Raw genomic sequence first — 57,671 nt, 5'->3', positions numbered from 1 at the left:
CCCCGAGACGAGGATGGTATGGGTGGAAACGCCCACCAACCCCATGCTGAAACTGGCCGACCTGCGGGCGATTGCCGACATCTGCCGCGCACGGGGCATCATCGCCGTGGCCGACAATACATTTGCCAGCCCGCTGGTGCAGCGCCCGCTGGAACATGGCTTCGACATCGTCGTGCATTCGACCACCAAGTACTTGAACGGCCACTCGGACATCATCGGCGGCATCGCCATTGTCGGCGCGGAAGCGCGCCAGGCCGAATGGCGCGAGCAGCTGGGCTTCCTGCAAAACTCGGTGGGCGCGATTGCCGGGCCATTCGACAGTTTTCTGGCCTTGCGCGGCGTGAAGACCCTGGCCATTCGCATGCAGCGCCATTGCGAAAGCGCCCTGGCGCTGGCGCAGTGGCTGGAGCAGCAGAAGGAAGTGAAAAAGGTGTTTTATCCGGGCCTGGCATCGCACCCGCAGCACGCGCTGGCGCAGCGCCAGATGGATGGTTTTGGCGGCATCATCTCCATCGACCTCGATACCGACCTGGCCGGCGCGCGCCGCTTCCTCGAGCGCTGCGAGGTGTTTGCCCTGGCCGAAAGCCTGGGCGGTGTGGAAAGCCTGATCGAGCATCCGGCCCTGATGACGCATGCCAGCATCCCGGCCGAGCAGCGGGCAACGCTGGGCATAGGCGATGGCTTGATCCGGCTGTCGGTGGGGATCGAAGACATCGAAGACCTGCGGCATGACTTGCGCACGGCGCTGGGCGCGATTTGATCGGCCCAGCTTTTATTGTCCAGGGTGGTAGCGGCGCTCTAGATGCTGCTCTACCTGCTCCGGATAAAACAGCACGTCCTTGAACGCGCCGCTTGCATACATGGCTGCCTGGTCCTTGAAGTGCGGCGAGCGCGGGTCGCCACTCTGGCCGCCCGCCAGGATGCTTTTCGCCTTGATGCGGGGGCCGAATTCCACGGCCGCCACAAAGCTGTTGCCGCGCTCGCCGTAAATTCTGCGCGTGGTGCTCTTGCTGCTCTGGCCATACGCGGCCAGCGCGCCCCAGTTGCCCGACGCGTAAGGCACGGGCAAGCTGGCTTGCGCATCGTCAAACGGCTGCGCCACGTCGCCCGTCAGGCGCTGGTAGCGGTTGATCTCGCCCCACGGCGTTTGCCAATTCCCGAAATCGCGCTGCAGCTTGGTCGCAGCGCTGGCCAATGCCGCCAGCCGTTGTACCGCCGTGACCTTGTCTGTCACCATGAAGTCGACCACGGGCACGCCCTGCTCGCGCGCCTGTTTGCCAGCCAGTTCCGCCAGTTCCTGGCCCCAGAACACGGCCAGCGAGGTGGCCGTCGACGTCAGCGAATAGCGCCAGTCCCAGGACCGCAGCAAGGCCACCTTGTCGGCCAGCGCCAGCTGTTGCGCATCGCCCGCCGGCAGCGCATCCCAAGCCGCGAACAGTGGCGGCAGCAGCGCTTCGAACGCCGTCAACTCACTGTCGTAGGAAGCGGCGATCAGGCTGTCCAGGGTAAAACCCGTTTTATTCTGGAAGACTTTGACGGCATGCAGGCCGCGCGCGTTTTCGCCATACACGGACATGTAGGCGGGATAATCGTGCTGGCGCGGGCTGTTGGCGCCGGCCGCCGAGTACGGCCAATTATTCGTATTCTGGATCCAGCCATTTTTCGGATTGAACAGGGTGATGGTTTGCGCCACCGTGTGCAGCCCTTTCCATTCCGTGGCCGGGTCGCTGCCGTCGACGGGCTGCTTCCAGTTGAAGCGCGGGTCGCGCACGGGGATGAAATTGCCGTGAAAATAGGCGATATTGCCGTCCGCATCCGCATACACGGTGTTGTTCGACGAATTCGTGCGCAGTTCCATGGTCTTGTAGAAAGCCGCGTAATCGCGCGCCTTGGTGCGCGTGTACGATTGCATGAGCGCCTTCAAGGGCGAGTGCATCAGGCGCACGGCCACCCATTTACCATCCTGCGCGCGCACGATGGGGCCGTGGTGGCTATAGTAGACCGTGATGGTTTTCGATGCCATGCCGCCGCCGGCCAGCTTGTACGGCAAGGTGATGGGCACGGCTTTCAAGGGGCGCAGGCTGCCGTCATAGCGGTAGAACCAGGCGCCATCCCGGTCGACGATGCTTTCCAGGTATTCGTCGATGACATCGCCGCCGCCCGAGGTATGCATCCAGCCGAGACGCTCGTTGAAGCCCTGGTAGACAAAGAACTGGCCCCAGGTGACGGCGCCATACGCGTTCAAGCCTTCGCCGCTGGTCATCTGCACTTCGGGACGGAAGTAAAAGGACGTGTGCGGGTTGATCATCAACAGTGCATGGCCATTTTTCGTGATGGCGGGCGCGATGGCAAAGCCGTTCGAACCGCCCGGTTCGGGGTCCAAGCCCGTCGCCAGGCTGGCCAGCGCCACAGCAACCGGCCTGGCTTGCTGGCCGTAAAACGCTTCGAGCTGCGCCAGGTTGACGGACTCGATATCGCCGCCAATGCTGCCCTCGCTGAAGCTGAGGGCCATCCACGGCTCGAAATGCGTGATCAGCCTTGGTTTGACCTGCGGGTGCGTGGCCAGGTAAAAATTCAGGCCATCGGCAAACGCATCCATCAATTTGCGCAGCCATGGCGGGCTGGCACGGTACTGGACCTGCAACTCCTGCGGATCGATGAAGAGCTTCATGCGCAGGTCGCGGTACAGTTCCCCTTCGCCCTCCACTTCCGCCAGCCGCCCCATGGCATTGATGTAGTTCAATTCCACGCGGGGGAAATCATCCTCGGCCTGCGCATACATCAGGCCAAAGACGGTATCCGCATCGCTCTTGCCTGCCACGTGGGGAATGCCCCAGTTGTCGCGCGCGATGCTGACATGGGCGGCCTGCGCCTGCCAGCGGGCCATGTCCGTGACAGAAACAGCGGGCGCGGCCAGCACCGGGGGAACGGCGACGGCGCCGCAGGCGATGACGGTGAACAAGGCACTGCGACGTAGCATGGTCAACTCCAAATCAGGACGCGTCGATCAGGGCGGCAATCCGCTGGTTCAATTCGATATTTTCCGCCTGCAGCTGCGCATTGCGCTGTTTCAAACTGGCGATCTCGCCGCGCAGGCGCTCCGTTTCGGTCGGCGCCTGGGCCGCGTTGTCCGCCCACGGCTCATTGCCCGTCTCCGGCGTGTCCTGAGATACATGCACCTTCGGCTCGCGCGGCGTGCGCGTGGCGGCGCGCTGTTCGCGGATTTCCTTGGCCGCCTGGCGCAACAGTTTTTTACCACCGGCGACGGCCGCCACCTGCTCTTCCGGCGGCAGGGAGGCCACGGTGGCCGCCGCATTGATGGAAATCGTGCCCGAGCGGACCGCTTCCACCAGTTCCGGCGAGGCCGCCTTCTGGATCTTCTCGATCTGGCTGATCTGGTTGCTGCTCAAGCGCGCCGCCTTGGCCACCTCTTCGCGCGTGCTCATGGGCGGTTTTGGCGCGTTTTCGCCGTCCGGGGCATCCTGGGCACTGACCGGGGCCGGGCTGCGCGCGGCGACGATTTCCTTCTTGCGCAAGGCCAGCACGCCGCGCTGGAAGTCCGATACGCTGCGGCGCGCCAGGTGATTGTCGATCATCCACAGCATGACATCGTCGAGCGAAGTAAAGCTGGTGTTCTGGATGGTCTTGAATTCGATGCCGTGCTGGCGGCAGATGGCGTAGCGGTTATGCCCGTCGATCAGCACGTCGTTCCACAGCACCAGCGCGTCGCGGCAGCCTTCGGCCAGCAGGCTGCGCTCGAGCGCCGCGTATTCGCTGGCGGTGAGCGGGTCGATATACGACTGCAGCACCTGATTGATAGTGATATTCATGGTTGTCCTCAATATTGCGGCGCGATGGTCCGCGCCGGCACGAATGCTACACCATCTGCCCGCCATGGCCGGGTAAAATCACGGCGGCACCGATCATCCCAATAGATCACCACACTACCGAGACCATGAAAAGAAAGTACGCCACCGCGATCGTTTTTAGCGTCGCCGCCATCGGCTTCACCTGGGTCAGCCCCTACATCGCCATGTACCGCATCAGCATTGCGGCGAAATCCGTGCGCCTGGAAACCCTGGCGCAGCAGGCCGACCTGCCCGCCGTGCGCGCCAGCGTGGCGCACCAGTTGCGGGCGGCCGGCGAAACGGCCAATGAAGAGGACTTCAAGGAAATGCTCGACACCATCGTCTCGCCGCCCGGCATCACGGTGCTGATCCTGCACGGCAAGCAGGGAGCCGATGGCAAGCGCCACGACTTCGGCATGGCTTACCGCTCGTGGAACGAAGTGGTGCTGCAGCGCAGCGGCGCCGGCCCCGCCGCCAGCCAATTTTTGCTGCGCCGGCATGGCATCTGGGACTGGAAATTGACGAATATTACCTTGCCGTCAGAATTACTCTGACGAAACTTGATCCAAAACAACACTTACTTAAACCGTCATATTGATTCTGGGAAATATTATGTAGAATGCCAACACTTCAGGCGCACCGGGTCGCCAGGCATCCGAGAGATTGCACAATGAAAAGAATGATGCTTCTCGCTGTAGTGGTACTGGTCGCGCTGGCCGGCACCTTCTATGGCAGCCCGTATTTCACCATGAACAAGATCCGCACGGCAACCATGGATGAGGATAGCCAGGCCTTGGCTGCGCAGATCGACCTGGAGCAGCTGCGCGGCAGCCTGGGGCAGCAACTGCATGCCCTGTTCTCGGCGCCGGAAGTGGCCGACGACATCAGCCCTGACGTCATCGCCCCCTTGCTCGATACCATGCTGATGCCCGAAGGCATCGTCGCCTTGATGAAGCTCAATGACCGCTACGAAAAGCCGATCGCCAAGGTCAGCGACATCAGCGGCCGCAAGCGCAACGCCAAACCCGACTACAAGCTGCGCTACACTTCCTGGGACAGCGTCGTCGTGCAGCGCGCCCACAGCAAAAGCCACATCGGCGAGCTGACCCTGACGCGCGACGGCCTGTGGCGCTGGAAGCTGGTGTCGGTGGCGCTGCCAAAGAACTTGCTGGCCGACGCGTGAAAGCGTCAGTGCCTCGTATCGGCAAACCAGCGGCTGTGCGGCACTGCTATCATCAGGTTTTGATTTCCATCGGAGGCAGCATGTCAGACCTGGTACAACACGCACTGGCCCACGCGGGCAAGCCGGCCACCACACCCTGGGTGGTGACCTTGATCAGCGGTGAAAAACTCACCGGACCCATTTTCCCGCTCAGCGACGGCTGCTATGCCATCGGCCTGGGGCAAATCAAGTATTTTGCCAGCGACAAGGTCGCCTGCCTGAATGTGTCGGGCGCGGGCGCGTTTCCCATCTGATCACGGCCCGTAAGGCCCACTATTTTCAAGGCCCTTTGCCGGCTGACCGTCTCGCAGTCCTGGCCCGCCGCCCACTGCGGCAGGGCAGTGCCCCTCGAACTGGCCGTCCGTGCTAAAAAGTTGTTTTTGGGCACGAAAATCTCATTGATTTACGAAAATTTTTGTGCAACAATTATTTTAAAGAATAATACATATACCGAATTTTATTATTAAAATTGGTTTTTACATAGCACAATCCTCACACCACGAATCCGTGTTCTGGATAGAAAAGCACTGCGTAGGGCACGACACGTTGCCACTTGTCAAGCGCAAGCACACTTTCTAATCATCATCGCGTATTTTGGGAGAGGCATCATGCATAAATTAACTGTTCGCGCCCAACTGACCCTGGCATTCGGCCTGCTGGTCTTCTTCCTCATCGGCATCTCTACCCTGTCCGTGCGGAGTTTTTCCAACTTCAACGCAGGCTTTGAGCAGTATGTCGACGGCATCATGGCGCGTGCCAATACGGCGCACCGCGTGCGTGACGCGATCGACATGCGTGCCGTGGCGGCCAGGAACCTGGTGCTGGTCTCCAAGCCGGAAGACATGGAAATCGAACGCAAACAGGTCTTGCAGGCGCAGGCCGATGTCGTCAAGAACATGCAGCGCCTGCTAGAGCTGTCGCAGGAGCCCGGGGTATCGGACGAGGTGCGCGTCATCATCAACAAGATCGACAGCATCGAAAAACGCTATGCTCCCGTGGCGCTGGCCATCGTGGACCTGGCGCTGCAAAAGAAAAACGAGCAAGCCATCGTCAAGATGAACGAGGAATGCCGTCCGCTGCTGGCCGCCCTCGTCGCTGCCAGCGATGAATATTTCGCGCTGACGGAGCAGCGCTCCGCCATCATCCTGCAGGAATATAAAGAACGCTATATTAGCAACCGGAATATCCTCATCGGCGCCAGCTTACTATCCATCGTACTGGCGGCCCTGGCGGGCTGGCTCATCACGCGTCACTTGCTCAAGGCGCTGGGCGCCGAACCGCGCCAGCTGTGCGACACCGTCAGCCTGCTTGCCGGCGGCGACCTGACAGGCAAACTCAGCGTCGCGCTGAACGATACCACCAGCGTGCTGTCGGCGCTGCAACGCATGCAGGTATCGCTGACTTCGGTAGTCTCATCCGTCCGCCAGGATTCCGACACCGTGTCTCTGGCCGCCGCAGAGATTTCCACAGGCAATAACGATCTTTCCATGCGCACGGAACAACAAGCCAGTTCACTGGAAGAAACCGCTTCCTCAATGGAAGAGCTCACCAGCACCGTGCGCAAGAATGCGGACAATGCCCGCGAAGCCAATGTGCTGGCCAGCACGGCAGCGGACGTCGCCAGCAAGGGCGGCGCCGTGGTAGGACAAGTGATGGGCACCATGGACCTGATCAGCGAATCGTCGCGCAAGATTGTCGACATCATCAGCGTCATTGACGGCATCGCCTTTCAGACCAATATACTGGCCCTGAATGCCGCCGTGGAAGCGGCGCGGGCCGGCGAACAGGGCCGCGGTTTCGCCGTCGTGGCGACCGAGGTGCGCGGCCTGGCCCAGCGCAGCGCCAGCGCGGCCAAGGAAATCAAGACGCTGATCGACGACTCCGTGAGCCGCGTCGATGCGGGCGCCAGGCTGGCGGCGCAGGCGGGCGCGACGATGTCCGAGGTAGTCGCCAGTGTCGCCCGCGTCAGCAATATCATCGCTGAAATCACGATGGCCAGCCAGGAACAGTCCGCCGGTATCGAGCAAATCAATCAGGCGGTGGCGCAGATGGATAGCGTCACGCAACAAAACGCGTCGCTGGTGGAAGAAGCGGCGGCGGCGGCCGAATCGCTGCGCGACCAGGCCAGCCACCTGGTGCAAACCGTGAGCATCTTCAAGACGCACGACGGCCAGGTGGCGGCACCCGCGCGCGCGCCTGCACCAGCACGCGCCAGCGCCAAGCCGCTGCGCCTGGTGCCGGCCAGCGGCACCGTCAAGCGCCAGGCCGCGCCTGCAAAGCATCGTCCGATGCCAACGGCAGCGGCGACGGCAGGCGATTGGGAAGAGTTTTAAGCAGGTACGGGCATGCGTCCACGCATGCCTTGCGTCACACGCGCAGGGGAAAACCGCAAGCGGTACGCCCCTGTCGCGTTGCAACAACAAGCCCCTCACGAAAAAAATCCACGGCAACTGTTGTATTTCCTGCGCCCTGATCCCGGCACTACGACAAAATGCACCCGCCTTTTTTGCGCTACCGCAGGAAACACCATCGCCATGCCCGGCCTCTTTTGCGTTCGCACAGGCCTGCCGGCACCCCACTATGCACCCGCCCGATATTGACGACAAATACGATTTTATTCACGTATTCAGTCGAAACAGATATGAATAGCCTCGCCTGGAAAATGGCATGAATACCAAAACTTTCCGTGCTAGCATGATTTTTCGTCTAGCGGACTAGCGCCAGCCTGGACCTTACGAACAACCTTGACCGACAGGAGCCGTTTCATGATGACACCGCATGCCAGCACAATACGCCACACCCTGATTGCCCTGGCAATCACTGCCGCCTTTCCCCTGCAAGCGATGGCGCAAGACAGCATCCAGGCCCCTGCCGCCGACGCGCCTGCCGCTCCGGCAGCACAGGCCGGCCCTGGCCAGCTGGAAACGGTGATCGTGACGGCACAGCGGCGCGCGGAAAACATCAAGGACGTGCCCATGTCCATCGCCACCCTGAAAGGCGACAAGCTCGACACCCTGACAGCCGGCGGCGCCGACATCCGCTTCCTCAACAGCCGCTCGCCCAGTGTCTCCGTCGAATCGGATTATGGCCGCACCTTCCCTCGCTTCTACATTCGAGGCCTGGGCAATACCGACTTCGACCTGAACGCCTCGCAGCCCGTGGGCCTGGTGATGGATGACGTGGTGCAGGAAAACGCCATGCTCAAGGGTTTTCCCGTGTTTGACGTGGACCAGGTCGAGGTGCTGCGCGGCCCGCAAGGCACCCTGTTCGGCCGCAACTCGCCGGCCGGCGTGATCAAGTTCGATTCCGCCAAGCCCGTCTTCAAGACGGAAGGCTACCTGAGCGGCGGCTTCGGCAAGGATGGCATGAAGAACCTGGAAGGCGCCTTCAACGTGCCCGTCAGCGACACCGTGGCCCTGCGCTTTTCCGGCCAGACGCAGCGCCGCGACGACCGCGTACACAACCCGCGCCCCACCGGCACGCGCGACTTCGAAGGCTATGAAGACAGCGCCGCCCGCCTGCAAGTGCTGGTCAAGCCCACGCGCGACTTCAGCGCCCTGTTCAACGTGCATGCGCGCAACCTCGATGGCACGGCCACGCTGTTCCGCGCCAACATCCTGAAACAGGGCACGAATGACCTGGTCGACAATTTCGATTATGGCTCCTACCCTACCGATGGCATCAACCGCCAGCACCTGAAAACCAAGGGTGGCAGCATGCGCCTGAAATGGGACTTGCCCGGTGTCACCCTGCATTCCATCACCGGCTACGAAAAGCTCGATTTCTTCAGCCGCGCCGACGTCGACGGCGGCTATGGCGCCGTGTACGCGCCGCCGATGGGCCCCGGCTTCATTCCTTTCGTCGTGGAAACGGCCGACGTGATCCCCAACCACAAGCAGATTTCGCAGGAATTCCGCGCCGAATCGAGCGCCAAGGGCCCGCTGCAATGGATAGGCGGCCTGTTCTACTTCAAGGAAGATATCCAGATCGACAGCATCAGCTTTGACAGCCTGGCGCCCGGCAATCCGCAAAACAGCGCGTACGCCACGCAAAACCAGAGCTCGAAGTCGTACGCGGCCTTCGGCTCGCTGAACTACACGGTCTCGGACGCCCTGAAACTGCGCGCCGGGCTGCGCTACACGAGCGACAAGAAAGATTTCTCGGCCAAGCGCGTGGAAGCGACCACCGCCGGCCCGTTCAAGCTGCACGACACCTCGCACAACGTCAGCTGGGACCTGAGCGGCACATACGTGCTGACGCCGGAAACCAATGCTTACGCGCGCATCGCCACCGGCTACCGCGCGCCATCGATGCAGGGACGCCTGAACGGCCTGTCCGACCGCCCTTCGTTTGCGGGCGCCGAAAAGGCGCTGTCCGTCGAAGCCGGCATCAAGCAAGACCTGTTCGACAAGCGCGCGCGCCTCAGCCTGGCCGTGTTCCAGTACCGTGTCAAAGACAAGCAACTGACGGCCGGTAGCGGCGCCGTCAACATGAACCAGCTGATTAACGCAGACAAGGCCACGGGCCGGGGCGTGGAACTCGATTTCCAGGCGAACCTCAGCGATTCGCTCAGCATGACCCTCGGTGGCAGCTACAACCATACGGAGATCCAGGACAAGAAGCTGTTCGTGCAAAGCTGCGGCAACGCGCAAAACAACCCGGCCAGCGGCTGCACCGTCACCGACCCGCTGGGCCCGTTCAAGGGCACGGCCTACATCGACGGCAACCCGCTGCCGCGCGCGCCGGAATGGCAAACCAATTTCACCCTGAAATACAGCATTCCCGTCGCCAATGGCGAGTTCTACGCCTACACGGACTGGTCCTACCGCACCAGCTACAACTTCTTCCTGTATGAAGCGAAGGAATACAAGGCCAAGGAACTGCTCGAAGGCGGCTTGCGCGTCGGCTACAAATGGGACCGCTATGAACTTTCCGCGTACGGCCGCAACATCACCAACCAGATCCAGTCGCTGGGCGCCATCGATTTCGACAACCTGACGGGCATCATCAACGAACCACGCACGTATGGGGTGCAGTTCAAGGCGACGTTTTGATGGCGGGTAGATAAAACCAGGCTGTTCGGCGCAAACCGGACAGCATTTTTCTCCCACCACGGCTGATACCGGGCGGTGGATGCGAGAGCATCGCTCAGGCACAAGATGGCATTACGGGCATCACCTGTGCTAGAATCTCGCCGCGCTGCCCGGATGGTGAAACTGGTAGACACTGGAGACTTAAAATCTCCCGCCTGTAAGGGCGTGCCGGTTCGATTCCGGCTCCGGGCACCAGCGCACAGAATTTGGAAACATCAAAAAAGCCATTAAACCCAATACAATCAACGGGTTAGTGGCTCTTTCTATTAATCCATATTAAACCCGACAAAAACCTGTAGCGATTACGCCAAATTTACGCCTCAACGAGAGGGAAGCATGGCGTCATTCAGGAAACGGGTTGGCGGTTGGCGGGCAGAGATCGGCATCCTCGGCACACGGGAATCTGAATCATTCAGCACCTAGACCTAGGCTGCAGCTTGGGCGTCGGAACGCGAGACCGAAATCCGGCACGGCTCCGACAGTGGCATCGCCATCGGAAAAAGCTGCGGCGACGCATTCAACAGGTACCTGGAAGAAGTCTCCATCCACAAGCGCGGCAAGCGCTGGGAAAGGCTGTGCCTCTACGCCAACGGCGAAGTGGTCATTGACGGCCAGAAAATTAAAGATATTAAACTCGCCAACGTGACACCTGAACTGCTCGGCGCCTGGCGCGATCAGCGCATGACCGGGGAACGCAAAGTCACTGCCGACAGAGCCCGCCATCCTTCACTGAGCGCAGCGCCAAGTTCGGCCATATTGTTGATCTGAGTGGACATGTCAATCCCGGTAAGCCGATGCAGCACGTTGGCGAAGAACAGCACAGTGAGCGTGATGGCCGCATGCCAGCTGTCGTGGAAGGTCAGTCCCCGCCCGCCGCCAACCCGTTTCCTGAATGACGCCATGCATCTCCCTTGCTGAGGCGTAATCATGGCGTCAATCTGGCGTAATCGCCACTGGTTTTCGTCGGGTTTAATATGGATTAATAAAAATATCAAGGCGTAAAAGAGCCACTAACCCGTTGATTGTATTGGGTTTAATGGCTTTTTTGATGTTTCCAAATTCTGTGCGCTGGTGCCCGGAGCCGGAATCGAACCGGCACGCCCTTACAGGCGGGAGATTTTAAGTCTCCAGTGTCTACCAGTTTCACCATCCGGGCAGCGCGAGCAGTCATGCAGGGCTGCGTGCGCGGGCCAGAAAAGATCGCGTCACCGGGGTCCGCCTTTTCACCGGTGGCTGGCTCCACCAGCATGGCGTCTCCCACGATCATCCATGTAATGGCGCACAACGGGGTCGCTGGAAAACGATTAAGACGCTGCGCTGGCGGCAACGGTGCAGAGTGGATGGTGCTTGCGTACCAACCAGGCTCGCACACAAAAGGCTAGCGGCACGCGCAGGCAACGAGGCGGGCGACAGTCGGAGGGCAGATGACATCAGATAGCGTCATGAAAATCTTGTAGCGTGTCGCAAACGTTCAAGACCTACTTAACTGACCAGACGATACTACCTCCATCACATGCCAAGCGAGGGAGTCTCATGAATACCGCTGCCATGCCCGTCTTGCGCGAGATTGCCGATTTATTAGTAAATGAAAATTTTCGGTGCAGGATCTGTAGCCCTCGATGAGGTAGGGAGCGCCAGCGCAACACAGGGAAATCAAACGCACTCCCGGACTCATATGTCAATTCGTAAATTTCACCGCCTGTCGGCATGTGTCCTGGCAGCCTATATATTGCTGCATCTTGTTAATCACCTGCTGGCCATTGCCGGCGCCAATGTGCACATCACTTTCATGGAGGCGACACGGCCACTGTATCGAAATGCCGTTGTCGAGCCGGTGCTGTTGGCGTGCGTGCTATTTCAATGTGGCAGCGGAATATGGATGGTGCTGCGCAGATGGAAAGTACGGTCCGGGTTCGTAGCGTGGCTGCAGGCCGGCTCAGGGATCTACCTGGCCCTGTTCCTGCTTTTTCATGTCGGTGCGATCCTGTTTGGCCGCGTCGCGCTCAAGCTCGACACCAATTTTTACTATGCCGCAGCCGGTTTTGTGCTGATGCCATATGAATTGTTCTTTGCGCCGTATTATTTCTTCGCCGTGTTTGCCCTATTCACGCACCTGGGCTGTGCCGCATATTGGCAAGTCGAAACGCACTCGCCAATGGTGCGCAGGCTCGCCATTGGCGTTCCGGCGGGAGTCGGCCTGGTGGTCGCCCTACTGATTAACCTGGCTCTAGCGGGCATGCTCCACCCGCTCGACATTCCCGCGAAATACCTGACTATTTACCAGTAAGCAGGGCGCGACCACACCGAGCCAGAGCACGCATGAAGGAAGGAATCCGAACCAAAGCATCTCCAGCCGCTATCTTTCAGGTTTCACAAGTTACCCCGTGATGGCGTACATAGTGCGCCGTCACGCTCGTTATCGAATTTTTCGGTTACGCCAGTGCCGCATCCACTCATCGCTCCCCCCTCAGTGCCCGGCACCGCCGACATTTTTGCAACAACACCCATCGTTTTGCTCCCTCCCCCGCGCCTCCCTCTACTGATATAATACTTACAATCAAGTAATACTTCGAAATGTGTGCCTCAAGGCTCCCGCAACCGTCTGTGTACCGCTAGCCCAGCCCATGAGCTCTCTTTTCGACCACGAGATCATCAAACAGCTGCACAACGGTGGCCGCTCGCGGGTATATCGCGCCAGGGCTGCCGATGGCACCGCACTGATCGTCAAGAAGCCCAATCAGCAGTTCCCTTCCTTTCAGCAACTGGCACAATTCAAGCGCGAGTATGCGATCGCGCGCCGCTGCCGCCATCCTGGCGTGGTGCATCCGCTGGCACTGCAGCTGCACGGCGGGTGCTGGACGATGATTCAGGAAGATAGCGGCGGCCAGGCGCTCGACCAGTTCTTGCGCGCGCAGGTAGCGGCGCGCAGGACGCCGGCGCAACCTGCGTTGGCGCTGGACGATTTTTTCGACATCGCGCTGCAACTGTGCGCGGCGCTGGAAGAGGTCCATCGTCATGGCGTGATCCACAAGGACATCAATCCCTCCAATCTGGTGTGGAATGCCGATCGGCGTCTGCTGCAGCTGACCGATTTCGGCATTGCTTGTGAACTGCCATACGAAAGCCATGGCATCGTCAATCTCCAGACATTGGAAGGTACGCTGCGCTACATGGCGCCGGAACAGACCGGGCGCATGAATCGGCGGGTCGACTGGCGCGCCGATTTCTATGCGCTCGGTGCCACCCTGTACGAACTGCTGACCGGCCAGGCGCCATTCGAGGCGGGCGACGAGATGGAACTCGTGCATTGCCACATTGCCCGCAGTCCCGACTGGTCGCATCCGGCGCTCGCAGGCTTGCCTGGCCAGCTGCTGGCTATCATCCAGCGCCTGCTGGAAAAAAATGCCGATCAGCGTTACCAGAGCTTACAAGGCTTGCGCAGCGACCTCGAAGCATGCCGCGCAGACAGGCCGGCGCAGGCGCTCAAGCTGTCCGACCATAACGGCCGCTTCCTTGTGCCACAAACGCTGCACGGACGCGAGGATGCCATCGCCATGCTGCTGGCGGCCTTTGAACGCAGTGCGGCCGGCACCTGCGAAATGCTGCTGGTGGCCGGCCACTCGGGCATCGGCAAGTCGGCGGTCGTCAACGAAGTACAGAAGCCCATCATCGCCCGGCGCGGCTGTTTCCTGTCTGGCAAGTTTGACCAGCTCCAGCGCGACCTGCCCTATGCCTCGCTGATCCAGGCCTTCCAGGGACTGGTGCGCCAGTTGCTGGGCCAGCCCGAAGAAACGCTGCGGCAGTGGTCCGGAAAACTGCGCGCCGCCCTGGGCAGTGGCATCGGCGTGCTGGTCGAACTGATTCCCCAGCTGGCGTTGGTCGTCGGCCCCACCGACGCGGTGCCAACATCGGCGCCGGTACAGGCCCAGCTCCGCCTGGACCGGCTTTTCCCCCGCTTCGTCGAAGTCTTCGCCTGCGCCGGGCATCCGCTGGTGCTGTTCCTGGACGACCTGCAATGGGCCGATGCGGGTACGCTGCGGATGATCGAACTGCTCATGCTCTCCTGCGACAAGTGCTGCCTGCTGTTCATCGGCGCGTACCGCGACAACGAAGTGGGCGCCACGCATCCACTCGTCGCGCTGCGCGACAAGCTGCGCGCGCGCGAGGTGCGCCTGTCCACGCTGTTACTGAGCCCCCTGAGCGAGCCGCAGGTTGCGCAAATGGTGTCGGCCACCGTGCGCGTGGCGGCACCTGACTGCGCGCCCCTGACCCGCGTTTGCTACCGCAAGACGGCCGGCAATCCATTTTTCCTCAGCCAGTTCCTGGCCTCGCTCAATGAGACGGGCCATTTGCGCTACCGGGCCGTCGACGATTGCTGGGACTGGGACCTGCCCGCGATACAACAGGCCAGGTACACGGACAACGTGGTCGAGGTGCTGCTGGAGAAAATCCGCCGCCTGCCCACGGCAACGCAGCACCTGCTGCAACTGGCCGCCTCCAGCGGCAACCGCTTCACGCTCGACACGCTCGCGCTGGCAGTGGACCGCGCGCCCCGGCACACGCAGCAAGCCTTGTGGCCGGCGCTCCATGCAGGACTGATCCAGCCGCTCGACGAACGCTATAAATACGTCAACGGCGACACCCGCGCCGGCCAAAGCGGCGTCAATTACCGATTCCTGCACGACCGCGTGCAGCAGGCAGCCTACCTGGTCGCCGATGCCGGTACCCGCGCGGCCAACCATCTTCGCATCGGCCGCCTGCTCCTGCGGCATGCGACGCCGGAGCATCAGGACGGGACACTGTTTGAAATCGTCGAACAGCTCAACGCCGGCCGTACGCTACTCGACGATGCGGGCGAGCGCGTGCAGTTGGCGGCGCTCAATCTCCAGGCCGGCGTCAAGGCACGACGCTCTGCCGCGTTCCAGGCCACGCTGGAGCACATGCGAATTGGTCTCGACCTGCTGCCGGCAGAGGCGTGGAACATCCACGCCGACCTCTGGCTCGACCTGCAGCTCGGCGCGGCCGAAGCTGCCTACCTGTGCGGCCAGTTCGATGCCGCCGAAGCGATCTATCCACTGGTGCGCACCCGCACCTTGAGCCCCTTGCTACAGGTACGCTGCATTGCCATCCAGGCGCACCAGTATCAATTGCAGGGCCGCCTGCTCGACGCCATCGCCGTGCAGCGCGACGGTCTGGCGCAGTTGAACATCGACATCCCGCACGATGTCGCGCACATGAAAGCGCGCTTCGACGAGATCCTCGCCGACATCGGGCGGCAGCCTGGCGCGCAGGCGCCCGAGACCTTGCTGACGGCCGGCGACATGTGCCAGCCGGACGCGGTGGCCGCGATGCAGATGATGCAGGGCCTGTGGATGGCCAGCTATTACGCCGGCCAGCAGGATCTCAGCGCGCTGATGGTGGTATCGATGACGCGGCTGTCCATGCAACGGGGGAACAGCGATTTCAGCGCCGTCGCCTATGTCGGCTACGCGATGATGCTTGCGCTGTACGGCGGCGACGTCGCGCGCGGCTACGACTTCGGCGCGATGGCGATGGCGCTGGCCAGGCGGCGTGCCAATCTGCAGACGCGCACACTCACGGGCCTGATGTTCGGTGCGCTCATCAGCCACTGGACGCAGCCCCTGCGCAGCTCCGATGCCCTGTACGAAGAAGCCTTTGGCTGGGCACTGGAAATCGCCGATTTCGTGCAGGTTGGCGTGGTGGTAGCCGTGCGCGCCACCGAGCGGATGATCCTCGGCGACTACCTGCCGCACCTGATGCACGACATCGAGCACGACCTGGCGCTGATGCGCGCCAACGGCCAGCAGGCGATGGCCGACTGCTGCATCGCCGCCGCGATCCAGCCAATCAAATGCCTGATGGGCCTCCTGCCCCGTCACGACAGCTACGATGATGCGACGTTCAGCGAGGCGCGTTTCCTCGCACAGTATGGCGACTCGCAGCTGTACCGCGCCTACTATTTGCAAGGAAAAATCCGCAACGCCTACCTGTTCGACGGCGCCGACGCCGAGCAGCTGGCCGGCCAGCTCGGCATCGTCACCCAGATCATGCGCGGCCAGGCCAAGGTTGCGGAGTCGAGCTTCTACGCTGCGCTGATATGGATCCGCGCCTTGCGGCGCGCCCCGGCGCGCCCCGACGCGGGCGATGTGCTGACCGTGATCGACGCACTGCAGGCGAGCCTTGACGGCTGGGCCAGTGAGGGCTCGGACAATAGCGGCGCCAAACATCTGCTGGTGATGGCCGAAATGGCACGCTACCGGGATGATCTGCAGCTGGCCACGCGCCATTACCGGCAGGCGATCGACGCCGCCGGCCTGGCAGGCTACGTCAACGTGCAAGCGCTGGGCAATGAGCTGTGCGGCGAATGCTGGTCCGAACAGGGCCACGCGCGTGTGGCCACCGTCTTCATCCAGGACGCCATCGCGCACTACGGCCAGTGGGGCGCAGAGGGCAAGGTGGCGCAACTGCGGGCGCGCCACGCCGCGCTGCTGTCACGGATGGATGGCCGCACCACGCTATCGCATGTGGGGCCACACACGCATGGCAGTTCCGCGCTCGACCTGGTGTCGCTGCTGAAAGCGGCACAGATCCTGTCGAACGAAGTCGGCTTGCGCAATGTCCTGACGCGCCTGATTTCCATCGTGTGCGAAAACGCTGGCGGGCAGGTAGCGCGTCTGCTGCTGCTGTCCGAAGGCAGCTACCAGCTGGAGGCCAATATCGATGGCGATGGCATCACTGTCCTGCAAGCGCGCCGGCTCGACCTGAACGCCGCCAGCGACCCGCAATTCCCGCTATCGCTGCTGCGCTACGTGATCCGCACTGGCGCGGAGGTGATCGAAGACAGTATCACGGGCGTCTCGCGCTTTGCCGCCGACCCGTACGTGCAGCTGCAGCGGCCGCGTGCCGTCATGTGCCTGCCGATCCGGCACGGCGGCCAGATCGACGGTATCCTGTACTTCGAGAACCGGCTTGCAGAAGCCTCGTTCACGCAGGAGCGCGTCGCGTTCCTGCGCATGCTCGGTGTACAGGCGATGATCTCGATCTCCAGCGCCAGGCTGCATGACAGCCTGGAACGGCGCGTTGCCGAACGCACGGAACAGCTGGAAGACGCCAATCGCAAACTGGCAACCTTGTCCATCACCGACGGCCTGACCGGCCTTTCGAACCGGCGCCATTTCGACGACGTGCTGCGCACCGAATGTGCGCGTGCCACGCGCGTCGGCCAGCCGCTGGCCGTCATCATGCTCGATGTCGACTACTTCAAGCTATTTAACGACCGGCATGGCCACCTTGCCGGCGACGCATGCCTGATCCGTGTCGCGCATGCGCTGGCGGCCGGCATGCGGCGCGCGGGCGACCTGACGGCGCGCTACGGCGGCGAAGAGTTTTCGATCGTGCTGCCGAACACGGGCGCAGACGAGGCGCGCCAGATCGGCGAAGCGTTGCGGCGCGCCATCGAAGATCTGGGCATCGTCCACGCGAGCACGCAGGCGCAGCAGGTGACGATCAGCGTCGGCATCGCGGTCCAGTCGGCGCCGGGCGCCGCCGATCCGGACGCCCTGTTGCGCCTGGCCGATGCCGCGCTGTACCAGGCCAAGGATGCGGGGCGCAATGGCGTGGTGCTGAGGATTCTACCGCCTGGCTGATCCGCATACGCCGCGCGCAGCGTTCAAGGCGATGGGCGGCGCCTCAGTCGCCGCCATGACTGTTATCGCGCGCCTGCTCCTGAGCCTTTTCCTGCGACGCCAAGCCGTTGAAGAAGAGGTTGAGCAGCACGGCAACGATAGCGGCCAGCAGGATGCCGCTGTGCAGCAGGGGCGACAGAGCTTTCGGCATGTGCTGCGCGTACTGCTCTGCCACCAGCGGCAGCATGCCGAAGCCGATCGACAGGGCCACGATGAACAGGTTGTTGCGGTTGCTCTTGTAGTCGACGCCGGCGAGAATGCGGATGCCGGTGGCGGCGACCATGACGAACATCACCAGCCCTGCCCCGCCCAGCACGAACGCCGGCACGGACTCGGCCGTTTGCGCGATCTTCGGGATCACCCCCATGACCAGCAGGATGAGGCCGGCCGCTACGCAGACCCAGCGGCTGCGCACGCCCGTCACGCCCACCAGGCCCACGTTTTGCGAGAACGAGGTGTACGGGAAGGTATTGAAGATGCCGCCGATCAGGGTGCCCAGGCCATCGACGCGCAAGCCGCGGCTGATATCGGCCTGCGTGATGCGCTTGTCTGTCATCTCTGCCAGCGCCAGAAACATGCCCAGCGATTCGATCATGACGACAATCATCACCAGGCTCATGGTGACGATGGCGACCACGTCGAAGGTCGGCATGCCGAACTGGAATGGCGTGACGATGGCAAAAGCCTTGGCGCTGGCCACTTTGGCAAAATCGGCCTTGCCCAGCGCAAACGACAGGGCCGTGCCGGCGATGATGCCGATCAGCACGGCGATATTCGACAGGAAACCGCGGCCATACTTGGCCACCAGCAAGATGACGGCCAGCACGAAGAAGGCGATGCCCATGTTATCCAACGCGCCGTAGCCGGGGTTGGCAATCAGGGGCACGGGACCGGCTAGTGCGGGCAAGCCGGCCGCCGTGGCGGCAGCGGCCATCTTCAGGAAGGCGGGATCGGCAATTTGCGCCATGGTGGGAGGTCCGCCCATGGCCCAGTTCACGCCCACGCGCATCAACGACACGCCGATCACGGCGATGATGCTGCCGGTAACCACGGGCGGAAACAGGGCCAGCAGGCGGCTGATGAAAGGCGCGATCAGCATGGAGACGACGCCGGCGCCGATCACGGCGCCAAAGATGCCGGTGATCCCCAGGGCCGGGTTATTCGCCATGGCCAGCATGGGACTGACTGCGGCAAAGGTCACGCCCATCATCACGGGCAGGCGAATGCCGAAGTACTTGCCTATTCCCAAGGACTGGATCAAGGTCACCAGGCCGCAACAGAACAGGTCGGCACTGATCAACGCCGCCACCTGTTCGGGCGGCAGCTTGAGGGCACGGCCGACGATCAGCGGCACGGCGATGGCGCCCGCATACATGACGAGCACGTGCTGCAAGCCCAGGGTGAACAGTTTTCCGGCTGGCAGGATTTCATCGACGGGCGATGGCGCGGCAGACGTGGTGCCGGGCACGCTGCGGTGGATGGATTTCAAACGGGGAGTGGCCATTTACGCTCCATTTCCTGGGTTACCGCGGCACGGATGGGCGCAGGTGAAAGGGAAAAGCAAGAGAAAAACGGGACGACAGGAACACGACGGTGGCCGATGATGCATGCGAAGCTCCTTGGATGGGACGACTCCAGCAAGCCATGCACGCTTCGTGCCAGGTGGAATTGTATACAGTTTGTGGCGACAAACCGGCATGACTGTGCATGATGCCTCCCTTCGCACCGATTTCGGGCGCGCCGCTTTGACCATGCACTAAAAGAGGACGCCAGCGCCGTCAACGTCGCGTCCGCACCTCCTTGACGACTGCGGCCGCATCCGCCGCCAGTTCACCGATATCCTTGTCGCGGCGCCGGTCGAACCAGCGCACGCTGGCACTCACCAGCCACCACGCAGGCAAACCGACGAGCGCCATCAGCGGTGCGGCAATGAACAGGAAGCCCGTGGCCGGATCACAGCCATACAGCGCCGCCACCGTTTGCGCGCTGTCAAACAAGCCGGGCCACCACGCCAGCACCGCCGACACCAGGACGGGACCGGCAAACGTGGCAATGATGATGCTGGAGCAAATACGGATGAGCGCCTCCTTGCAGCTGCGTGGCCACATGACCATGAAGCTGAGCAAGGTGGCAAAGAAGGCTGCCAGCAAGGGGACGCCCAGCAGCTTGACCCAGGCAGCCCCTGCGGCGGTGATATCGATATGCATGATGTGCTTTCAGTTGCGGCAAAAAAGAGCTGCGCTTGGCAGCTTGCTTGCTGTCATTCATTTGAGAAGGCGGCTTGCTGCCCTATCCTTGTGCCGGACCAAACAACGCCGCCACCAGCGGATCGCGGCGCGCCGCACCGCGTGGCCAGCTGGCCGTGCGGCGCACCTGCGGCGGCAGTTCGGCCCAGCCGTCGACCTCGTCGTCCTGTTCTCCGAACGCGTACAGGGCGGGCCGCTGGCGTCCCGGTTCCGTGCAATGGCGCTGCGCCAGGTGAATCTGTCCCATGCCGCACATGTGCCGCAAATAGCGGCTCATGGTGCCCGCATCGAGTCCCAGCAAGGCAGACAATTGTGCCGCGCTGGCCTGGCCCTGCTCGCGAATGTACTGCGCGATGCGGGCGATATGCAGCTGCGACTTCTTGCTGCGTCCCTGTAACTGGCGCCCCTGCCGTGACACCGCCCTGCTTTCCACCAACTGACTGCTGTTCAACATCTGCCTGATCTCCCATGGTGTCGCCAAGCGGCAAACGCTGTAGTGCGTTTGCGACAGGCAACGAATGGACTTTATCAATCGCTAATGTTAAAATCAAGCATTTGGTAATTTATCAAACGGTAAATTTCAGGTTTAATGTGGAGATGAATATGTATCAATACAGACGCGACCGCCTGCTGGCCCTGATCCGCGAGCATTACGACAACACGCGCAAGAAAATTTCCGACGTCAGCGGCTGGAGCGAGGCGCGCATCTCGCAAATCCTCTCGCCCACCTACCGCGAGGGGCGCGCCTTCAGCGAAAAGATCGCGCGCAAGCTGGAAGCGGACCTGCAGCTGGACAGCATGTACTTCGACCAGGGCGCCGCGCCAGACCAGGCGGCGCTGGCGGCACGCGCGCTGGCCGGCGCGCAGCCGGTGGTGGTGGTCGATGGAGAAGATGAGCGCTTCTACCCGATCCGCAAGGTGAAACTGCGCCTGTCGGCCGGCATCACGGGCTTTGCGATCGAACCGGAAACGCACGATGGCAGCACCATCAGCGTGCCGCGCAGCTGGGTCGAGCGCCATGGCTACCACCCTGAAAAACTGGTGGCGATCAAGGTCAAGGGCGAGAGCATGGAGCCGGCCCTGTACGAGGACGACGTGGTGATCATCAATACGGCCGACAACCGGCCGGCCGATGGCATTGTGTTTGCCATCAATTACGAAGGCGAACCGGTGGTCAAGCGCATGGCGCGCGACATCGGCGAATGGTGGCTGACCTCGGACAACCCGGACCAGCGCAAATACCACCGCAAGCTGTGCCGCGGCAATGAATGTCTGATCGTGGGCAGGGTCGTGCGCAAGGAAAGCGACCGCATTTGAGAACGAAGTTTATCGAATGATAAACTTCGCTTGTATCATGGCGCTTAAGCCAGCGCCGCCTGGATCTGCTGCAGCGATGCCGGATCGTCCATCGACGTCAGGTCGCCCGGGCTGCGGCCTTCGCAGATGGCCTGGATCGAGCGGCGCAGCAGCTTGCCTGAACGCGTCTTCGGCAACTGTGGCACGAACAGCACGCGCGCGGGCCGCGCCACGGCGCCCAGCTGGCGGTCAACCACGGCCATCACTTCACGCTCCAGCACCGCTTTCGCTTCGGCACTGTCGAAGCCCTGCGGGTTTTTCAGGATCACGAAGGCCATCGCCACCTGGCCTTTGAGCTTGTCTTCCACGCCCACCACCGCCACTTCCGACACGTTCGGATGGCTGGAAATGCTTTCCTCGATTTCGCGCGTGCCCAGGCGGTGGCCGGCCACGTTGATCACGTCATCGGTGCGGCCCAGGATGAAGTAATAGCCGTCCGCATCGCGCACGCCCCAGTCGAAGGTGGAATACACTTGCCGGCCGCTGAAAGTGGACCAGTAGGTGTCGACGAAACGCTCGTCATCGCCGTACACCGTCTGCATGCAGCCCGGCGGCAGCGGGCCTTCCAGCACCAGCACGCCCTTCTGGTTGGCGCCGCACTCCTCGCCCGTCGCTTCGTTGAGCAGTTTGACCTGGTAGCCGTACATGGCCAGGCCCGGGCTGCCCAGGCGCGTCGGCATATCGGCCACGCCTTTCGCCACCGACAAGATCGGCCAGCCCGTCTCCGTCTGCCAGTAGTTGTCGATGATGTCCACTTTGAGTTCATCGGCGATCCATTGCGAAGTGGTTTCATCGAGCGGCTCGCCCGCCAGATACAGCGCCTTCAATGACGACAGGTCGTGCTTGCGCATCAGTTCCACCGGGTGCTTGCGTAGCACGCGGATGGCCGTTGGCGCCGAAAACATGCGCGTGACCTTGTATTTTTCGACGATGCTCCACCAGATGCCCGCATCGGGACAGATCGGCAAACCCTCGTACAGGATGGTGGCCATGCCGGCGATCAGCGGGCCATACACGATGTAGGAATGGCCTACCACCCAGCCGATATCCGAGGTGGCAAAGAAAGTTTCACCGGCCTTGCCACAGAAGTTGTACTGCATCGACGACGCCAGCGCCACCGCATAGCCGCCTACGTCGCGCTGCACGCCCTTGGGTTTACCCGTCGTGCCCGAGGTGTACAGTACATACGACGGCTCGTTCGATTCGAGCCAGGTGACGGGCACCTGCGCGTCCAGGTGCTGCTCGCGCAGGGTCGCGTAATCGACGTCGCGGCCCGGCGTCAGTTCCATCGGCACCAGATGGCGGTCGACCAGCAGCACCTGCTGCGGCTTGTGCGCGGCGATGCGGATAGCTTCGTCGAGCAGCGGCTTGTAGGCGATCGCCTTGCCATTGCGCGAACCGGCATCGGCGGAGAACACCAGTTTGGGCTGCGCATCGTCGATGCGGCTGGCCAGGCTGTTGGCGGCAAAACCGCCGAACACCACGGAATGCACGGCGCCGATGCGGGCGCAAGCGAGCATGGCAAAGGCCGCCTCGGCGATCATCGGCATGTAAATCAAGACGCGGTCGCCCTTGACCACGCCCAGCGACTGCAACATGGCGGCGCAGCGCTCCACTTCGCGCTGCAGCTCGCGAAAACTGTAAGTGCGCTCGGTATTGGTTTCGGTGGAAATGGCGATCAGCGCGGCCGCATCGCCCTGGCTGTCTACCCAACGGTCAACGGCGTTGTGGCACAAATTGGTGGTGCCGCCGACGAACCATTTGGCGAACGGCGGACGGGAATAATCAAGCACTTGCGAAAACGGGGTATGCCAATCGATCTTTTCCGCTTCCTCGCGCCAAAAAGCGTCTGGCGTGTCGATCGAGCGTTGATAAAATGCTGCGAAATTCATGTCTCCTCCGGTATGCGTACAATCTGTATCGGGCCTGGGCGAACTGGCCTGGGCGCCGCCTTTTATGTATTCCTTGTGTACCATCTGCCTGCGTAGTTCTTCCTTTATCTGCGTACTGGTGCATCCTCCAATGATTTTTCAAACAGTTTTCTCGAGAACTCGAACATCTCCGGCTGCGCCGCCATGCAGGCGCTGCGCTCGGCGGTAATCCTGTCGCGATTCGCGGCCAGCGTGGCGCTGGTCAGCGGCATGCCGAACTGGCCGTCGTCCGGCGCGCTGTCCTCTTGCGTCATCACCCGCTGCATCACAATGTCGCCCAGTGCCTTCTTGAAGTGCCCTGCTTCCCAGTACCAGCGCGTGCTGGCGTGGCGCTGTTGTTGCGTGGGAATCGGCTCGCAGTTGTAAGGGCCAAAGCCACTGAAATCGGTCACGCTGATGCTGGCCGATGGATTTTGTTTTTTGACGGCGTCGACTTCCAGCACGACTTGCTGTTTCCACGCCTCGAACAGGGGCCACAGGCCAGCCGATTCAAACATGGCGAGAATCTGCGCGTGATAGGGATAGACCACCAGCTTGATATCGGCCTGCGTGGCCGCCATCGCCAGCAGGAAGGTACGCAAGGCTAGCAAGTCTTCAGTGGCGAGGCCACTCTTCGATTTCCTCTTGAAACTGGCGGCACTTTCCTGCGCCCGCTGGCGAAACAGCTTGTGGTAGCCATCGCGGCGCACATACGCGCCATACTCCAGCAAGGGATTGAAACCATCAGGCGACAGCGTCGCCGCCTCGCCGTCGTGCTGGATGCGCAAGGTATGCGCAGCATCGCGGACGGACGCCAGCGAAAAAAGCGTATCGAAGCGCCAGAATGGGCGCCCTTGTGCAGGCGCTGCCGCAGTCGCCGCAGGTGCAGGCAATGCCGCAACCGGATTGAGAAAATCGATGAACTCCATGCCCACGATGACGGTGCGCGGCTTGACGCCAGCCTGCAGCAATTGCGCGAACTGGCTGGCGGACGTGGCCAGGCCCGTGCCGGGAATCGCCAGGTTATAACCGGCGTCGCCCAGCGGGGCAAAAGCGCCGGCGCGCGGATCGAAGCCGATCTCGGCGCGCGAGTTCCCCAGGATGATGAATTGCGGCCGCAGGCGCAGCGCATGTTCCTGCTTGATCTGGCTTTGGTAGCGGGTCAGTCCCGGCTTGACGGCATTGAAATGGTCGCGGCGCACGATCCCGTACACACCATAAGGATCGACAATGAGCACAAAGGCACAGACGATGATGGCGCCCGACACCAGCAAGAGCAGCAGCGTAAGCAGATAAAACCTGAACGGGGAACGTGTCATGCTCACCCCTTAAAACTGAAAGTACAGGAATTCGGCGGGCCGGTTCAAGGCCAGCATGCTCGCCAGCGCCAGCGCGGCAATGGCGGCGGCCCACGCGGGCGACGCGCGCCAGGTCAGCCGGCGCAAGACGCCCTGCCCTGCCGCGGCCTGGCTTTCCTGGAAATCCAGCGCCGGCCCGAAGCGCCGCATGATTTGCTGCGTGTTGGGCATGGTGAAAACCAGCACGGCCGCCATCGCGATCCACGTCCAGCTTTCCATAAAAGCCGTGCCGCCTCCCAGATAAAAGGATACGCCCATCGAAGCCAGCATGGGCTGCACTGGCAGCAGATAGGGAGCCAGTGCATCGGGCAAGGCCAAGCCGAAGCCGCCGGCCATGCCTTTCAATATTGTCAGGGCACTGGCCATATCGGGCGCGCGGAAGAAAACCCAGGCAATGCAAACGACTGTAAAAGTAAGCAAAGTCGCCACGACATTCCCGGCACGTGTACCGGACGGCAGGCGAAGCTTGCGCGCCACCGTGCTCCAGCCCTTGTGGATGGCCAGGAAAGCGCCGTGCAACGCCCCCCAAACGAGAAAATTCCACCCGGCGCCATGCCACAAGCCGCCCAGCACCATGGTGATCATCAGGTTCAGGTAGCGCCGCACGGGGCCGCAGCGGTTGCCGCCGAGCGGAATGTACAGGTAGTCGCGCAGGAAGCGCGACAGGGTCATGTGCCAGCGGCGCCAGAATTGCGCGATATTGCGCGATTTATACGGCGAATCGAAGTTCAAAGGCAGGCGCACGCCGAACAGGCGCGACAAGCCGATGGCCATGTCGGAATAGCCGGAGAAGTCGAAATACAGCTGGAAGGTGTATGCCAACACCCCGCCCCAGGCGAGCAGCAGCGAGGGTGTGGCAGGGTCGTTGAACAGCGGCGCCGCATACGGGCCGATATTGTCGGCAATCAACACTTTTTTTGCCAGGCCGATGAAAAAGATGCTGCTGCCGATGGCGATATTCCTGGCCGAGAGGCGAAAGATGAGCCGGTCCGCGAACTGCGGCATCATTTCCTTGTGGTGCAGTACGGGGCCGGCAATCAGATGGGGGAAGTACGTGACAAACAGCAGATAGTGGACAAAACGGCTTTCCTGCACCTTGCCCTGGTAGGTATCGACCAGAAAAGCGATCTGGGTAAACGTAAAAAACGAGATCCCGATGGGCAGCACCACGTGCAGGGCGGGCAGCGGCTGCGCCATCAGCTCCGCCAGGCTGGCAACAAAGAACCCCGCATATTTGTAATAGGCGAGCAGGCCCAGGTTGGCGGCAATGGCCGCCATCAACAGACCCTTGCGATGGATGCGGCGTCCTGGCCCAAGCAGGGCTGCGCAGCCGTAATTGAAGATGACAGAGCCGAGCAGCAGCGGCAGATAGCGGTAATCCCACCAGCCATAGAAAAAAAGCGATGCCACCGCCAGCCAGGCGGCCGCCCCTAGCGGGCTACGCCGTCCCAGGATGAAAAATCCGGCCACCGTGATGGGCAAATAGGCAAACAGGAAGACGTAGGAGTTGAATAGCATCAGTTCACCAGTCAGAAGGATGGGAGGCCGCCAACGCACGCTGCACGCTGACGCGCATCGCGGCTGGCGCCTCGCCATTTTCCTTGTCGCTCAATTTCATTGCTAGCAGAAATATCAACTTATCTGCAATGCCTCTGCCCATTTGGCCCGACAGCGTCGTGTTCAGGCTAAAACGCGTCGCCGGGAACGCGTACCAACCCTTCCATCAGTACGCGCGCGCTGCGGCTCATGATGGCCTTGGTGACGCTCCATTGGCCATCGAGCAGCGCCGCTTCCGCACCCACCATCAAGGTGCCGGAAGGATGGCCGAAGCGCACGCTGTTGCGTGGCCCGCCGCCCGCCGCCAGGTTCACCAGGGTGCCGGGAATGGCTGCCGCCGTGCCGATGGCAACAGCCGCCGTGCCCATCATGGCATGGTGCAGCTTGCCCATGGACATGGCGCGCACCAGCAAGTCGATCTCGCCCGCTTCCACCCGCTTGCCGCTGGACGAGACATAGCTGGCCGGCTTGGCGACGAAGGCTACTTTCGGCGTGTGCTGGCGTTTCGCCGCTTCATCCAGGTGGGAAATCAAACCCATGCGCAGCGCGCCATGCGCGCGGATGGTCTCGAAACGGGCCAGCGCGACAGGATCACCATTGATGGCATCCTGCAGTTCCGTGCCCGTGTAGCCGATGGCATGCGCGTCGACAAAGATCGTCGGGATGCCGGCGTTGATCATCGTGACTTTCAAGGCGCCGATGCCGGGCACGTCGAGGTCATCGACCAAATTACCGGTAGGGAACATCGCCCCGCCGCCACCCTCTTCCTCGGCGGCCGGGTCGAGGAATTCCAGTTTCACTTCGGCGGCCGGGAAGGTCACGCCATCGAGCTCGAAGTCGCCCGTTTCCTGCACTTCGCCATTCGTCACGGGGACGTGGGCGATGATGGTCTTGCCGATATTGGCTTGCCAGATGCGCACCGTGGCCACGCCGTCGCGCGGCACGCGCGCAGCGTCCACCAGGCCGCTGGCAATGGCGAACGAGCCGACGGCAGCCGACAGGTTACCGCAGTTGCCGCTCCAGTCGACAAACGGCTTGTCGATGGAAACCTGGCCGAACAGATAGTCGACGTCATGCTCGGGCTTGGCGCTTTTTGCCAGGATCACCGTCTTGCTGGTGCTGGAGGTGGCGCCGCCCATGCCGTCAATCTGCTTGCCGTACGCGTCGGGGCTGCCGATCACGCGCAGCAGCAAGGCATCGCGCGCCGCGCCCGGCACTTGCGCGCTGAGCGGCAAATCCTGCAGGCGGAAGAACACGCCCTTGCTGGTGCCGCCGCGCATGTAGGTGGCGGGGATTTTGATTTGGGGTACGTGGGTCATGAGATTTCCTGAAAAGCCGGGCAGCGCGCACCTGCGCGCCACCCGGTGAGTGACGAACTGCTTACGCTGCCTTGGACGACTCGAGGAAATCTTGCGCGAAGCGTTGAAGAACGCCGCCGGCCTCATAGATCGACACCTCTTCCGCCGTATCGAGGCGGCAGGTGACGGGCACTTCGAGCGTTTCGCCGTTCTTGCGGTGGATGAGCAAAGTCAGGGTGGAGCGCGGCGTGCGCTCGCCGACGACATCGTAGGTTTCGCTACCATCGAGGCCCAGGGTCTTGCGGTTCACGCCTGGCAAAAATTCCAGCGGCAAGACGCCCATGCCCACCAAGTTGGTGCGGTGGATACGCTCGAAGCCTTCGGCCACGATGGCTTCCACGCCGGCCAGGCGCACGCCCTTGGCGGCCCAGTCGCGCGAGGATCCCTGGCCATAGTCGGCGCCGGCGATGATGATCAATGGCTGCTTGCGCTCCATGTACACCTCGATGGCTTCCCACATGCGCGAAATGGTGCCTTCCGGCTCGATGCGCGTAAGCGAACCGGCTTTCACCTTGCCATCTTCGATCACCATCTCGTTTTTCAGGGTCGGGTTGGCAAACGTGGCGCGCTGCGCCGTCAAATGGTCGCCCCGGTGCGTGGCATAGGAATTGAAGTCTTCCTCGGGCAAACCCATCTTGGCCAGGTATTCGCCGGCCGCGCTATCGAGCATGATGGCGTTCGATGGCGACAAATGGTCGGTGGTGATGTTGTCTCCCAGGACGGCCAGCGGACGCATGCCTTTCAAGGGGCGTGCGCCAGCCAGCGCGCCTTCCCAGTATGGCGGACGGCGGATGTACGTCGTCTGCGGACGCCAGTCGTACAGGGGGCTGACCTTGATACCATCGTCCACCTGCGCGGCGAACATGGGGATATACACCTTGCGGAACTGCTCCGGCTTGACGCTGGAAGCGACGATGGCGTCGATTTCCTCGTCCGACGGCCAGATATCCTTGAGCAGGACAGGCTTGCCATCCGGGGCGATGCCCAGCACGTCCTTTTCAATGTCGAAGCGGATGGTGCCGGCAATCGCGTAGGCCACCACCAGCGGCGGCGAGGCGAGGAAAGCCTGTTTCGCGTACGGGTGGATGCGGCCGTCGAAGTTGCGGTTGCCCGACAAGACAGCCGTGGCGTACAGGTCGCGCGACACCACTTCATCCTGGATGACAGGGTCGAGCGCGCCCGACATGCCGTTGCACGAGGTGCAGGCAAACGCCACCACGCCAAAGCCCAATGTTTCCAGCTCCGGCAGCAAGCCCGCTTCCTGCAGATACAGTTCCACGGTTTTCGAGCCGGGCGCCAGCGACGATTTGACCCATGGCTTGCGCGTCAGGCCCAGGCGGTTCGCATTGCGCGCGATCAGGCCGGCAGCAATCATGTTGCGCGGGTTGTTCGTGTTGGTGCAGCTGGTGATGGCCGCGATGATGACGGCGCCGTCCGGCATCTTGCCCGGTTCGTTTTCCACCACGCCGGAAATCCCCCGCGCGGCCAGTTCCGACGTCGGCACGCGGTTGTGCGGATTCGACGGCCCGGCGATATTGCGCACGACAGATGACAGGTCGAAGCTCAAGACGCGCTCGTACTGCGCGTCGACCAGGCTGTCGGCCCACAGGCCCGTTTCCTTCGCATACAGCTCCACCAGCTTCACCAGCTCGTCGTCGCGGCCCGTCAGCTTCAGATACTTGATGGTTTGCGCGTCGATGTAGAACATGGCGGCCGTGGCGCCAAATTCCGGCGCCATGTTGGAAATCGTGGCGCGGTCGCCCAGGGTCAGGTGCGAAGCGCCCTCGCCAAAGAACTCCAGGTAGGACGAGACGACCTTCTGCTTGCGCAAAAATTCCGTCAGCGCCAGCACCGTGTCCGTGGCCGTGATGCCCGGCTGCGGCTTGCCCGTCAGCTTGACGCCGATGATGTCGGGCAAACGCATCCACGAAGCGCGGCCCAGCATCACGCTTTCCGCTTCCAGTCCACCCACGCCGATGGCGATCACGCCCAGCGCATCGACCATCGGCGTATGCGAATCCGTGCCCACCAGGGTGTCGGGATAGGCTACGCCATCCTGCACCTGGATCACGGGCGACATGCGCTCCAGATTGATCTGGTGCAAGATGCCGTTGCCTGGCGGAATCACGTCAACGTTCTTGAACGCTTTCTTGGTCCAGTCGATGAAGTCGAAACGGTCTTCGTTGCGGCGGTCTTCGATGGCGCGGTTCTTGGCAAAGGCATCAGGATCGAAGCCGCCGCATTCGACGGCCAGCGAATGGTCGACCACCAGCTGCGTCGGCACGACGGGATTGACCAGGGCCGGGTCGCCGCCCTGGGCCGCGATGGCGTCGCGCAGGCCTGCCAGGTCGACCAGGGCCGTCTGGCCCAGGATGTCATGGCAGACGACGCGGGCGGGGAACCATGGAAAGTCCAGGTCGCGGCGACGTTCGATGAACTGGCTCAGGGAAGCATTCAAGGTGGCCGGGTCGCAGCGGCGCACCAGGTTTTCGGCCAGCACGCGCGAGGTGTAGGGCAAGGTGGCGTAGGCGCCTGGCTGGATCGCATCGACGGCGGCACGCGTGTCGAAATAGTCTAGCTGGGTGCCCGGCAAGGGTTTGCGGTGCAGCGTATTCATATTAATACTCATGTTGGCACTCATTATTTGCGGTCCTTGATCGGCACAAATTCCAGATCTTCCGGGCCGACATAGTTGGCGCTCGGACGGATGATCTTATTGTCGATGCGCTGCTCGATGATGTGGGCGGCCCAGCCCGAGGTGCGCGAGATGACGAACAGCGGCGTAAACATCGCCGTCGGCACGCCCATCATGTGGTAGGACACGGCCGAGAACCAGTCCAGGTTAGGGAACATATTCTTGATTTCCCACATGACCGATTCCAGGCGCTCGGCGATGTCGAACATTTTCGTGGAACCCGCCTCCTGCGACAGCGAACGGGCCACTTCCTTGATGACCTTGTTGCGCGGATCGGAAATCGTATAGACGGGGTGGCCGAAGCCGATCACCACTTCCTTGTTGGACACGCGCTCGCGGATGTCCGCTTCCGCTTCATCGGCATTGTCGTAGCGCTTCTGGATGTCCAGCGCCACTTCGTTCGCGCCGCCGTGTTTCGGGCCGCGCAGCGCGCCGATGGCGCCCGTGATGGCCGAATGGATGTCCGAACCCGTGCCGGCGATGACGCGGCTGGTGAAGGTCGAGGCGTTGAATTCGTGTTCCGCGTACAGAATCAGCGAGGTGTGCATGGCTTTTTCCCACGACGCCGACGGCTTTTCGCCGTGCAGCAGGTGCAGGAAGTGGCCGCCGATCGAGTCGTCGTCCGTTTCCACTTCGATGCGCTTGCCATTATGGCTGTAGTGGTACCAATACAGCAGCATGGAGCCGAACGACGCCATCAGGCGGTCGGCGATGTCGCGCGCGCCAGGCGCATTATGGTCGTCTTTTTCAGGCAAGGTACAGCCCAGCACCGACACGCCCGTGCGCATCACGTCCATCGGGTGGGCGGCGGCCGGCAGCGCTTCCAGGGCCGACTTGACAGCCGACGGCAGGCCGCGCAGGGATTTCAGCTTGGCCTTGTAGCCTTTCAGTTCGGCCGCCGTGGGCAGCTTGCCGTGCACCAGCAGGTAGGCGATTTCCTCGAATTCGCAGCTGTCGGCCACGTCCAGGATGTCATAGCCGCGGTAGTGCAAATCGTTGCCGGTCTTGCCGACCGAGCACAGCGCCGTGTTGCCGGCGGTAACGCCGGACAGGGCGACGGATTTTTTAGGCTTGAAAGTAGCGACTTGCGGTGCGGTCATTGTGTTCTCCAGATTGAATAGTCTCGGGTGCGTCACTGCGGGACCGGCATGCGGTCCCTGCTTCTTTACTTATTTCTTTTGCGCGGCGAACAGGGCATCGAGCTTTTGCTCGAAGTCGTGGTAATTGATCGATTCATACAGCTCCATGCGCGTCTGCATGGTGTCGACGACATTCTTTTGCGTGCCGTCGCGGCGCAGGGCACGGTAGACGTTGTCGGCAGCCTTGTTCATGGCGCGGAAGGCCGACAGCGGATACAGGGCCAGGCCCACGTGGGCGCTGCGCAGCTCGTCCAGCGTGAACAGCGGCGTGTCGCCAAATTCCGTGATATTGGCCAGGATAGGCACATTGACGGCCTTGGCGAACGTGGCGTACATCTCCAGGTCCGTGATGGCTTCAGGGAAGATCATGTCGGCGCCCGCCTCGACGCAGGCGACGGCGCGTTCCAGTGCCGCTTCCAGGCCATCGACGGCCAGCGCATCGGTGCGCGCCATGATGACGAAGTTGGGGTCCGTGCGCGCATCGACGGCTGCCTTGATGCGGTCGACCATTTCTTCCTTGCTCACGATTTCCTTGCCCGGACGGTGGCCGCAGCGCTTGGCGCCCACCTGATCTTCGATGTGCAGGCCGGCGGCGCCGAACTTGATCATCGATTTCACCGTGCGCGCCACATTGAAGGCGGACGAACCGAAGCCCGTGTCGGCATCGACCAGCAGCGGCAGGTCGCACACGTCGGTGATGCGACGGATATCGGTCAGCACGTCGTCCAGACTGGAAATACCCAGATCGGGCAAGCCCAGCGAGCCGGCCGCGACACCGCCGCCGGACAGATAAATGGCTTTATAGCCGGCGCGCTTGGCCAGCAAGGCGTGGTTGGCATTGATGGCGCCGACGACTTGCAACGGGGATTCTTCCTGGACGGCCTTGCGGAATGCAGCACCTGCGGAGTATTGAGTCATGTGTTCACCTTATGGGATTCGGGTCGTCCCGAATGTTTCATGGACTTGCTATGAGTATCAGTATTGCAAATGCCGTGCCAGGGCCATGCGCTCGCCCAAAAAGTGCGCTACAACACAGTGCAATACGAGGGAAACGGCCAGGCAGCAGCGTGGCGCGCGCTGTCACGCAAGGGAACAGGATGTGATGCCCGATAGTCGCGATGTTTCAATTACGTTTCAACTATTTCATATGAAACATCATATTGAAACATGCAACAGGCCGTGGATTTAGCTGGATGGGCGCAGACCTTGCAGCGCGCCAAACGCAACACAGCCGGCGGGCGCCGGCTGCAGGAACACAATGAAACTGAAAAAACAAAAAAACTAGGCCAGCCGCACCAGCGGGTTGGCGATGATGTTGTCGATCTGGCGCACGGCTTCCTCGCAGGCGGCGGCAATGGCGCCATCCTCGTCGTCGCGCACGAACTGCATGGTCGAGCCTTCGAACACTTCCAGGCCTTCCGCGGTGGCGCGTTCGATGTCGCAACTTGCCGACCATTTGCCATCGGTGGTGGGCACGACCAGGGGAACGATTTCCCAGCCTTTATAGTGAATTTTAGAACTGCTTTCCATGGGGTGCCTCCTTGTGACTGACTCAATAGTGGAAATCGTAGCATGAAGCGCGACTGGCAGCGATGTGTTTCAGGCACCAACACGTAGTCAGGCTCACTTTTCGGGCTAAACGATTTACGCTGACTCAAGGACGCAGCAGATTATCCACTTCCGTCCTGGCCACTTCCAGGCCGGCCGTGCAAGCCGTCTCGGGCGCCGCATAGCCGCCCAGGGTGCGGCTGCGCGTGATCGCTTGCGCCGCGCTCTCGCCTTCGCGCTGCAGGCGGTAGGTAAAATCCCATAAATCGTCGTTGTCCTTTTGCGGGGTCACCGAAATCGTAAAACCGCGGTACTCTTCGCTGCGTGCAGTGATATCGTTCATGAATTCCTCCTTGTCAGAATGAGGTTACCACGCAGCAAGCGCCAGGGCGTGCACGACTGCGACGGGCGCATGCATGCCCGCTTATCTGTTTTTCGCATGTTTAATCTCAATTTCCAACATTTTTTAGCGCACCCTGGCGATATAATGCCCTTCCCTGTCCGTACTTTGCCGCCGCGATGACCCCACAAATCCAAGCTTTCTTCGACCCCGCCACCGCCACCGTCACCTATGTCGTCTACGCAGCGGATGGCCAGGACTGCGCCATCATCGATTCCGTGCTCGACTACGACCCCAAGGCGGGCCGTACCTCGACTACGTCGGCCGACAAGGTGATCGCCTTCGTGCGTGAACATGGCTTGCAATGCCGCTGGTTGCTGGAAACCCATGCGCATGCCGACCACCTGTCCGCCGCGCCCTACCTGCAGCAGCAGGTGGGCGGCGACGTGGCCATCGGCGCCGCCATCCAGACGGTGCAGCAAGCCTTCGCTGCCGTCTACCACCAGGATGACGCCAAGGCCGACGGCTCGCAGTTCGACCAACTGTTCGCGCCCGACCAGGTGTTTCATATTGGCAAGCTGGAAGTGCGCGCCCTGCACGTGCCCGGCCATACGCCGGCCGACCTGGCCTACCAGATCGGCGACGCCGTCTTCGTGGGCGACACCCTGTTCATGCCGGACGTGGGTTCGGCCCGCTGCGACTTTCCAGGCGGCTCCGCGTCCCTGCTGTACCGCTCCGTGCAGCGCCTGCTGTCGCTGCCGCCGCAAACCAGGCTGTTCATGTGCCACGACTACCCGCCCAACGGCCGCGCGCCGCGCTGGGAAGTGACGGTGGCCGAACAGCGCGCCAGCAACATCCACTTGCGCGACGGCATCACGGAAGAACAATTCGTGGCCATGCGCACGGGCCGCGACGCCACCCTCGACATGCCGACCCTGATCCTGCCCGCCATCCAGGTCAACATCAACGCGGGCAAGCTGCCCGAGCCGGAAGACAACGGCGTGCGCTACCTGAAGATACCGCTGAACGCGATCTGATTCCCTCGGCACTCCCCGCCCGCCGCGCCTCCTTTCTTGACACCACGCAAGTCCCGCCCCAGGCAATCCGCATACAGTGCAGATTGCCTGAGCTTGCTTGGGCGCAGCTGTTTCTGCTTTCCCATCCTGGATGGAGCGCCCGCCTGTCGCCCGACCCTACGCTCGATACCAATTGCATCCTGCTCGCCGAAGCCGAAGGCACGACGCTGTTCAGCCACGCGCTGTTCAAGGCCGTCACGCGCTTGCCGCGCCCCGGCATCGTCATCTTCGTGCATGGCGTCAATTCCGACGGCGAATGGTATGAGCAGGCCGAACAAGGCCTGTGCGCCGGCCTGAATGCGCGCCTGAAGCGCCGCGATGAGTATCTGGTCATCCCTGGCCCGGCCGCCGGGCAGATGAAGGCCGCCACTTACACCCGCGAATTGACAGATGACATTTTCCTCAACCCCAAGCGCAATGCCACCACCTTCCTGCAGGCGGGCGACGCCAATTCGCCCGTGATCCGCTTTCGCTAGGGCTACAAAGCCAACGGCGAGGAATTGCAGGCATTTGGCGACGGCATCTATCTCAACGAAAGAAATTATTGGGGCGGCGGGCCGTTCGCCAACGGCTGCAGCGCCCTGCCGGATCTGTGGAGCCAGGGCTTGTCCGAGGAACTGTTCCTGTGGATGCATATCCAGCACATGAACCCGACGAATGACCGGCAAGTGTATGCCTGTCCGCCGCGCCCGTATTTTGTGTTCGCCGCCTGGCGTCTGGCGCGTCTCGTGCAATCGATCAGGGCGTACCAGCACGACGCACCCGTCACCATCGTCTGCCATAGCCAGGGCAATATGGCGGCCATGGCGGCCGCCTTTCTCGGTGAAACGCTGGGCGCTTCCGCCGTGGCCGACAGTTATGTGCTGTGCAACCCGCCCTACAGCTTGCTCGACAGCAATTTTACGGAAAACTGGGTCAGCGGCCATTTGAAGGATGAGCATGGCAACACGGGCCGGCAAAAAGTACGCAGCGCGCACGCAAACCCTGCAGGCGTTTTTCAACATCCTGCGCACCCGTTCGACAATGCAGCAGGATGCGGCCTTTGTCGACGAGTTCAGCGCCAATCGCAAGCCTGAACGCAAGGACAGCTATACGGCCGCGTTCGACCGCGCAGACTACGGTTTGCATGGTTCCACCTATGGCAGGGTCACCCTGTATTTCAATCCGCACGACCACGTGATTTCCGCCACGCCCGTGCAGGGCATAGGCTGGCGCGGCATGTCGGCACAGGAAATTGCCGATACGGGCGGCGAAGGCGTCTTCACCCAGCGCGTGTTTGCGCAAAATCACCTTGTCGGCCAGGAAAATGAAAAGGACTACGATATCTCGCAGCGCAATGGCCAGCCCTTGACACCGGACAGCATCGATTTCTGACACCCGCATTCGCTGGTCGCCGAATACTCGATCGCAAAGGACATGCGGGCCAGCAAAGGCATCGGGCGCAAGATACTGACCTTTTAATTCGCCCCCATCGTCATCATTCTCGCCAAGACTGCCGGCACGCGCATCAACGCCCTGCCGCCCAAGTCCTGGCGGCTGCCGATGAAGGCACCCAGGCTGCCCGAGGCATTCCTGCCACGCTCGACACGCCTTGCCGACACCAGCGAACAATTTGACGAAGACTGCGATGCCCCGGCCGACTCCCTGCACAAGGACCGCGCCGCCGAAGCCGAAGACGCGTACGCGCCTTACCGTTCCCAGGGCAAGGGCGATGCGCAAGCAGAGGCGGCACTGCGCTACGAACAGAATGGCATGCTGCACATGCAGGCCAGGCGCGACGGCTGGGTCGAAAAAGGCAAGCCTGTGACGGCGGTGGACAAGCCGGAAGAGGCTTCCAAGGATTTCAATGCCTGGCGCAAGAACGAAATCCAGAGCTACCTGGCCGCCAATATCGACACCCACGCCACCGATCACTCGACCATCATGGCCAATCCCGAGCATGCGCAGAAGGCGCTGGCGTATGACGTGGCGGTGGGGGTATGCACGATCAGGCAGGAGGCATTGCGGAAGTTACGGGTTGCGGCGGATTGGAGGTTGTTAGAGCCTCTCAATGCTACCGATGATAGCGCCGAGTTTTTTGAATATTACGACAGCGGAGAATTCAAAAAAACATCTTTATACAAATGGGCTAACGCCAAAGACAGCCCTGCCAGAAAACCAAAAAGCATCGTTGACGAACGCCAGAATGCCAAGCCTGCCGACACTTCCACCAATTTTGCGCTGAGGGCTGACGGTGCGTAAGTTCATTGCCACGCCACGCCAGCGACTGGCCTGGGCGCTCACCACATTTCTCTTCGTCATTTTCCTGGCACTTTGCTTCACCTTGCCGGGCTATGCCAGTCACCAGCACGTCAATTCACCTGGAGACCTCATGAAACAGTTCCTTGCCTTGCCCATGCTCGCCGCTTTCTCCATGTTTGCGCTATTGACAGCCTGCGCCGTGTAGCCTGCGCAGAAAGAAGAAGCTCTATCCGAAATCACTGCCCATGTTCCATTCCAGGCACAAGTCCTAGGGCTGCAGTGGCTCAAGCCGCTGCAGCGGCTCGACTATCCGACCGAGTGGCAGCTGCTATGGACGTTGGGATTGGCCAAGCCCAACGAAAATGACAATATGGTCAGGACGGATCCCAGGGGCTTCAGTACCTTGCAGGCAGTCGCCCCCATTGCTCACGATCTCGATGGCACGGAAACGTTCAAAGGCTATCACCATAAATATCTGCGCGAACTAATGACCAATTTCCACGATATTTACTATTCCAGCCCCACCCACTTCTATTCAGCATCGGCAATACCAATTTCCCCGCCCTCTGGACCCGCGCCACGCCACCCGACGTGCGCATCACCGTGGGCGGCAACAATGCAGGCTTCACTTCCCTGCAAGCCGCGCTGGCCTACCTGGAAGCGCATCCGAAGGCAACCGTATGGGTGATGAACTGGGATGCGCCGAGCCGGCCGAAAACCATGCAGATCAATGAAAACCTGGTGCTGCTGGTGCTGGCCGGCCCCGATTACAAGACGGAACGGGCGGTGCTGGAGTGGATAGGCTCTCCGGCCACGAAAAGCGTGGCTGATTTTGAACTGGCCAAGGACAAGCCGCCACGCGCCGTGCAGGCCTGGCAGGCGGTATTTGCCGAGGCGGCGCGCCATGGCGGCAAACAGAGACCGATATTGGCTACGTCATCCACGACGCCAACAGGACCCTGCCCACCGCCTCCGATCGGCTGGGCCAGCTGGCGCAGGCGCTGACCCTGGAAGCACCGGGCTTCGACTTCCTGCCGCAGACCTTCAATACGCCGGCGCTGCTGGGCGAGATGGGTGCCGGCACGGCGCTGACCAACGTGGCCCTGGGTATCGCCCATGCGAACCACCTCGGCAAGCCCGTGCTGGTGACGGGCACCAGCGATCCTGACAGCGCTACCTGCGTGCTGGTTTCGCCGCCGGCCACGGTGCGCCCGATCGACCACGACAAGCCATGGTTCCGCGCGCGCGGCGAAAACAATGCCTACTTGCCGTGGTGGGGCATCCGCCACGATGCGGCGGACGACATGCAGGGTTACTCGGAATAAGGTGGCAGGCGCCGCCCCATTACTCCGGCTGTTCCGGCGCGCGCCCGATCTCGCCATCGATATTGGCCAGGAACCAGGCCAGCGACGACATCAGCGCCACGTTGCGCTTCAGGTTCTCCGGGTCGACCTTGTCCAGCGTGTCGGCCGGCGTGTGGTGATAGTGAAAATAGCTATGGCTGTCGACCAGCGGCTCGAAACTGGGCACGCCGCCCGTTTCCAGGCGGTGCAAGTCGCCCGTGCCCAGCGCGTCGCGTCGCGTGAACGCGTGCGCGCCCATCGGCTGCAGGGCGGCACGCAGCGGGGCGAACAGTTTTTCCGACTTCGGTCCCACGCTGGCGAGGATGCCGAACGGGCGACCGGCGCCGCTGTCCATCTCGATGGCCGCATATTGCTTGCCCAGCGCCTGCTTGTGGGCGTCGAAATACGCCTGGCCGCCGCGCCCGCCGTTTTCCTCGTTCATCCAGGCGATCACGCGGATGGTGCGGCGCGGGCGGTAGTCGAGTTTTTTCAAGGTTTCCACCACACCCATGGCCGCCACCACGCCGGCGCCGTCATCGTGTGCGCCCGTCGCCAGGTCCCAGGAGTCGAGGTGGCCCGAGACCACCACCACTTCATCGGCCTTGTCCGTGCCCGGCCAGTCGGCGATCACGTTGTAGCTGTCCGCGTCGGGCAGGTTTTGCGGCGTCAACGTCAGGTGCATTTTCATCGGGCCGCGCGCGGCCAGGCGGCCGATCAGCAAGGCGTCTTCCACCGTGACGGCGGCCGCTGGAATGCGTTTATTGTCATCGAGTCCCGTGGCGCCCGCGTGCGGGATGCGGAAGTTCGCACCGCCGATCGAGCGCACCAGCGCGGCGGCCGCGCCCAGGTCGGCCGCCGCCTTGGGGCCGAGGAAACGCGCGCGCGAACCCTGGCCATAGGTGACGCCGGCCAGGCCCCGCTCGGCCATCTCCTGGTCGAACGGCGTATCGATCAGCACGATGGCCCCCTTCACTTCCGACGCGCGCGCCTTGAGTTCTTCCAGGCTCCTGACGATGATCACGGGCGCCGTCAGGCCGGCGGCCGGCGTGGCGCCCGAGCCGCCCAGGGCGGTGAGCACCACGCGCTGCGACACGCCCTGCGGACGGCCCGCATAGTCGACAATTTCCGCCGTTTCCACGCCACGCACCCAGTGCGGCACTTTCACGGGCTGCAAGGTGACCTTGGCGCCCAGCTGGCGCATGGTCTCGGCCACCTGCTGCACGGCGGCGGCCGCGCCGGCGGAACCGGACAGGCGCGGGCCGATCAAATCCGTCATGTCGGCCAGGCGGGCATATGCCCAATCGCTTTGCAGCGCCGTGTCGCGCACCTGCGCCAGCGCCTGCGGCGCATTGCCTGGCGCGGTGGCAAAGGCACCAGAGCTGGTGACGCAGCCGAGGGCGATGCCAATGGCGATGGGCAAAGAAGAACGGCGCAGTGGCGCGCCAGTCAGAATGGTATGCATGTGATTTCAGTTCCAGTCAACAAGGTCGAAGCGGGTACGCCGTGGCCATGGGCAAGGCGCGACTTTTTCTACGATAGCGTATTTATTCTGTCATTGCAGCAACTTTTACGGGATCGATTGCCTCTTTCCCCAAGAGTCGATTACCATCAAGATCGTGATCGCTACCGGAAACCGCCATGCTCAAGGGAACACTCTGTACCATCCGGCATTTGCAGGCCGCCGACCTGAATACCTATATTTCTCTCGTCAACGACCTGCCCTCGCGCGGCGAGTTTTTTTCGATGCAGTTCAAGTCGCCCGAGGCCATGCGGCGCGACTTCCTGCAATCGGGCTTTGTCACCGAGGACAGCGAATTGTTCCTCATCGAAGATCATGCCCAGCATATCATCGGCACGATCACGCACTTCAAGAGTCGCACGCCAGCTTCGCGCGAGATCGGTTACCGCCTGTTCGACCGGCAGCGGGACGGACAGGGCTACATCAGCGAAGCGACGCGCCTGGTAATCGACTACCTGTTCAACGCCTATCCGTATCACCGGCTGGAACTGCTGATGGATCCACTCAACATCGGCTCCGAGCGCATCGCGCAAAAGAACGGTTTTACCCAGGAAGGCTTGATGCGCCAGGCTTTCTTTATCAACGGAGTGATGCGCGATGTCAAAATGTACAGTCTGCTGCGTCCCGAATGGCAGGCGCGCCTGCGCTGACTTGTTACCGTCTGGGCAGGATTGTAATAAGTTGTATTAGACGTGGAACAAGCGGGGAGCAGCAGATATAGTCCAGTTCATGCAGATCATCGTGATCTCGCCGGAATGGAAGGAAATGCCATGTTGAACAAGAAACTCCTGGGTGCGGTAATGGTAGCGGCAGTGGCTGTGTCTTCGGCCGCAGTCGCCGGTGACCGCGACTTCAATACCGTTGCAGGCGCTGTCGTCGGAGCGGCTATTGGCAACAGCACCGGCGGCCGTAACGGCGCGATCGTCGGTGGCGTACTTGGCGCAGCCGTCGGCAACAGCATCAGCACGAATGACCGCTATTACGACCGTGGCGGCTATCGCGGCGGTTACCGTGAAACGTATTATCAGCCCGCACCACAGCCCGTCTATTATCAGCCTGCGCCTCAGCCCGTTTACTACCAGCCTGCGCCGCAGCCTGTGTATTACGCGCCGCCACCGCGCTACTACGGCCCGCCGGCTGTCGTCTACGTGCAACCGGGACGCGGCTACTACCGCGACCATGGCCGCCGCGACTACTATGACCGCGGCCACGGCCACGGTCATGGCTGGGGCCATCGCCGTTAAGCACTGCCCTGCACCATAGAAAACCTGCGCCAGCCTGTTGCCGCAGGTTTTTTTGTGCGACAAGCAAGGTATCACCGACGCACAATTTCGGCTAAGCTGTGTCCCATGATCAACATTGCTGGCCGCCTGGACCGCTCCAACCGATGCATTTACTCAAAGACGCGCTAGACTTCGGCCCCTGGCTCGATGCCGCCGCTGGCAGCAGCGTGGGCGCCGGCCCCGTACCGCGGCGCGAGAATCAGGATAACTTCCTGCTGATCGATGCCAGCGGCCACGCCGTCTGCCTGTCGCGGCAGGCGCCGTTCCACTGCCAGGTACCGGGCTGGCCGTCCGGCCATGTGCGCGCCGCCGTGCTCGACGGCATGGGTGGCCACGGCCAAGGTCGCGAGGCGGCGGAAGCGGCCGTGCAAGGCTTGCTGGCCGTGCCCGCCTGCATCGACACGGCCAGCCTGGCAGCCAGGCTCGACGCCTTGCACACGCGCCTGCAGGACGGTTTCGCCAGGGACGCGCCAGCCCAGGCGCGTCCACCCGGCACCACCCTGACCTTGCTGGAAGTGCCACCCGGCGAAGCGCCGCTGCTGTATCACGTGGGTGATTCGCGCCTGTATGAACTGGTCGACGGCGCGGCCAGCATCCTGACCGTCGACCACGTGCCGGCCACCGTGTACGCCATGCGCGGCGCGCTCGATGAAACACGCTGGCGCGCCACCGTGCATGGCGAGCACCATCCGCAAATCTCGCAGGCATTTATTTTGGGCAACGCCATCAGCGACAGTTTGCTGCTCGACAAGCCCCTGCGCGGCCTCGATGCATCCACCTTGCCGCCTTTCCTGGCGCACCTGGGCGACCGCCGCGTGCTGCGCGTGCGGCCCGGCGCCCATTATTTGCTGGCCAGCGACGGCTTCTGGGCCTGCGAGGATCCGCTGGCCCTCACGGGCCGCTGGCCCGCCTTGTGTGCCGGCAAGACTGCGGCACAGGCCGTCAGCGCCCTGTTCGACGATTTCCTCGCCCAACCGCCAAAAGGCTTGCATAGCGACAACATTACCATCCTGGTGCTGCGCTTCGATGCGGAATTTATCGGCCCGATCGGCTAGCGGCCAGATAACCGGCCGTCGCCGACACGGCTGACAGCACGCTGCCCCAGGCCATGTCGATCACCGTCAAGGCCAGCGGCCAGTCACGCAAGGTCGCATAGTTACTCAGATCATAGGTGCCATAGGCAAGCAAGCCCAGCAGCGCGCCCAGTGCTGCCGCCGTGCGCCAGCGGCGCGCCCGCAGTCCGGGCAGGATGGCAAAGACCAGCAGCCCCGCCACGTACAGCAGATAAAACAGCGTGGCCGGCGCCCAGCGGGGCGTGTCCGCCAGCAACGGCGCCAGCGCCGCGGCGTACACGGGCTTCATCAGTACCGCCAGCCACAAAGCATCGATGGCCAGAAACACAGACAAGGTGGCGCCATAGGCGATGGCATGCTGGAGCGGGCGTTGGGCAGGCATGGTCATCTCTCGGCGTCAGGCGGCGTGGGGGGAAACGGCTGTGCCAGCATAATGCAAAACGCCTCCAGGCTCGCATCGCGGACGTAAAAATGCGTAGCCGGCGCGCACGCGCGTTGATGGGAGAGCAATTTCATGCAATATCAAAAAAACATATCCAGAAAGACATAATATATGTTTTTTAGCAATAGTTTCCATGACATGTATGGCGAGGTGTGACCAGGGACATGAATTTGGGCAAAAAGAGCGCATTCCTGCGCTGCGAAAGTTGCCAAGCAGGCGCAAAAGCGCGTAAGCTCTCATGGAGAACAGAGGGCAAGATGTCCCCACTCGATTCGAGTCAGAATGTCATGAAAAAATGCAGCAACCCGGAGCACCCGCACTGTACGTTCTGGGTCTTGCCTGGGGATACAGTCTGCGCGGGCAACCACCCGCAAGCGATGACTGCTCCCAGCAGCTACGACCTGTTGGCCGCACTGCGCAGCACCCGTTCCGAGCCATCGGCAACGGCGCTTCCGCACGCCCCGGCCCATGACGCTGTCTTTCAAGCCGTGAGCAACCCTGTGCCGATCTCCGCCGCGCGTCCGGCGTTCACGCCAGCCCCCGTTGCCTCGGCAGCAGTTCCCCCCGCCTACCAGCCGGTGCAAACGCATCTGCACATCAGCGGCTTCGATCCCCGTGCGGCAGGCGGACGCCAGACATTGAAAATGGAATTGCGCGGCATGAGCGCCGCCTGCGCGCCGCAGCTGACCTTGCGCCTGCGCTCGGACCTGATCCCCCGCGGCCAGGTGCAGCATGATTTCGTGCGCACCACGCGCGGCGACTGGCGGCCCGTGTTTGTCGAGTTCTCCTCGCGCAACAAGGAACACGGGCAATACCAGATCGAGGTGGAAGTGCACAGCCACCTCGATGGTGCCGTGGCGCAGAAATGGGTGTGCACCTTCGTCATCCTGGTGCCGCGCCGGGACGCCACCCTGACGGAAATCCACCAGATCTTCCTCAGCACGCACAAGAACGTGCGCGTGATGGCCGACGACGCATCGATCGCCCGCGTCACGGGTGGTGACGGCTGCAACCTCGACGTAACGGCGCGCAATGCCGGCATTGCCCACGTGGATTTATCTGCGCCGCAAGGCAAGATCGACATGGGTTTTACCACTATCGCCTGGGACGAGGAGTTGATCGAAGTCGACCTGCCCGCCGCCAGCCACTGCCATCCGCACCCCAGCCAGGCGGCCTGTCTCGTCAATGCGGCGCCGGAAGCGGGCGAACAACGCCAGATTCGCCTGTTCGCGCTGGAAGAATGCATGCTGGGCCGCTTCGAACTGGTGGACCCGGAAGCCGACGTGCTGCTCAGCCATTTCAATTCCGATGGCCAGGACAACAACGGCTTGACGCGCCGCCTGTCGGGCCGCCATGCCATCATCCGGCGCAGCCAGCAAGGCTTTGAAATCGAGGATGTGTCGCGCTATGGCGTGCTACTCGACGGCGTGTGGCCCGGCAAGCACAAGCCCGTCGCCCTGCGCCTGGGCATGCGCATCGAATTGTCTGCCAGCATCAAAGGCATCGTCGTGCTCAGCGTCACGGCCCTGCTCGCGCACGGCGTGATCCTGCACCGCATCGACCACGGCGCCCGCGCCGAATGCTTTTATTTGCTGCTGCCCGACACCCAGCCCACGCCGGCAAGCCACCTTGCCACGCCGCAGGCCAGCTGCCTTCCCGTACTTTTCCACCGCAATGGCGGATTCTGGCACCTGGACACAACCAGTGGCAAAGAGACGCCGCTGGCGCCCGCCACGCCCCTCGACAAGCTCAGCGGCTTCGCGCGGCACAACCGCTTCGCCAGCGAACCGTATCCGGAATGCTGGATCATCCGCACCGAGGGTGCTGCTCTTTGCGATAGCGGCGCGCTGACCGTCTGACAACTCCTCCTGCCACCTGATCCTAGCGCGGTACCAGTACGAGAAAAATCATCGACAACCCCAGAATAAACACCGCTTCCAGCGTAAACACGATGGCGGGAATCTGCAATTCGCGTGGGATTTTCATGGCGAGACCTCTTCAAAACATAAGACTACCTTCAGCATAGCGCGCCCTGCGCCAATTGCATTATCAGCGGCACAACACACTTGACTGGCCAGCATGAGTTGCCGAGTTCGCTGGCAAGGCCACCGCGACACACAATTTAACAAATTATCCGCAGATATTCTGCAAATAGCACTCCTCCACGCCCCTGAATACTGTATATTCATCCAGTTAAAATCTCTTGCATTTCACAAAATGCCCGCAGGGCGTTTTACATTTTCTATGGCTTCCAATAAAGCGCATCATGCGACCGGTTGGGCTGCCGGCGTGATCGCCGCGGCCCTCGTCGCGCACGCTGGCGCCGGTGGCCCCTATCAAGTGCTGAGCATGCTCGCCTTTGTCATGGGGGCGCTGGGCGGCACGGCGCCGGACTGGCTGGAAGTGGCCTGGTGGGCGCGCACGCACCGGCTGTGGATCACGCACCGCACGTGGACCCACTGGGGCCTGGCCTGGATCGCCCTGCTCGTCTACACCTATCTGCAATTGCCGCACCACTTCTGGGCGCCGCCCCTGTTCGGTTTTGCAGCGGGCGGCATCATGCATTTGCTGGCCGACTGGCCCAATCCATTGGGCGTGCCGTGGATTTTCCGCCGCCACTCGCTGCGCTGGTGGAAAAGCGGCCGCCACGACATCATCGTCATCATCGCCGCCTGGCTGGCCGCCACCGTCGTGGCCGACCATGTATATTTTGACGGCATCCACCTGCGGCGCACCCTGCTGGCGCTCGACGGCCTGCTGCACTGGTCCGCCGGCGCACTCCAGACGGCCTGGACGGATCTGCAACAGTGGCAGGAGCGCTGGCGCCTGGGTACCTGACGCCAATTGACGCCGGCGCCGTGGCAATGTGATAATGAGTATCATTCTCAAAAAGCCCAGCCAGCCGGCACCCCGCGTTCCGTCAGCCCAGCTCTTCCCTTGCCTGGAGAACGCAGTGAGCGCCGTCAGTCCCACCCATGCCATCCCCCTGACCACCCTGTACAGCGAACACCACGGCTGGCTGTATGGCTGGCTGCGCGGCAAGCTGGGCAACCGGGCCGAGGCGGCCGACCTGGCGCAAGACACCTTTTTGCGCCTGCTGGGCAAGCGCGACGCGGCGCCCCTGCGCGAGCCGCGCGGCTACCTGGCGACCATCGCGCGCGGCTTGCTGATCGACCGCTATCGGCGCCAGGCGCTGGAAGACGCCTACCTGGAAGCGCTGGCGCAGCAAACCGAACCGACAACGATCTGCGCCGAAACGCACGCCATCATCATCGAAACCCTGCTGGCCATCGACCGCCTGCTCGACCGCCTGGGCGCGCGCACGCGGGCCATCTTCCTGCTGGCGCAAATCGAGGAACTCAGCTATGTGGACATCAGCCAGCGCCTGGGCGTATCCTTGCCGACCGTCAAGAAGCACCTGGTGCGCGCCTACACGGAATGCCTGATGCTGGCGGCCGGCTGATGTTCGGCCCATCCCCTTCCACTCCCATCGCCCGCAGCATACTGGCCGCCGCCGCCCACTGGCATGTGGAGCTCCAATGCGGCAGCGCCGACCCGGCCGCCCTGCAGGCATGGCGCGACGCCAGCGCCGAGCATGAACGGGCCTGGGGCCTGTTGCAGCGCATGGACGGCCAGTTGGGCACGATACCTGCAGCGCTGGCGATTCCCGCGCTACAGGCGGCGCAGCAGCGCCGGCGCGCCGCCGCCAAGATACTCGCCCTGCTGGTCGCGGCTGGCGGCGGCATCGCGCTGGGTCAGGCGGGCTTGCAGTCCGGCCCATGGCAAGCCCTGACGGCATCCTTGCGCACGACCCACGGCGAGCGCCGCCACGTCATGCTGGCCGATGGCGGGCGCATGGAGATGAATACAGACAGTGCCTCCGACGTCGACTACAGCGCCACGCAGCGCCGCATCCGCCTGCACCATGGCGAAATCATGATCACGACGGCGCCCGATCCGCGCCCCTTCCTGGTCGCCACCCCGCACGGCGTGATCCGCGCGCTGGGCACGCGCTTCGGCGTGCGCTGCGATGAAGATGGCAGCGTCGTTAGCGTCTTCGAACACGCGGTGGAAGTGCGCTGCGCTGCGCACCCGGATGCCGTGCGCCGCCTGGAAGCGGGACAGCAGCTGCACTTTGGCGACACTGGCGCGGACAATGTGCAGGCCACGCAAGCGCACCAGGATAGCTGGCTGCGCGGCATGCTGGTGGCCACCGACTGGCCCCTGCAGCAACTGCTGCAGGAGCTGGCGCGCTACCGGCGCGGACGCCTCGTTTGCGACGCCAAGGTGGCGCAGCGCCCCGTCACTGGCACCTACCGCCTCGACGATATCGACGCCGTGCTGGAAAGCCTGTGTGCCTCGCACGGCCTGCAAGTGACGTACTTCACACGCTACTGGGCCACCGTGTCGGCCCGGCAGGCCTAATTATTTTCAGTTTTTTTGCGCCAGGGGTTGGTGTTTCGATGCACTGCTTCGGCTTGATAGATAAGAAGCCAATTCATCCGCCATTTTCTTATCCCTCTGAGCAGAAAGACCGAGCATGCAGCTGAGCACCCCCATCCTCCATCCCGCCGCGCGCGCCATCCGCCTGGCCGTCATCGCCATGGCTTGCACCGCCCCCGCCGCCTTCATCGCGGCACCCGCGCTGGCGCAAGGCCAGGCTGCCGCTTCAACCGCAGCGCCGCAAGCCTACGCCGTGCCAGCCGGCCCGCTGGCCACCACCCTCAACGATTTTGCCGTCGCCGCCGGCGTCAGCCTGTCGACCGATCCCGCGCAGACGCGCGGCCTGCGCTCGCCCGGCGTGCGTGGCAGCTTCAACGTGGCGCAGGGTTTTGCCCAGGTACTGGCCGGCAGCGGCCTGGAAGCCGCGCAACTGCCCAACGGCGCCTACGTGCTGCGCCAGGCGGCGCCATCCTCCGCCTCGGCGACTGGCGTGGAAAAGACCATGGCGCCCGTGACGGTCAGCGCCAGCATGGAGCGCGACCCTGTCAGTGAACACAGCAACTCGTACGCGGCGCGCGCCATCACCGTCGGCAAGGGTGTGCAAACACTGCGCGAAATCCCGCAATCCGTCAGCGTCGTCACGCGCCAGAAAATGGACGACCAGAACCTCAACACCATCGACGCCGTGCTGGCCAATACCACCGGCATCACCATGTACGACAGCCCCATGGGCGGACGCTACGTGTATTCGCGCGGCTTCATGGTCGAAACGTACCAGTTCGACGGCGTAAACCGCGCCATGTACTACCCGCAGGCGAACAGCTTTACCAGCAATACGGCCATGCTGGACAGGGTGGAAATCGTGCGCGGCGCCACGGGACTGCTGCAAGGCACGGGGTCGCCGGGGGCCGCCATCAACATGGTGCGCAAGCGCCCGCTGGCGGAAAAGCAGGTACAGCTGGCGCTCGGCGCGGGCCGCTGGAACGACGTGCGCGGCGAAATCGATGTCACCGGCCCATTGAACGAGTCGGGCAGCATCCGCGGCCGCGCCGTGGCCGCGCATGAGCAGCGCGATTATTTCTATGACGTGGCCGACAGCCGCACCGACGTGCTGTACGGCGTGCTGGAATTCGACCTGGCGCCGGGCAGCAAGCTGACGACGGGCGCCAGCTACGAAAAACTGCACTCGACGCCCTTCTTTTCCGGCATGGCCCGGTACCGCAATGGCAGCGACCAGAAACTTCCTCGCGAAACCTTCCTCGGCGCCGACTGGAACCGGTGGAATAGCAAGCAAACGGCCGTCTTCACCGAATTCGAGCACCGCTTCGATGCCGACTGGTCGCTCAAGGCCAGCGCCAACTACACGCGCGAGCGGCATGACGTGAAATACATGTTCAGCCAGGGCGCGATGGATCCCGCCACCCTGGCCGGCATGATGATGTATGGCGGCGTATTCGACTACGGCAGCACCAACAACGGTGTCGACCTGTCGCTCGATGGCAAATTCAACGCCTTCGGCCGCCGCCACGGCTTCAGCGCCGGCATCAACACGAACCGCCTGGAAAGCGACAGCGATTTCAGCCTGGCCCTGCTGCAGCAAGCGAATAATCCGCTGCGGCCAAATCACGGCGTGGCCGAGCCGAGCGACGCCTGGTTCCGTGAACACAGCTACCGGGGCGATCCCAGCGTGACGAAGATGACGCAAACGGGCGCCTACGGCGTGGTCCGCTTCAGCGTCAGCGACCCGCTCACCGTGGTGGCCGGCGCGCGCGTGTCGAGCTACAAATCGAGCAGCGTGTACCGCGACACGGGCGAGGTGTATATCGATCCCTACCGCGAAAACGGCGTTGTCACGCCGTATGGCGGCGTCATTTACGCGTTTGACAAGCGCTGGTCCGGCTACGCCAGCGTCTCCGACATCTTCCAGCCGCAAAACCAGCGCACGGCGGACGGCGCCCTGCTCGACCCGCTGAAAGGCCGCAACCTGGAAGTGGGCGTGAAAGGTGAACTGTTCGACGGCAAGGTGAATACCTCGCTGGCGCTGTTCCGCATCGAGCAGCGCAACCGCGCCGAGCTCGACCTGGTCAATACCTGTTCCAGCGGCACGGAATGCTATTTCTCGACGGGCAAGGTGCGCAGTGCAGGCGTCGATGCGGAAATCAGCGGCGAAGTGGCGCCGGGCTGGCAACTGTTCGCCGGCTATACCCTGAACAATTTCAAGTACCTGGAACAGACCTCGAATGCGGGCGTGATGTTCGCCAGTACCTACTCGCCGCGCCATATGCTGCGCGCGTGGAGCGACTACCGCCTGCCCGGCGCCCTGCGTGCGTGGAGCGTGGGCGGCGGCGTGAACTTCCAGACGGAGAGCTCGCGCATCACGCGCGACGTGACGGTGGCGCAAGGCGCGTATGCACTGTGGAGCGCGCGCGCCGCCTACCAGATCGACCGCAACTGGACGGCGTCGCTGTCCGTGACGAACTTGCTCGACAAGCGCTACTACCAGACTGTGGGCGCGCCGGCCTGGGGCAATTTCTATGGCGAGCCGCGCAAGGCGCAACTGACTTTGCGCGCGCGGTTCTAAACGCTGTCAGGTCGCCGGGCGCAGGGGCGCCTTCGGCAGCGGAATAAATTCCGTCTCGCCCGGCACTTGCCCCATGCGCTGGGCGCTCCAGTCGTCGGCCGCCTGCGACAATCGCTCCTTGCTCGACGAGACGAAGTTCCAGAACAGGAAGCGGTGGCCGTCCAGCGGCTCGCCGCCGATGACGACAAATTGTGCGGCGCCGCTGCCTGCGGTGACGACAGGCGCGGCGCCCGCTTCCAGCAAGGCCATGGTGTGCGGCACGAGCGCCATGCCATCGACCAGCACGTCCCCGCTGATTGGATACACCGCCGCTTCCGCCGGCAAACCCTCCAGGCGCAGCTCCGTGCCCGCCTGCAGCGCCACGTCCAGGTACAAGGTCTGCATGTAGGTGCGCACGGGCGAGGTCCGGCCAAAGGCCGTGCCGATCAAGACTTTGACCACGGCGCCATCGAGTGGCACAACGGGAATGTCGGCTTGCGGCGTGTGCGTGAAACTCGGTTCATCCTCTTCATGCGCCTTCGGCAGCGCGGCCCATAGCTGCAAGCCGTGCGTGCGGTGCGGTTGTCCCGCCAAGTCGTGCGGCGTGCGTTCCGAATGCACGATGCCGCGCCCGGCCGTCATCCAGTTGATGGCGCCCGGTTCGATGCGCTGGCAAGAGCCAATGCTGTCGCGGTGGTCGATAGCGCCCTCGAACAGATAGGTGACGGTGGCCAGGCCGATATGCGGATGGGGACGCACGTCGTGGTTGGCGTCGGGCGCCACATCGATGGGGCCGAAATGGTCAAAGAAAATGAAGGGACCGACGGCCTGCTTGACGGCCGAGGGCAGCAAACGCCGCACGACGAAGCCGCCACCGAGGTCCTTTTCATGGCTTTTCAGGATGGCCGCGCTCATGCCAGCACCGTCGTCACTTCGGTGGTAACAAACGTCATCAATTTATGCAGCGGGCATTTGCCGGCTGCGGCCAGCAATTCCTGGCGCTGCGCGTCACTCAAGTCACCCGTCAGGTGCAGGGTGGCGGCCAGGCGGTACACGCCCTTGCGCTCTTCGCTGGCATCGCGCTCGGTCGACACTTCCACATGTTCCAGCGGAATGCCCTTGTGTTTGGCGTACCAGACGACGGTGAGCGCCTTGCAGGCCGACAGGGCCGCGTCATACAGGTCGTGCGGCGACGGGCCGGCATCGCCGCCGCCCTCTTCCACCGAGGCGTCGGCGGAAATGATGTGATCGCGCACATGCACGATGTGGCGCATGGCTTGCGACTGGTCGCGGATGGCTTTGATAGTCATGGCGTTCCTTGGTGCGTTTGGAAAGCCACAATTTACACCGTTTGCCCGCTTTGCGCAGCCCGCTCCCCGGGCGCCAGGCTATTTGATACGGAACACGGCGTCGACCGTCTGCCCCATCTTCAGGCTGGTCACCATCAGCATGTCGTCGGGATTTTGCCGCTGGCGGCTGTTCGCGCGCTGGTAGCGGTCGGACGGCACCAGGCCCACCGCATTACCCAGGTTTTTCAGCTGGTCCGACGAGATGCCGGCCACGGCGCCCACGCGCTTGCCGAAGCCGCGCGCCATGGAATCGGCCTTGCGCTGCGCATCCTTGACGGCTTCGCCCATCAGTTCTTCTTCCAGGCGGATGCGTTCGGTGGCGCCGAAGGTGACGGCAAACGCATCGAGGTTGGGCATGGCCAGCAGCGGACGCATGACGGCGGGCCACTTCGATAAATCGGCCACATTGATATGCACGCTGGCCTTGATCAGGTACTGCGGGTTGGCGGGGTCTTGCTCGGCGCCCTTGCGCATTTCCTTGCGCACGTCGCGCACCTCGATGCCGGCAGCCGCCTCGGGCAAGCCCTGCGCCACCAGCAGCGCCTTGATTTCCGTAATGCGCGTCTGCACGAGGGCCGTGGCCACGTCCGGCGCCGGGTCGAAGGCGCTGACATCGAAATCGATCTCGCCCAGATCAGGCGTGACAAAGCTGAACGCCGTGCCCGTCGCGTGGATGAAGGGGTAGCCGGGCAAATCGCCGGCCAGGGCGGAGATGGGCAGGCAGACGAACACGATGGACAGCAGGCGGCGTTTGAACACGGACACTCCGGCACAGTTAAGATGCATGAAGTATCCGCCAAGATGACATATTTAACAATAAGTTAATCGAGCGTGCGCGCTACCCGGAATCCCACGATGTCGTTCGACAGCACGGTGGAAAAACCGTTGCGCAGGGCCGAGCGCAGGTAGCGCGGGTGGTATAGCCAGGAGCCGCCGCGCAGGATGCGCCGGCTGCTGTCGCTGCCCTCTTCCCACGCGCTGCCATCGACGGGCGCGCCTTCATAATTGTCGTGCACCACGTCCTGCACCCATTCCCACACATTGCCATGCATGTCGAACAGGCCCCAGGGATTCGGCGCGAAGCTGCCCAGCGGGCTGGTGCCGCCCCGGTACACACCGCGTGGACCGCCGTTGTAGACATACAGGCCGTCGTAGTTGGCTTGCTCGGTGCTGATCGTGTCGCCCACGTTGAAGGCCGTGCGCGTGCCGGCGCGGCAGGCGTATTCCCATTCCGCTTCGCTGGGCAAGCGGTACTGCCGGCCCGTGCGCTCGCTGAGCCACGCCAGGTACAGCTGCGCGTCATTCCAGCTCACGCCGACCACCGGGTGCTGGTCGTTCTGCACGAAACCGGGATTGTCCCAGTCCGTTTCGGATCCACCCGCCCAGTCGGTCGCCTTGACGAAAGCGCGCCATTCACCCACGCTGACGGGATGGCGTGCCAGCGCGAACGGGCGCGCGATGCCGACCCAGTGCTGCGGCGTTTCGCGCTCCAGCCAGGCCTGTTGCGAGCCGGCCTGGATGGCGGCCTTGTGTTCCGTCTCGTGTGCACCCATCTGGAAGCGGCCACTGGGAATGAGCACCAGTTCCGGCCCCTGCCCCGAGCCATCGAGGAAATCATCGCGCAAGATGCCTTCGGCATTGGCCACCGCTTCCACCTGTTCCGGTTCTGGCGACGGCGCCGGCGCAGGGACAGATGCGGTGGCGCGGCTGGCCTCTTCCCTGCGCGCGCGTTCCTGCTCGGCGCGGTAAGCCGCTTCAGCCTTGGCGACGATGGCCTTGCGCTGCAATTCCTGATGCTCCTGCAAGGCGGTGGCGGCATCGGCTTCGCGGCGCGCGCGCAACTGGCCGCGCAGCGCTTCCTTGCGCAGCTTGCGCGCCTCTTCCGCTTCGAAATGGCGCTGCGTCTCCTGTTCGCGGCGCAGTTTGTCTTGCCGCTGCTTTTCCAGCGCCGCCGCCTGGATTTCTGCCTTGCGGCGCTGGTCCAGTTCTTCCTGGTGCGCACGCGCCTCCTTGAGCGCCACCTCGCGGGCCTGTTCGGCGGCCAGTGCCGCCTGCTTTTGCTGCTGCGCCGCGCGCGCCTGCTGCTGGCGCGCCTGTTCCGCCAATTCTTCGGGCGACGGCCCGGCAGCGCGCTCCAGCCCTTCCAGCAAGGCTTGCACCGATTGCGGGCGCAGTTCCGCCGTCAGCGAAAAGCCGTTCTGCAGCACCTGCCACTGCGCTGCATTGAGCGCCCGCGGGGGCGAGGGCAGATGGCTGGCGCTGCGCGCATCGTCGAAGGGCATGCGCCCTTCGAGCATCTGGTAAATCATCACGGCCACCGCATACACGTCCAGGCGCGGGCTGGGCTGGCGCTGGTTGGCGCCGGCCTCGGGCGCCCGATACCCGTGCGTGCCCGCATTCGGCATGTCCAGCGCCAGGCTGCTGTCCGCATTGCGCACGCGTGTAGCGATGCCGTAATCGAGCAGCTTGACGTCGCCCTTCGCCGTCAGGAAGACATTGCCCGGCTTGATATCGCGGTGCACCAGCTTGTGCTTTTCCCACGCATACGACAGGGCGTCGGCCACCGGCTGCAGCAATTGCTGCACCCTGGAGAGCGGCAGTGCGCCCTGGCGGCCCAGGTAGTGCTCGAGATCTTCGCCATCGAGGCATTCCATGATGATGAAATAGCTGGCCGTAGCCGGGTCCTGCGCCCATTCGTAGACGCGCACGATGTTTTCATGCGCGAGTTTGCGCGCCTGGGTGGCTTCCTCGATCAGCAGCTTGGCATGCGTGGCGCTCTGCGTCAGTTGCGGCGGCAAGATCTTCAGCGCCACCATTTCGCTGCTGCCCAGCTCCGCGTGCGTGGCCAGGTCCGTCGCTTGCCACACCTGCCCCATGCCGCCCGTGCCGATCAGCCGTTCGAGGCGGTAACGGCGATTTTGCGGGCCGATTTCCTGGCCTGTCATGAAGCCCAGTTCCGTGCCCTGGCGTACGGGCAGCGGCACGGCCACAGGGGCGACGCCCGGCGGCGCGTATTCAGCGTCGAGGATGGCGTTCTTGCGGCGTTCAAAGTCCTGCTCGCTGAGCAGCCCGTCGTCGTGGAGGGCGCGCAGTTCCCGCAGTTTGTCTCGTGCTTTTTGCATCATCTGGGGTGAAACGCTTCCATCAAGGCTGCAGGGCGACGCCACAGGCGGCGCAGAATTTATCTTCCGGATGGCCCGCGCGCTGCGCATGGCCGTTCTTGCAGCGGGCCAGCGCTGCAGCGGCAGAAGCCGCGCCAGGCTGCAGCGCCTGCGCCACGGCTACGCCCAGCTGCGCCTGTGCCGACAGGCCATGCGCATGCGCCGCGTTCTGCAAGTTGATCAGGTCCAGCTGCTGGCGCCGTTCGCGCTCGGCCTGGCCTTCCAGGTAGCTGCGCTCCTGCGCCACGCTATCCTGCGCCATGCGCATGGCCTCCAGCGGCGCGACGCTGTTTTCGGCTGCCGCCAGCGCCGCCAGCGCATGTAGCTGCTCGGCGCTCATGCCCGCCTGCAGTTGCACCTTGAGCACTTGCGCCAGCGCGGCCGCGTTCTGCCCGGCGGCCATGGCCACCTTGCCCGTGTCGCTCAGGGAGCCCATTTTCTCGATGCGGTCGATGTCGATGCGCGCCAGTTCGGCCGCATGTGCCTGTTGCGCCAGCAGGGCTTCGTATTCGCCCTTCCAGCGCGCGTAATCGCTTTCGCGCTGCTGCGCCATGGCCAGCAAGTCGCGCTGCCATTGCGCTTCCTGTTCCAGCTGGCGCAGTTGCTGGCGCTGTTCCTCGATGGCCAGCGCGTCGAGCTGCGCCAGTTGCGTTTGCTGCTGCAGCTGGCGCGCGTGCACGCCATCGGCCTCGATGGTGCGCAGCAGCTTTTCCTGCTGCGCGATGGCGTCCTCGCGCGCGCCACCGCGCCGCAGCGCCGCCACTTTTTCCGCAATCTCCGCCGCCTGCACCTGGGCCGCTTCATCCTTGTGCGCCTCGGCGCGCAGCAATTCGCGCTGGCGCGCCAGCTGCATCTGGTCTTCCCACTCCTGCACCCGCTCGGCCTCGCGCTTGCGCGCCGCATTCGCCAGCATCAGGCCCTGCCAGGCGGCCTGGTGCTGCTCCGCTTCCAGCTGCGCCTCGCGCTGGGCCGCATCCGCTTGCGCCTGGCGCAGTCGCGCCAGCTGGGTGCGGCGCCCGGTCTCGTCATCAATCAGCAGCGCACTTTCAATCTGCTGCGCGATCGACTGCAAGTGGACTTGATGGGTAAAGCGCTGCTGCGCCAGCTGGATCTGCTCGCGCCCATGCAGCTGCGACAATTCCAGCTCGCTGCGCATCTTGATGGCGGCCAGCGCGCGCACGTGCTCCCAGTTGGTCGCTTCATCGGCGCGCTGCGCGCCCTTTTGCGCCAGTTCCTGTTCCAGCTCGCCCAGCGCCAGCGCGGCACCATGGTCGAGCGCCTGGCGCCGCGATTTCGCTTCCAGGATGCGGCCATACAGGTCGATCTGGCGCCCGCGCAGCGCTTGCAGGCGCTCCGCTTCCTGGTGGCCCAGCTCCGCTTTTTCCAGTGTCGCATCCTGCTGCAGTTCGGCGCGCCGGTGCGCATGGCGCGCCGCCAGTTCTTCGCGGCGGATGCGCTGCCACTCTTGCTCGTCATACAGCTGGTCGAGCTGCTTCATGCGTTCCAGGCTGTGCTGTTCCAATTCCTGCACCGGCAAGCCACCCAGCCACAGGGTGCCGATGGCAGCGTCGGCGTTGCCCTCGCGCTTGTCGTGCCGCAGGCTGAGCGTTTCCACGCGCGCCACGGCAAGGCCGCTGGGCGCCAGGCGCTGCGTCAGGGCCGATTGCAGGCGTTCGTTCAATTCGGGCCGCAAGTCGGCATTCGCGTCCATTTCGCGCAACGCGCGGCTGCCGATGAATTCCAGCGCAATCTGGCGCACGGACGGCAGCAGCAAGGCGTGCAGGTGGGCGCGCGTGACGGCGCCCGGCGCGCGCATGAACTGGCGCGCGAACGCATCGGGCTGGCCCAGCGCGATATCCACGCGCAGCGATGCGGCGATGCCCAGCAGCTCCGTGCTGGCCAGGCCGGGCAAGTCGAATTCCAGGCTGACTGCATCGGCGCGCGCGATCAGCACTTCGGCCGGGCGCGCCGGCAACAGCGCGGGCAGGCGCGCAAAGAAGGTGGCGCTGTCGTAGTCGCCGGCCGGTATCAAGGTGAAAGCGTCCGATTGCACGATCCAGGCGCACGACTCGGCGGGCACCTGCAGGCGGCGCGCCGCGCCGCCGAACAGCGAGGATAGTTCACGCACGCCAAAGAACAGGGCTAGTTGCCCGTCAGCAAGATGCCATTGATTGGCATGCAGCACCGCGTCGCTGTCGGGGACGCCCAGCGACAAGCCGCATTGCGCGCAATAGCCGGCGGCAGCGCCGTTCTTGTGCTCGCAGCGCGGGCAGCGGGCGCCGCCAAAACCAAACAATTGGAACATGTGTGACTCCTGATGAGAATGATCGTGTGCGCAAGTGTGCGCAACACGGCTGCCATGCCGATTCTAGCAGGACAGCTGGCGCAGCACCTGCCGCGCGCCACGCGTGCACAACACGGCTCACAACAGGCGCACAACACTGTGCAGTGTCAAATAATGCCATAGGGCAAGTGCATTCATATGCAGGGATACAGGGCTAATTAGGCCTCAATTCAAGCGGTCGCCCGCCAGCGCCGTACGCAGGCATTTCAGCGCCGTTTTTTTGCAGGCCATCCCGCCAAAACCACGGCTGGTCGCATCTGCATGGCGCACCGGCGCGTGCCTGGCTACAGTGCATGCATACCCACCTACCACCCGAAAGGAACGATCATGAACACGCCAAAAAACGCCTTGAAAAACATGGAAGCCATCTTCACCGTCGCCGTCGCCATCGCCTGCGGCGCCAGCTATGTCAGCTTCATGCAGCCATCGGCAGCCAGGACGGCCGATGTGGCACAAGCGAGCGCCATCCCCGTGGTGGTGGTCAGCGCCAAGCGCCTGACGGAACAGGAAAAGAAAATCTCGCTGATCGAGGAACGGCAAGCCTTGCTGGGCAACGCCACCGCCAGCACCCTGTGAGCCATCCATGCTGACGCCATGCCGCCTGGCGCACCACGGCTAATGCCGCGCCAGGCCGCCATTTGTATCCGCCACGGATACACGGACACACAGCATTGTGTCAATTGTAATAAGTTGAATCAAAGGCGAAAAACCGCCGGCAAGCGCCTATAGTCCATTTCACGCAATCACCGAAATGGAGCACACCATGAAACCCATCACACTCTACGCAGCAGCCATGCTTGCCATCAGCACCGCGGCCTTCCTGCCCGTGCAGGCGATGGCACAGAATCAGCTCGGCGTCAGCATTGTCGTCGGCAACGCCCCGCCTCCGCCACGGTTTGAAAGCGCGCCGGCGCCACGCACCGGCTATGTCTGGGCGCCCGGCTACTGGAACTGGGACGGCCAGCGCCATGTCTGGAACAGCGGCGAATGGCTGCGCGAACGCGGCGGCAACCAGTACCGCCGCGCCGCCTGGATACAAGAGAACAAGCACTGGCGCCTGGACCGCGGCGGCTGGGTCGCCGCGCAAGTGCAGCCCGTGCGCTATGACGAGGTCCGCATCGCCCCGCCACCGCCACGCCGCGAAGCCATCCCGCGCTCCCGCCACGGCTACCTGTGGGCGCCCGGCCACTGGGAATGGCGCAGCCAGCGCTACGCCTGGACCCCTGGCGTGTGGATCGCCGAACGCCCCGGCTATGTGTATGCGCCGCCCGCCTGGAACCAGCGCGATGGACGCTGGCAGATGGAGCAAGGCCGCTGGTCGCCGCGTGGCCCGAACGGCGACCGCGACCGCGACGGCATCCCCAACCGCTATGACCGCGACAATGGCAACCGCCACGACCGCGACGGCGATGGCGTACCGAACCGCGACGATCACCGTCCAGACAACCCCCGTCGCAGCTA

General features: G+C 63.0%; 46 protein-coding genes, 2 tRNA genes and 1 pseudogene (2 of these 49 running past the window's edge). 26 read left to right on the top strand and 23 right to left on the bottom strand.

Annotated elements, in window-relative coordinates:
* Positions 1-760 carry the 3' portion of a trans-sulfuration enzyme family protein gene (locus tag ACQ4WP_RS07460; RefSeq protein WP_436519376.1) on the top strand. 422 nt of this gene lie to the left of the window's left edge, so the window shows 760 of its 1,182 coding nt (coding positions 423-1,182); the start codon falls outside the window, past its left edge; the stop codon is at positions 758-760.
* A 12-nt stretch (positions 761-772) separates the two neighbouring features.
* Here ACQ4WP_RS07460 and ACQ4WP_RS07455 read toward each other — a convergent pair whose 3' ends face one another.
* Together ACQ4WP_RS07455 and ACQ4WP_RS07450 are read right to left on the bottom strand one after the other, a co-directional pair.
* Positions 773-2,980, bottom strand: coding sequence for a penicillin acylase family protein (locus ACQ4WP_RS07455; RefSeq protein ID WP_436519375.1), 2,208 nt, complete (start codon positions 2,978-2,980; stop codon positions 773-775).
* Between the two features lie 13 nt (positions 2,981-2,993).
* Positions 2,994-3,830 carry a hypothetical protein gene (locus tag ACQ4WP_RS07450; RefSeq protein ID WP_436519374.1) on the bottom strand — a complete coding sequence of 279 codons (837 nt, stop codon included), beginning with the start codon at positions 3,828-3,830 and terminating at the stop codon, positions 2,994-2,996.
* Between the two features lie 125 nt (positions 3,831-3,955).
* Here ACQ4WP_RS07450 and ACQ4WP_RS07445 point away from each other — a divergent pair, with 125 nt between their 5' ends.
* The 6 genes from ACQ4WP_RS07445 (at position 3,956) to ACQ4WP_RS07420 (ending at position 10,358) form a co-directional block, all read left to right on the top strand.
* Positions 3,956-4,402: a DUF2939 domain-containing protein gene (locus ACQ4WP_RS07445; protein WP_436519373.1), complete on the top strand. Its 447-nt coding sequence runs from the start codon at positions 3,956-3,958 to the stop codon at positions 4,400-4,402.
* 125 nt (positions 4,403-4,527) lie between these two features.
* Positions 4,528-5,031, top strand: a complete 504-nt coding sequence (locus tag ACQ4WP_RS07440) for a DUF2939 domain-containing protein (RefSeq protein WP_436519372.1) — start codon at positions 4,528-4,530, stop codon at positions 5,029-5,031.
* An 80-nt stretch (positions 5,032-5,111) separates the two neighbouring features.
* On the top strand, positions 5,112-5,324 hold the full coding sequence (locus ACQ4WP_RS07435) for a hypothetical protein (protein ID WP_436519371.1): 213 nt from the start codon (positions 5,112-5,114) through the stop codon (positions 5,322-5,324).
* Positions 5,325-5,678: 354 nt separating this feature from the next.
* Positions 5,679-7,403, top strand: coding sequence for a methyl-accepting chemotaxis protein (locus ACQ4WP_RS07430; protein ID WP_436519370.1), 1,725 nt, complete (start codon positions 5,679-5,681; stop codon positions 7,401-7,403).
* A gap of 435 nt (positions 7,404-7,838) precedes the next feature.
* A complete protein-coding gene (locus tag ACQ4WP_RS07425) occupies positions 7,839-10,124 on the top strand; it encodes a TonB-dependent receptor (RefSeq protein ID WP_436519390.1) in 2,286 nt (761 codons plus the stop codon).
* Positions 10,125-10,271: 147 nt separating this feature from the next.
* Positions 10,272-10,358 (top strand) — tRNA-Leu (locus ACQ4WP_RS07420).
* Positions 10,359-10,837: 479 nt separating this feature from the next.
* On the opposite strand, the gene ACQ4WP_RS07415 is transcribed toward ACQ4WP_RS07420, so the two are convergent.
* Positions 10,838-11,065 (bottom strand): hypothetical protein, encoded by a 228-nt coding sequence (locus tag ACQ4WP_RS07415; RefSeq protein WP_436519369.1) that lies wholly within the window; start codon positions 11,063-11,065, stop codon positions 10,838-10,840.
* Positions 11,066-11,232: 167 nt separating this feature from the next.
* Positions 11,233-11,319, bottom strand: a tRNA-Leu gene (locus tag ACQ4WP_RS07410).
* 519 nt (positions 11,320-11,838) lie between these two features.
* Here ACQ4WP_RS07410 and ACQ4WP_RS07405 point away from each other — a divergent pair.
* On the top strand, positions 11,839-12,450 hold the full coding sequence (locus tag ACQ4WP_RS07405) for a hypothetical protein (RefSeq protein WP_436519368.1): 612 nt from the start codon (positions 11,839-11,841) through the stop codon (positions 12,448-12,450).
* Between the two features lie 337 nt (positions 12,451-12,787).
* A complete protein-coding gene (locus ACQ4WP_RS07400; RefSeq protein WP_436519367.1) occupies positions 12,788-17,830 on the top strand; it encodes a diguanylate cyclase domain-containing protein in 5,043 nt (1,680 codons plus the stop codon).
* Between the two features lie 43 nt (positions 17,831-17,873).
* Here ACQ4WP_RS07400 and ACQ4WP_RS07395 read toward each other — a convergent pair whose 3' ends face one another.
* The 3 genes from ACQ4WP_RS07395 to ACQ4WP_RS07385 form a co-directional block, all read right to left on the bottom strand.
* A complete protein-coding gene (locus tag ACQ4WP_RS07395) occupies positions 17,874-19,373 on the bottom strand; it encodes a nucleobase:cation symporter-2 family protein (protein WP_436519366.1) in 1,500 nt (499 codons plus the stop codon).
* A 274-nt stretch (positions 19,374-19,647) separates the two neighbouring features.
* Positions 19,648-20,076 carry a hypothetical protein gene (locus ACQ4WP_RS07390; protein ID WP_436519365.1) on the bottom strand — a complete coding sequence of 143 codons (429 nt, stop codon included), beginning with the start codon at positions 20,074-20,076 and terminating at the stop codon, positions 19,648-19,650.
* Positions 20,077-20,158: 82 nt separating this feature from the next.
* Positions 20,159-20,569, bottom strand: coding sequence for a FeoC-like transcriptional regulator (locus ACQ4WP_RS07385; RefSeq protein WP_436519364.1), 411 nt, complete (start codon positions 20,567-20,569; stop codon positions 20,159-20,161).
* A 149-nt stretch (positions 20,570-20,718) separates the two neighbouring features.
* Here ACQ4WP_RS07385 and ACQ4WP_RS07380 point away from each other — a divergent pair, with 149 nt between their 5' ends.
* Complete coding sequence (locus ACQ4WP_RS07380; RefSeq protein WP_436519363.1) at positions 20,719-21,432, top strand: S24 family peptidase; 714 nt, start codon at positions 20,719-20,721, stop codon at positions 21,430-21,432.
* Between the two features lie 44 nt (positions 21,433-21,476).
* On the opposite strand, the gene ACQ4WP_RS07375 is transcribed toward ACQ4WP_RS07380, so the two are convergent.
* From ACQ4WP_RS07375 to ACQ4WP_RS07335, 9 genes are all read right to left on the bottom strand, one after another.
* Positions 21,477-23,363, bottom strand: coding sequence for a propionate--CoA ligase (locus tag ACQ4WP_RS07375; protein WP_436519362.1), 1,887 nt, complete (start codon positions 23,361-23,363; stop codon positions 21,477-21,479).
* 104 nt (positions 23,364-23,467) lie between these two features.
* Positions 23,468-24,700, bottom strand: a complete 1,233-nt coding sequence (locus ACQ4WP_RS07370; protein WP_436519361.1) for a hypothetical protein — start codon at positions 24,698-24,700, stop codon at positions 23,468-23,470.
* Positions 24,701-24,709: 9 nt separating this feature from the next.
* Entirely contained in the window at positions 24,710-26,257 is a 1,548-nt protein-coding gene (locus ACQ4WP_RS07365; RefSeq protein WP_436519360.1) for an MBOAT family O-acyltransferase, read from the bottom strand.
* A gap of 167 nt (positions 26,258-26,424) precedes the next feature.
* On the bottom strand, positions 26,425-27,615 hold the full coding sequence (prpF, locus tag ACQ4WP_RS07360; protein ID WP_436519359.1) for a 2-methylaconitate cis-trans isomerase PrpF: 1,191 nt from the start codon (positions 27,613-27,615) through the stop codon (positions 26,425-26,427).
* Between the two features lie 61 nt (positions 27,616-27,676).
* Positions 27,677-30,271 (bottom strand): Fe/S-dependent 2-methylisocitrate dehydratase AcnD, encoded by a 2,595-nt coding sequence (acnD, locus tag ACQ4WP_RS07355; protein WP_436519389.1) that lies wholly within the window; start codon positions 30,269-30,271, stop codon positions 27,677-27,679.
* A gap of 23 nt (positions 30,272-30,294) precedes the next feature.
* Complete coding sequence (prpC, locus tag ACQ4WP_RS07350) at positions 30,295-31,449, bottom strand: bifunctional 2-methylcitrate synthase/citrate synthase (protein WP_436519358.1); 1,155 nt, start codon at positions 31,447-31,449, stop codon at positions 30,295-30,297.
* A gap of 69 nt (positions 31,450-31,518) precedes the next feature.
* Entirely contained in the window at positions 31,519-32,406 is an 888-nt protein-coding gene (gene prpB, locus ACQ4WP_RS07345) for a methylisocitrate lyase (RefSeq protein WP_436519357.1), read from the bottom strand.
* Between the two features lie 363 nt (positions 32,407-32,769).
* The gene (locus tag ACQ4WP_RS07340; protein WP_436519356.1) at positions 32,770-33,018 is read right to left on the bottom strand and encodes a hypothetical protein; all 249 of its coding nucleotides are present in this window, start codon (positions 33,016-33,018) and stop codon (positions 32,770-32,772) included.
* Positions 33,019-33,142: 124 nt separating this feature from the next.
* Positions 33,143-33,379, bottom strand: a complete 237-nt coding sequence (locus tag ACQ4WP_RS07335; protein WP_436519355.1) for a hypothetical protein — start codon at positions 33,377-33,379, stop codon at positions 33,143-33,145.
* A gap of 176 nt (positions 33,380-33,555) precedes the next feature.
* Here ACQ4WP_RS07335 and ACQ4WP_RS07330 point away from each other — a divergent pair, with 176 nt between their 5' ends.
* The 6 genes and pseudogenes from ACQ4WP_RS07330 (at position 33,556) to ACQ4WP_RS29285 (ending at position 38,018) form a co-directional block, all read left to right on the top strand.
* Positions 33,556-34,413 (top strand): MBL fold metallo-hydrolase, encoded by an 858-nt coding sequence (locus tag ACQ4WP_RS07330; protein ID WP_436519354.1) that lies wholly within the window; start codon positions 33,556-33,558, stop codon positions 34,411-34,413.
* 269 nt (positions 34,414-34,682) lie between these two features.
* Positions 34,683-35,528, top strand: a pseudogene (locus ACQ4WP_RS07325) (T6SS effector phospholipase Tle3 domain-containing protein).
* On the top strand, positions 35,476-35,826 hold the full coding sequence (locus ACQ4WP_RS07320) for a T6SS effector phospholipase Tle3 domain-containing protein (protein WP_436519353.1): 351 nt from the start codon (positions 35,476-35,478) through the stop codon (positions 35,824-35,826). The pseudogene ACQ4WP_RS07325 and the gene ACQ4WP_RS07320 overlap by 53 nt, the downstream one beginning before the upstream one ends.
* A gap of 168 nt (positions 35,827-35,994) precedes the next feature.
* On the top strand, positions 35,995-36,693 hold the full coding sequence (locus tag ACQ4WP_RS07315; RefSeq protein ID WP_436519352.1) for an effector protein Tle3 domain-containing protein: 699 nt from the start codon (positions 35,995-35,997) through the stop codon (positions 36,691-36,693).
* Complete coding sequence (locus tag ACQ4WP_RS07310; RefSeq protein ID WP_436519351.1) at positions 36,686-36,898, top strand: hypothetical protein; 213 nt, start codon at positions 36,686-36,688, stop codon at positions 36,896-36,898. The genes ACQ4WP_RS07315 and ACQ4WP_RS07310 overlap by 8 nt, the downstream gene beginning before the upstream one ends.
* Before the next feature lie 667 nt (positions 36,899-37,565).
* Positions 37,566-38,018, top strand: a complete 453-nt coding sequence (locus ACQ4WP_RS29285; protein ID WP_495542764.1) for a hypothetical protein — start codon at positions 37,566-37,568, stop codon at positions 38,016-38,018.
* A gap of 19 nt (positions 38,019-38,037) precedes the next feature.
* On the opposite strand, the gene ACQ4WP_RS07295 is transcribed toward ACQ4WP_RS29285, so the two are convergent.
* Complete coding sequence (locus ACQ4WP_RS07295) at positions 38,038-39,498, bottom strand: M20/M25/M40 family metallo-hydrolase (protein WP_436519348.1); 1,461 nt, start codon at positions 39,496-39,498, stop codon at positions 38,038-38,040.
* Positions 39,499-39,674: 176 nt separating this feature from the next.
* Between ACQ4WP_RS07295 and ACQ4WP_RS07290 the strand changes: the two genes are divergently transcribed.
* From ACQ4WP_RS07290 to ACQ4WP_RS07280, 3 genes are all read left to right on the top strand, one after another.
* A complete protein-coding gene (locus ACQ4WP_RS07290; RefSeq protein WP_436519347.1) occupies positions 39,675-40,205 on the top strand; it encodes a GNAT family N-acetyltransferase in 531 nt (176 codons plus the stop codon).
* 120 nt (positions 40,206-40,325) lie between these two features.
* Positions 40,326-40,799, top strand: coding sequence for a glycine zipper 2TM domain-containing protein (locus ACQ4WP_RS07285; RefSeq protein ID WP_436519346.1), 474 nt, complete (start codon positions 40,326-40,328; stop codon positions 40,797-40,799).
* A 143-nt stretch (positions 40,800-40,942) separates the two neighbouring features.
* The gene (locus tag ACQ4WP_RS07280; protein WP_436519345.1) at positions 40,943-41,893 is read left to right on the top strand and encodes a PP2C family protein-serine/threonine phosphatase; all 951 of its coding nucleotides are present in this window, start codon (positions 40,943-40,945) and stop codon (positions 41,891-41,893) included.
* On the opposite strand, the gene ACQ4WP_RS07275 is transcribed toward ACQ4WP_RS07280, so the two are convergent.
* Complete coding sequence (locus tag ACQ4WP_RS07275; RefSeq protein ID WP_436519344.1) at positions 41,874-42,293, bottom strand: DUF2177 family protein; 420 nt, start codon at positions 42,291-42,293, stop codon at positions 41,874-41,876. The two genes, ACQ4WP_RS07280 and ACQ4WP_RS07275, sit on opposite strands and share 20 nt — an antisense overlap.
* A gap of 317 nt (positions 42,294-42,610) precedes the next feature.
* Between ACQ4WP_RS07275 and ACQ4WP_RS07270 the strand changes: the two genes are divergently transcribed.
* The 5 genes from ACQ4WP_RS07270 (at position 42,611) to ACQ4WP_RS07250 (ending at position 49,377) form a co-directional block, all read left to right on the top strand.
* Positions 42,611-44,212: an FHA domain-containing protein gene (locus ACQ4WP_RS07270; protein WP_436519343.1), complete on the top strand. Its 1,602-nt coding sequence runs from the start codon at positions 42,611-42,613 to the stop codon at positions 44,210-44,212.
* A gap of 385 nt (positions 44,213-44,597) precedes the next feature.
* On the top strand, positions 44,598-45,191 hold the full coding sequence (locus ACQ4WP_RS07265) for a metal-dependent hydrolase (RefSeq protein WP_436519342.1): 594 nt from the start codon (positions 44,598-44,600) through the stop codon (positions 45,189-45,191).
* Between the two features lie 115 nt (positions 45,192-45,306).
* Complete coding sequence (locus ACQ4WP_RS07260) at positions 45,307-45,816, top strand: sigma-70 family RNA polymerase sigma factor (RefSeq protein ID WP_436519341.1); 510 nt, start codon at positions 45,307-45,309, stop codon at positions 45,814-45,816.
* A complete protein-coding gene (locus ACQ4WP_RS07255) occupies positions 45,816-46,778 on the top strand; it encodes a FecR domain-containing protein (RefSeq protein ID WP_436519340.1) in 963 nt (320 codons plus the stop codon). Before ACQ4WP_RS07260 ends, ACQ4WP_RS07255 begins: the two co-directional genes overlap by 1 nt.
* A 115-nt stretch (positions 46,779-46,893) precedes the next feature.
* Entirely contained in the window at positions 46,894-49,377 is a 2,484-nt protein-coding gene (locus ACQ4WP_RS07250) for a TonB-dependent siderophore receptor (protein WP_436519339.1), read from the top strand.
* A 6-nt stretch (positions 49,378-49,383) separates the two neighbouring features.
* Here ACQ4WP_RS07250 and ACQ4WP_RS07245 read toward each other — a convergent pair whose 3' ends face one another.
* From ACQ4WP_RS07245 to ACQ4WP_RS07225, 5 genes are all read right to left on the bottom strand, one after another.
* Complete coding sequence (locus ACQ4WP_RS07245) at positions 49,384-50,271, bottom strand: pirin family protein (protein ID WP_436519338.1); 888 nt, start codon at positions 50,269-50,271, stop codon at positions 49,384-49,386.
* Entirely contained in the window at positions 50,268-50,666 is a 399-nt protein-coding gene (locus tag ACQ4WP_RS07240; RefSeq protein WP_436519337.1) for an OsmC family protein, read from the bottom strand. Before ACQ4WP_RS07240 ends, ACQ4WP_RS07245 begins: the two co-directional genes overlap by 4 nt.
* A 78-nt stretch (positions 50,667-50,744) precedes the next feature.
* On the bottom strand, positions 50,745-51,464 hold the full coding sequence (locus ACQ4WP_RS07235) for an SIMPL domain-containing protein (protein WP_436519336.1): 720 nt from the start codon (positions 51,462-51,464) through the stop codon (positions 50,745-50,747).
* A 62-nt stretch (positions 51,465-51,526) separates the two neighbouring features.
* Positions 51,527-53,830: an SUMF1/EgtB/PvdO family nonheme iron enzyme gene (locus ACQ4WP_RS07230; protein ID WP_436519335.1), complete on the bottom strand. Its 2,304-nt coding sequence runs from the start codon at positions 53,828-53,830 to the stop codon at positions 51,527-51,529.
* A 19-nt stretch (positions 53,831-53,849) separates the two neighbouring features.
* Positions 53,850-56,171 carry a coiled-coil domain-containing protein gene (locus ACQ4WP_RS07225; protein WP_436519334.1) on the bottom strand — a complete coding sequence of 774 codons (2,322 nt, stop codon included), beginning with the start codon at positions 56,169-56,171 and terminating at the stop codon, positions 53,850-53,852.
* A 366-nt stretch (positions 56,172-56,537) separates the two neighbouring features.
* Here ACQ4WP_RS07225 and ACQ4WP_RS07220 point away from each other — a divergent pair, with 366 nt between their 5' ends.
* Together ACQ4WP_RS07220 and ACQ4WP_RS07215 are read left to right on the top strand one after the other, a co-directional pair.
* On the top strand, positions 56,538-56,786 hold the full coding sequence (locus ACQ4WP_RS07220) for a hypothetical protein (protein ID WP_353656551.1): 249 nt from the start codon (positions 56,538-56,540) through the stop codon (positions 56,784-56,786).
* A gap of 187 nt (positions 56,787-56,973) precedes the next feature.
* Positions 56,974-57,671 carry the 5' portion of a YXWGXW repeat-containing protein gene (locus ACQ4WP_RS07215; protein WP_436519333.1) on the top strand. It continues 1 nt past the right edge of the window, so only the first 698 of its 699 coding nucleotides appear in the window; it begins with the start codon at positions 56,974-56,976; its stop codon straddles the right edge of the window (only 2 of its three bases are visible, at positions 57,670-57,671).

The organism is Janthinobacterium lyxosi, assembly GCF_051380665.1.
Classification (GTDB): Bacteria; Pseudomonadota; Gammaproteobacteria; order Burkholderiales; family Burkholderiaceae_D; genus Janthinobacterium.
Note: the sequence above shows the minus strand (reverse complement) of the source record. Positions and strands in the feature narration are given on the sequence as shown.

What these genes read in the sequence shown, in the direction of transcription:
- ACQ4WP_RS07455 (WP_436519375.1), bottom strand. Translation starts at nt 2,980, where the DNA reads ATGCTACGTCGCAGTGCCTTGTTCACCGTCATCGCCTGCGGCGCCGTC.
- ACQ4WP_RS07450 (WP_436519374.1), bottom strand. Translation starts at nt 3,830, where the DNA reads ATGAATATCACTATCAATCAGGTGCTGCAGTCGTATATCGACCCGCTC.
- ACQ4WP_RS07445 (WP_436519373.1), top strand. Translation starts at nt 3,956, where the DNA reads ATGAAAAGAAAGTACGCCACCGCGATCGTTTTTAGCGTCGCCGCCATC.
- ACQ4WP_RS07440 (WP_436519372.1), top strand. Translation starts at nt 4,528, where the DNA reads ATGATGCTTCTCGCTGTAGTGGTACTGGTCGCGCTGGCCGGCACCTTC.
- ACQ4WP_RS07435 (WP_436519371.1), top strand. Translation starts at nt 5,112, where the DNA reads ATGTCAGACCTGGTACAACACGCACTGGCCCACGCGGGCAAGCCGGCC.
- ACQ4WP_RS07430 (WP_436519370.1), top strand. Translation starts at nt 5,679, where the DNA reads ATGCATAAATTAACTGTTCGCGCCCAACTGACCCTGGCATTCGGCCTG.
- ACQ4WP_RS07425 (WP_436519390.1), top strand. Translation starts at nt 7,839, where the DNA reads ATGACACCGCATGCCAGCACAATACGCCACACCCTGATTGCCCTGGCA.
- ACQ4WP_RS07415 (WP_436519369.1), bottom strand. Translation starts at nt 11,065, where the DNA reads ATGGCGTCATTCAGGAAACGGGTTGGCGGCGGGCGGGGACTGACCTTC.
- ACQ4WP_RS07405 (WP_436519368.1), top strand. Translation starts at nt 11,839, where the DNA reads ATGTCAATTCGTAAATTTCACCGCCTGTCGGCATGTGTCCTGGCAGCC.
- ACQ4WP_RS07400 (WP_436519367.1), top strand. Translation starts at nt 12,788, where the DNA reads ATGAGCTCTCTTTTCGACCACGAGATCATCAAACAGCTGCACAACGGT.
- ACQ4WP_RS07395 (WP_436519366.1), bottom strand. Translation starts at nt 19,373, where the DNA reads ATGGCCACTCCCCGTTTGAAATCCATCCACCGCAGCGTGCCCGGCACC.
- ACQ4WP_RS07390 (WP_436519365.1), bottom strand. Translation starts at nt 20,076, where the DNA reads ATGCATATCGATATCACCGCCGCAGGGGCTGCCTGGGTCAAGCTGCTG.
- ACQ4WP_RS07385 (WP_436519364.1), bottom strand. Translation starts at nt 20,569, where the DNA reads ATGTTGAACAGCAGTCAGTTGGTGGAAAGCAGGGCGGTGTCACGGCAG.
- ACQ4WP_RS07380 (WP_436519363.1), top strand. Translation starts at nt 20,719, where the DNA reads ATGTATCAATACAGACGCGACCGCCTGCTGGCCCTGATCCGCGAGCAT.
- ACQ4WP_RS07375 (WP_436519362.1), bottom strand. Translation starts at nt 23,363, where the DNA reads ATGAATTTCGCAGCATTTTATCAACGCTCGATCGACACGCCAGACGCT.
- ACQ4WP_RS07370 (WP_436519361.1), bottom strand. Translation starts at nt 24,700, where the DNA reads ATGACACGTTCCCCGTTCAGGTTTTATCTGCTTACGCTGCTGCTCTTG.
- ACQ4WP_RS07365 (WP_436519360.1), bottom strand. Translation starts at nt 26,257, where the DNA reads ATGCTATTCAACTCCTACGTCTTCCTGTTTGCCTATTTGCCCATCACG.
- prpF (WP_436519359.1), bottom strand. Translation starts at nt 27,615, where the DNA reads ATGACCCACGTACCCCAAATCAAAATCCCCGCCACCTACATGCGCGGC.
- acnD (WP_436519389.1), bottom strand. Translation starts at nt 30,271, where the DNA reads ATGAATACGCTGCACCGCAAACCCTTGCCGGGCACCCAGCTAGACTAT.
- prpC (WP_436519358.1), bottom strand. Translation starts at nt 31,449, where the DNA reads ATGACCGCACCGCAAGTCGCTACTTTCAAGCCTAAAAAATCCGTCGCC.
- prpB (WP_436519357.1), bottom strand. Translation starts at nt 32,406, where the DNA reads ATGACTCAATACTCCGCAGGTGCTGCATTCCGCAAGGCCGTCCAGGAA.
- ACQ4WP_RS07340 (WP_436519356.1), bottom strand. Translation starts at nt 33,018, where the DNA reads ATGGAAAGCAGTTCTAAAATTCACTATAAAGGCTGGGAAATCGTTCCC.
- ACQ4WP_RS07335 (WP_436519355.1), bottom strand. Translation starts at nt 33,379, where the DNA reads ATGAACGATATCACTGCACGCAGCGAAGAGTACCGCGGTTTTACGATT.
- ACQ4WP_RS07330 (WP_436519354.1), top strand. Translation starts at nt 33,556, where the DNA reads ATGACCCCACAAATCCAAGCTTTCTTCGACCCCGCCACCGCCACCGTC.
- ACQ4WP_RS07320 (WP_436519353.1), top strand. Translation starts at nt 35,476, where the DNA reads ATGCAGCAGGATGCGGCCTTTGTCGACGAGTTCAGCGCCAATCGCAAG.
- ACQ4WP_RS07315 (WP_436519352.1), top strand. Translation starts at nt 35,995, where the DNA reads ATGAAGGCACCCAGGCTGCCCGAGGCATTCCTGCCACGCTCGACACGC.
- ACQ4WP_RS07295 (WP_436519348.1), bottom strand. Translation starts at nt 39,498, where the DNA reads ATGCATACCATTCTGACTGGCGCGCCACTGCGCCGTTCTTCTTTGCCC.
- ACQ4WP_RS07290 (WP_436519347.1), top strand. Translation starts at nt 39,675, where the DNA reads ATGCTCAAGGGAACACTCTGTACCATCCGGCATTTGCAGGCCGCCGAC.
- ACQ4WP_RS07285 (WP_436519346.1), top strand. Translation starts at nt 40,326, where the DNA reads ATGTTGAACAAGAAACTCCTGGGTGCGGTAATGGTAGCGGCAGTGGCT.
- ACQ4WP_RS07280 (WP_436519345.1), top strand. Translation starts at nt 40,943, where the DNA reads ATGCATTTACTCAAAGACGCGCTAGACTTCGGCCCCTGGCTCGATGCC.
- ACQ4WP_RS07275 (WP_436519344.1), bottom strand. Translation starts at nt 42,293, where the DNA reads ATGCCTGCCCAACGCCCGCTCCAGCATGCCATCGCCTATGGCGCCACC.
- ACQ4WP_RS07270 (WP_436519343.1), top strand. Translation starts at nt 42,611, where the DNA reads ATGTCCCCACTCGATTCGAGTCAGAATGTCATGAAAAAATGCAGCAAC.
- ACQ4WP_RS07265 (WP_436519342.1), top strand. Translation starts at nt 44,598, where the DNA reads ATGGCTTCCAATAAAGCGCATCATGCGACCGGTTGGGCTGCCGGCGTG.
- ACQ4WP_RS07255 (WP_436519340.1), top strand. Translation starts at nt 45,816, where the DNA reads ATGTTCGGCCCATCCCCTTCCACTCCCATCGCCCGCAGCATACTGGCC.
- ACQ4WP_RS07250 (WP_436519339.1), top strand. Translation starts at nt 46,894, where the DNA reads ATGCAGCTGAGCACCCCCATCCTCCATCCCGCCGCGCGCGCCATCCGC.
- ACQ4WP_RS07245 (WP_436519338.1), bottom strand. Translation starts at nt 50,271, where the DNA reads ATGAGCGCGGCCATCCTGAAAAGCCATGAAAAGGACCTCGGTGGCGGC.
- ACQ4WP_RS07240 (WP_436519337.1), bottom strand. Translation starts at nt 50,666, where the DNA reads ATGACTATCAAAGCCATCCGCGACCAGTCGCAAGCCATGCGCCACATC.
- ACQ4WP_RS07230 (WP_436519335.1), bottom strand. Translation starts at nt 53,830, where the DNA reads ATGATGCAAAAAGCACGAGACAAACTGCGGGAACTGCGCGCCCTCCAC.
- ACQ4WP_RS07225 (WP_436519334.1), bottom strand. Translation starts at nt 56,171, where the DNA reads ATGTTCCAATTGTTTGGTTTTGGCGGCGCCCGCTGCCCGCGCTGCGAG.
- ACQ4WP_RS07220 (WP_353656551.1), top strand. Translation starts at nt 56,538, where the DNA reads ATGAACACGCCAAAAAACGCCTTGAAAAACATGGAAGCCATCTTCACC.